The following is a 46,898-nucleotide window of genomic DNA, read 5'->3' as shown; positions in this document are numbered from 1 at the left end:
TTTTTTTGGGCCGGGTGGGGGGTTTCTGCCTTTAACTTTTTCGGGTTCTTACCCGCCGCGCGGGAGAGTTTTAAGGATGCGGTCAGCTCTCGCTGAGCGCGCTCTTTTCGCCTTTCTTTTCGCGCGACAGCAGGCGTGTCACGAGGATGAAAAAGACCGGTACGTAAAAGATGGCGAGCGCCGTTCCGGTGACCGTTCCGAACAGCGTCGCATAGCCGATGGCGTTATGCGCCCCCGCCCCCGCCCCGGTCGACAGCATCAGCGGGGTGACACCGAGACCAAACGCAAGCGACGTCATCAGAATGGGCCGGAAACGCAGTTTCGCCGCTTCCCGCACGGCATTCAACGCGTTCTCGCCGAACATCGCCATGCGCTCGCGCGCAAATTCCACGATCAGGATCCCGTTCTTGCCGGTAAGACCGACGACCGCGAGCATACCGACCTGGAAGTAAACGCCATTTGTCTGGCCGCCAACCCAGGCGCCGAGAAGCGCGCCAAGGATACCGACGGGCATCGCGAGGATCACCGCAATCGGGATCGACCAGCTTTCATAAAGCGCGGCGAGACAGAGGAAAACCGTGGTAATCGCAAGTATGTAAAGGGTAATCGCGCCTGCGCCCGCTTCCTTTTCCTCAAGCGACATGCCGGTCCATTGCAGGCTGAAGCCATGCGGCAGCTGGGTTGCGAGTTCCTCCATCGCGAGGATGGCATCGCCCGATGAATAGCCGTCCGCGGCGAGACCGTCGATTTTCATCGCCGGCAGCGCGTTGTAGCGGCTGACCTGCTGCGGGCCAAAGATCCACTCCTGCGTCGCGAAGGTGGAGAAATCGACAAACTCGCCGTTCCTGTTCTGGATCCGCCAGAGACCGAGATCTTCGGGCGATGTCCGCGCCCAGGGCTCGCCCTGAACATAGACGCGCTTCACCCGACCTTCATAGAGGAAGTCATTGACATAGGCGCTCGACCAGATGGTCCTCAGGAAGTTCCCGACATCCGCCGCGGTGACCCCGACGGCACCTGCTTTCGCCCAGTCGATATTCAGCCTGAACTGCGCCGCATCTTCCACACCGCTTGAACGGACGGCGGTCAGACGCGGGTCCTCCATCGCGAGGCCAAGAAGCATGTTACGCGCCGCCAGCAGCTCTTCATGGCTTTGACCGGCCGCCGCCTGAAGATTGGCCGAAAAACCGTTCGAGGTGCCAAGCTCCATCACCGCAGGCGGCACGATCGGGATGACAATCGCCTCCTTGATCCCGCCCATCAGCGGCCCGAACGCCCGCCCTGCAATGGCGCCAACCGAATCCTCGGGATTGGTTCGAAGCCCCCAGTCCTTCAGCTTGACGAACATCATCGCCATATTCTGGCCCTGACCGGAGAAGGAGAAGCCCAGCACGGAAAAGACGGATTCGACATTCTTCTCCTCCGCCGTGATAAAGTAATTCTCGACCTTCGCGAGCACATCCGTTGTTTGCTCCGCCGTCGCGCCTGAGGGAAGCTGGACGAGTGTCAGCAGCGCGCCCTGATCCTCATCGGGAAGGAAGGACGTCGGCGTCTTCTGGTAGAGCGCAATCATCCCGGCAACGATCAGGCCATAGACCACGAGCATACGCAGCGGTCCCGCTGTTACCGCGCGGACGATCCGGCTGTAGAACGCCACGACGCGGGCGAAATATTTCTCGAACCCCGTGCTGAAGCCATTGCCAAGCCGGCCAAGAATGCTTTTGCGCGGCGCATTCGGATGCGCATGCGGTTTCAGCATAGTCGCGCAGAGCGCCGGCGTGAAGATCAGCGCGACAAGCACGGAAAGCGCCATCGCCGAAACGATGGTTACCGCGAACTGCTTGTACATCTCCCCGGTCGAGCCGCCGAAAAAGGCCATCGGGACAAAAACGGCGGAGACGACGATGCCGATGCCGACAAGCGCGCCCGAGATTTCATCCATCGATTTTCGCGTCGCCTCGACGGGGCCGAGCTTCTCATCGCGCATGATGCGCTCGACATTCTCGACCACAACAATGGCGTCATCGACGAGGAGGCCGATGGCCAGCACCATGGCGAGCATGGTGAGCGTATTGATCGAGAAGCCGAGCACCGCCATGATCCCGAAGGTGCCGAGCAGCACCACAGGAACCGCGAGCGTCGGGATGAGCGTTGCCCGGAAGTTATGCAGGAAGAGTAGCATGACGAGGAACACGAGCCCGATTGCCTCGAGCAGGGTGTAAATCACCGCCTCGATGGAGATCAGGACGAAAGGCGTCGTATCGTAGGGGATAATGTAACTGATCCCTTCCGGAAAATTCTCTGCCAGCTCTTCCACCTTCGCCTTGACGACTTCGGCCGTTGCAAGGGCGTTCGCCCCCGATGCGAGCTGGATAGCCATGCCCGAGGCCGGCTTGCCGTTGTAATGCGAGAGAATTTCATAGGTCTCCGCACCCAACTCGGCGCGCGCCACATCGCTGAGAAGAACCATCCCGCCATCGGTATCGGCGCGCACGACAATGCTTTCAAAGTCCGCCGGGGTGCGCAGGAGAGACTGCGCCGTAATCGTTGCATTGAGAAGCTGGCCGGGCGGTGCCGGCATTGCGCCGAACGAGCCCGCCGCGATCTGCGCATTCTGCGCCGTGATCGCATTGACAATGACGTCCGGCGACAGGTCGTAATATTTCAGCTTCAGCGGATCGAGCCAGATCCGCATGGAATATTCGGACCCGAAAACCTCCACCTTGCCAACGCCCGTCAGGCGCGACACCGGCTCGACCATAAAGGAGCTGAGATAATCGGAGAGATCGATATTGGTGCGTGTCCCGTCATCGGAGACAAGACCGATGACCATGAGAAAGCCGGTTGCCGATTTCTCGACCGTTACGCCCTGCCGCGTCACCACCGCGGGCAGCCCCGCCTCCGCTTGCGCCAGCTTGTTCTGGACCTGCACCTGCGCAATATCAGGATCGGTACCGATTTCAAATGTCAGCGTGACGGTCGCCCGCCCGGTCGAGGTCGTGGTCGAGTCGATATAGCGAAGGCCGTCCAGCCCCGTCATCTCCTTCTCGATCAGCTGCACGACCGTATCGGCGACCGTCTCGGCCGACGCGCCGGGGTAGACCGCGCCGATCACGATGGACGGGCCGGCGATCGAAGGATATTGCGACACCGGAAGGCGGAGAATAGACAGGATCCCGAGCCCCATGATCACAATCGCGATCACCCAGGCGAAGATCGGACGGTCAATAAAAAATCGCGCCATTCTCAGTTCCCTGCCGCCGGTGTGGCCGACGCGCTTTGCGCCCGGCCTTCAATCTGGACCGGAGCGCCCGGCCTGACTTTCTGGAAGCCCGCCGTCACCACTTCCTCGCCGCCCTTCAGCCCGCCGGTCGTCACCCAGCGATTACCGTCGGAGGTAATCACCTTCACTTCCCGGACCGCGATCTTGCCATCCTCCACGATCCAGACGCTGGCGGTGCCGCGGGCATCGCGCATCACCGCATTCTGGGGTACGAGAACCGCGTCGGACGTCACATTCTGCGGCAACTCAACCTCGACATAGAGGCCGGGAAGGAGCTTGTGATGCGGATTGGGGAAACTGACGCGCAGCGTCACCATGCCGGTGGTAGGTTCGACCTTCGGCTCGGCCGCGAGAACTGCGCCCTGCTCTTCAAAAATTTTCCGGTTGGGAAGGATCATCGTCGCGCGCGCATTCTTCATCGCGTCGGTCTGCTCGGGCGTGTCGTTCCAGCTCAGGAAATCATTGGCCGAGAGGGTCACGTCGACATAGATCGGATCGAGCGTGCGGATGGTCGCAAGCGGGGTCGCCTGCTGCGCGCTCACCAGTGCGCCGGTCGTCGTCTGCGAAAGACCGATAACGCCTTCGATGGGGGAGCGGATGGTCGTCCGGTCAAGATCGATCTCGGCGCTTCTGAGTTCTGCTCTTGCGATTTGCAGCATCGCCTCGGCCGAATTCTGCGTCGCCACCGCCTTGTCGCGGTTGGCCGCCGATCCGGTGTTGCGTGAATAGAGGTTCTTGGCGCGCTCCGCATCGAGCACGGCAAGGTCATAATTCGCCTTCGCCTGCGCCACCGCCGCCGCCGCCGCCGCGACGGCCGCCCGGTAGGTCGCATTTTCAATCTGATAGAGCGGGTCGCCTTCCTTGACCCGCGATCCTTCCTCGAAAAGCCGCTCCTGGATGATGCCGGAAACCTGCGGACGCACCTCGGCAACCGTCGACGCCTTGATGCGCCCCGGAAGCCGCGCCGTCGCGGTATAATCCGTTGTTTCGACCGTGACGACGGAAACCATCGGCAACGGCTGCTGCTGCGCCGATGCGACGACAGGGGCAACACCGATCAACAATAGAGTGGCTGTGGCAAGAATAGCTCTGCTCTTGAAGTTAAGGGGCATGGAGTTCCTATCGGATGTTTGGGATAAGGGGGATGATAGCATCAGGACACGCGGGACGACAGCGAATAGAGCCACCAGAAGACATACATCAACCTTCTCTTCAGTTCTGGAGGGGTTGGCGGGTTCAACCGGCAATTTGGCCCAACGGCGCCAGACGCCCGTTCTAATAAGGGAATTAAATACTGCAAGTCAATCTCTCCGCGCCGCCACCCCCGGCAAAACACCCCTTTACGTGAGGCGGGTCACATAAACGCTGCGGCATGACCGCTGGCTTGCGGGTGCTATAACGGAATCAAGAACAGATGTCGTTTAACAATATCCCTCAGCTTCCCCGATGTTTCCAGAGTTGATTTGTTGTGGCATTGGCCGTTAACGCAATAACGCCGCCAGCTGTTGTCTGGCGGCGTTTTATTGGTTGCGGGGAGAGGATTTGAACCTCTGACCTTCAGGTTATGAGCCAAGCGAAAAGCCATTCTCGGCATACTCTGCCAACACTTCTCAACAATCATAGTACTGAAATAACGCGATTTTTCTGTTGCGCCCTTCAGGCTCTTGTTGAGAGTTTTTGGTTTTCAGTGTGCCAAAAATGTGCCAAAAACGGTTTGGCACATCGCCCATTTCCGCGGCTCCCGAGGCTCACATGGCAACCATCCAGAAGCGCGAAGGCAAGAAAGGCCCGTCCTATCGGGTCATGGTCCGGATGAAGGGCTTCCCAATGCAGGTGAAGACCTTCAAGCGCCTGACGGACGCCAAACAGTGGGCGCAGGACACCGAAAGCGGCATCCGCAAGGGCGAGGTCAAGAATGTCGTCCGCACGGCAGCGACCAAGACCCTTCAGGACGTGATCGACCGCTTCCGTAAGGAGGTTTTCATCCACCGAGCGGAAAGCACCAAGCGGGCGGAAGGCTCCTTCCTGACCTATTGGGAGAAGGCGTTGGGGAGCTACGCCCTCGCCTACATCACCGCCGATATGGTGAGCGAGAAGATGGCGGAGCTGGCCGCCGCTGGCGACGGCCGCCGCAAGGCGGACGAGGATGAGAAGGCGGACAGGGCGAAGGCAGCGCCCAAGCCGAAGAGCCGGAAGACCCTGAAGCATTACCGCGACACGCTGGCGGCGCTGTTCAAGTACGCGATCCAGTGGGGCTGGACGGCCTCAAGCCCGCTGGACGGCGTGAACCGCATCACCAAGATCAGGAACGAACGCACCCGCTACTTGAGCGACGAGGAGCGCAAGCGTTTGCTCGACGCCTGCAAGACCAGTGACAACGAGCATCTCTACCCAGTGGTGGTGTTCGCCCTATCGACCGGCGCGCGGAAGAGCGAAATCCTTGGCCTGACGCTCGACGATCTGGACCTGAGCCGCGACACGGCCATCCTGCGGGATACCAAGAACGGCGACACGCGGGCGGTGCCCGTTGTCCACCACCTGCGGGACCTGCTGGAGAATCAGGTCGAGACGGTCAACAGGTTTTATGACGAGCTGGAGCCTCCGGCCGACACGCGCTGGCTGTTCCCGCGCCGGGACGGCCAAGAGCCGATCGACATCCGCAAGGCGTGGGAGCATGCCCGCGACGACGCCAAGATCAACGACTTCCGCTTCCACGACCTGCGGCACTCGACGGCCAGCTACCTCGCCATGAACGGGGCCAGCCTAGTCGAAATCGCGGAAATCCTCGGCCATCGGACGCTCCAGATGGTCCGGCGCTATGCCCACCTGTCCGAGAGCCACGTCAAGGGCGTGGTCAAGGAATTGAACGAAAAGATGTTTTGAGGCATAAAAAAGGTTCCTGCTCCTTTTGAGGCCCCGAGACCATGAGGTTACCATGGTTGACTACAGGGACCTGGCGACCGTGAAGCAGGTAGCGGCGGAAGCGCCGTTCATCACGGAAGCCACGCTGCGCTGGTGGATATTCCATGCGGAGACGAATGGACTGAAACCCGCGCTGCTGAAGATCGGTGGCCGGGTCTACATTGACCGCGCCGAGTTCAACAAGTGGCTGGAGAGCCAGCGCATGGCTCCCAAGCCGTTGAAGCCCGCGGCCTGAACGGCCCCTTTCCTCGACCGAAGCCCCGCCGTAAGGCGGGGCTTCTTTTCGGTGGCTCAACTGGGCCGAGACACTTTCATCGCCATCATCGCCCCCTTATTGGGCAAGCCATTTTCCATATGCCTGAATATCGATCATGGGAACGGTTCCGCTGAACTGGAGTTGAGAAATAAGATTGAAAAGAAACGCCGTGGCAGATTTTCCGCTATCCTCGAAATCATAGTCGTTGCTTTTCTGGTCAAACCGGAACAGCCCGTGAGCTGCTACACACCCCATGTTCAACTTGCCTTCGCCCCCATCCGCAGCCAGCGCGCTTCGCAGCGGCTCGCCTAAGGCCGGATTCCAATCACTCTCGAACGTGAGGATGCCGCCGAGGATCGGAATTAGGGGCTTGGGGTCGTAGACACCGCCTGCATGGGGGATGGGAAGGCTGGTTCGATGCAGCCGTCGGACGCTTGCCGCCTTCTCCTGAGCGTATCTAACGTAGTCGCTGTTTATGGATTGCTTGGCCTCAAAGACCGCGTAGACGCTTTCCGCCGGTATTAACTTTTCACCTTCAAAATTGAAAATGAAAGGCGAGTACTGGCGGTCAAAAATCACAACATCTATCTGCTGACTGAAGGTGCCTCGACTGTCAACGACGTGCGCCTTCTCAGCTTGGTAGCGGGCAGGCAGATAATCCTGGAAGAGCTTCAGCCAAATCTTCTCACTTGCATCCCCCTTCGTTCCGGGGTGACCAAAGCTCTGCCGTGCCGTTTGCAGACGGCTTTGTATGTCTTGATGAAGGTTTTCTAAGACCTTGGCAAGCGACCAAGTAGTCACGACACGCCCTCCCGAAACGGCGGAGTTGGCTCCATCCCACGGGCAATCTCGATCGCCCGCTTCGGATCGATTGGCTTGTTTGGATACGCATCCAGGACGAGCGTTGGCAGCAACCTCTGCGTAAGGTCGGAAAATGTAAAGCCGTATGCACGACCATTCATCTGGCCAGTGGCGGCAACCAGTTGATTCAGGTCTGGCTGCGAGAAGCCAAGCTCACCCAGGGAGCGCTGAAGCACCGACAGGCGTTGCACCTCATTGGGGCGACTGAAAGCCATGATGTCGGCCGCGCGCCGCTTTACTGCCGGGTCCAGAGCCCCTAGGCGGTTAGAGCACATGATGATGGCAGCAGGCACACGTGCGTTGGCGATCGTGTCAATCCCTCGGATGAATGCATTAACGCCCGCGCGATCTTCATGGTGCATCTGCGCGGCCTCACGGGACTGAGCCAGCGCATCTGCTTCATCCACCAAAAGAATTAGTCCGCCACGGGCCTTCCCCGTACTGCCTTTCAGCTTCATGGCCTCGGACAGCGTGTAATCGAAGGCCGTCGAGAGCAGTTGCGTCATTTCACCAACGCGACCCTGCCCTCTGCTTGACAGACTGAGCGGCAACAACGTGATGTCGATGTCTTCCTGACGCGCGACGGCATCACCGATCGTTTCGGCAAGTTCAGTTTTCCCCGATCCCACGTCGCCGGCAAGCACTACAAGCGGCGGGCGTCTCAAGACTGTATCCACAATTGCAGTCTGTCCGACATGATGCTTCCGGGCCCATGCCTCCAATCCGGCGGGGTTAATGAGTAGCCCCAGGATCTTCGTCAATCGCGATTTATTATCATCCAGACCTACAAGCTGAGCCAAACGCTCCCGAGCCGTAACATCAGGGTAGCTGATACGACGCTCAAACAACTGATCGATGTTCACGGTGCCGGTCATCACCAACTCCTCACAACGGATCGGTCCAGAGCTCTGCCGCCCGCCGCATACGTCTTATCGGATTCCAGATATCCATCGATGCCCGGTTCCGGTGCGCCGTTTCGTTGAAGAGGCAAGGTTCGTTTGAAGGCCTCCTGTTCGTTGGAAGTCAGCGCATCCCATGCGACGCTATACGTGAGGTAACTGTAAAACGAGGCGCCAGAAGTATCGGAATTCGGATGTACGCGGCCGGGATCGTCGTCATTGGCCACCATGCCCGCCAAATCCTTCGCAGTGTATTGGATCGTAGGCGCAATCCAGTCGCCGTTACGGCGAAAGCCGTAAGTGACGGTTCCAAGATACCCTGCCTTCAAGAACTCGATGACCTCGGCTTCGTAGTTGGCAATTTCCGCATCGCTCGGCGCGCCGTAAAACCGCTGCATTCGCTTGAGGTCTGCTGCCACTTTTGCAGCCATATGTTTGGCGTGCGTGATAGTGAAAGTCGTGGATTCGGTGATGGTGTAACTATAGCTCATGGCTGTTCTCAGACCTGAAATGACGGACCGAACACTTTTTGCCAGTAGCGGACGGTCTCCTGTTTGGTTGGTGCTGCAAGCGCTGCATCGATCGCATCGCCAGCTTCAAGCGCCGCTTCGATGATCGCGTCCGCCTGGTTTTGAGTGTAAAGCCGACTTACGTTATTGTCGGCGTTCACGGGATCGATAATTTGGACGGGCTCCGTGAATGTCCCGACTTCTGTCGGCGGGTAATAGTCATTGAAGACGATGCGCTTACGCAGCCCGGTCTGGCCGATGTAGGTGAAGAAATGTTGTAGGGCCTCCGGGTAATCGGATAAGTCGAGCCCCTGATCTGCCAAGTGTGACAGGATCATTTCGACCATAAAGGATTTGAATCGGAAGTCGTCCTTCTCGCGCTTCATGTTTCGCGCCCAAAACTTCACCAAACGGACGACTTGGGCGAAGTGGTTTTCCTGCGCCTGCTTGCGCTTACGGGTGAACTCCAGATGAAGGGGGATACTGGTCTTCAGGAATGAGCCGTCTTCTTGGCTGACGAGGTTCCCGTACCACTGCGGATCGCCGTCATAGAGAATCGGCACAATATCGACATCAAGGCCCGACCCCCGGAAGGAAACGGTCACGCTGTAAGTTTGCGGCTTTACCTGATCGGGGCTGAAATTTGGAAAAGCTTTGCGAAGCCGCTCCGCGAGGTACTCCAACAGCGCAGCGATGTCGCTGGGCGCTTCGGCGCCGCTGATGTAGCAGCCCACGTCGATATCGTTGAGAGACCGCAGAGCTGTACCCTTTGCTAGGCTGCCCGAAAGCAGCATCTTCCTGAGGGTAAAATCCGGATGCTCGTTCAGGTAGCCCTCCAGACGCTCACGCAGGCGACGTGCTTGAGCGCGATACTCGTCGGCCTTGTCTTTAGGCAGATTCACTCGCTCCTGCGCGAAGCGAGCGATGTCACTATGATTTACGTGCTGCCGCCCCACTGACCGGCCTCCGCCTGAGTTTCTCTAAATCTGGGCCATCAGGCCCACCGATACGCTGCATGATGTATGTTCGAATATCGAACTGTCAAGGGAATAATTTGACATTCGTTGTGTGATACGCCATATTTATGAGTGAGAGGAGAGGGATAGGCCCTCTCCAGCGAAATGAGGAGGCATCGCCATGGACCCTATCGAGCTTGGGCGCCGCTTGAGGATTGCTCGCGAAGCAAGAGGCTTGAGCCAACAAGCTGCGGCGGACGCTATTGGTGTGCCTCGGACGGCGATTACTCAGATGGAATCGGGGAATCGCGCCGTCTCGACTCTGGAGTTGACCAAGCTCGCAGAGCTTTATCGCCGCCCGGTGACCTATTTCTTCGAGGAGGCGGCCCCTGCGGAAGAAGAGGACGTGCTTGTCGCGCTGCATCGCGTCGCCCCCGGCCTGGAACAGGATCCGGCGGTTCGCGATCAGGTGGATCGTTGCCTCAGCTTATGCCGCGACGGTGTCGTCCTAGAGACTGTACTGGGATTGGCGGCCCGGTCAGGCCCCCCGGCGTATGAGATGCGTGCCCCCCGCACTGCCGGCGAAGCTATTGCGCAAGGGGAACATGTGGCGCATGAGGAAAGGCGCCGCCTCAGCATTGGAAACTCACCGATCCCTGACGTATCAGAGCTGATTGGCGCGCAGGGTATCTGGGCATCCGGCCTTGAGCTGCCCAATCACATGTCTGGTCTTTTTATGCGCCATCCGTCAATTGGGTTGGCGATTATCGTGAACGCGTCTCATCCGCGTGGACGAAAGAGGTTTTCATATGCTCATGAGTACGCCCACGCACTCATGGATCGAGATCACGATATAACGATCTCAAGCACCGACAATTCTGCGGAGCTTGTGGAGAAGCGGGCGAATGCCTTTGCCGCGTCATTTCTCATGCCAAGAGACGGCGTGTATGAGGTTCTGAGAAGCCTTGATAAGGGGCTTCCAAGCCGTCAGGAGCAAACGATTTTTGACGCTGCTAGCGGCGGGCAAATCGAAGCAGAGGCCCGCTCTGCGCCGGGCTCCCAACGCATTACCTACAAGGACGTGGCGATCGTCGGTCATCATTTCGGCGTGAGCTATCAGGCCGCACTCTATCGATTGAAAAGCCTCAGGCACGTTTCTCAGCCGGAGTCCGTTGAGCTCTTGGAGCATGAAGATTTCGGGAGACAGTATCTAAACGCGTTGAATATGTTCAAAGACGTCGGTGAGCAAGAGCAGCGGCAGTACTGGGACCGTGAGCTTCGTAGCGAAATTGCGCACCTCGCAATTGAAGCCTATAGGCGTGAGGAAATTTCGCGTGGGCGACTACTTGAACTGAGCAAGAGCCTGGACATTCCGGGCGAAACCCTCCTTGAACTAGCCGAAGTGGCCCGTGGGGAGTGAGCAGACGGCATGGTCCCTACGAGCCCATCTATTATCGTTTCAGATACGTCTGTTCTTGTGAACTTTCTCCGAATAGATCGAATGGACCTCATTGCTGATCACTCTCACAACTTCATCGTCACCGATCACGTTGTCGCTGAAATTACGGACCATTACCCTGACCAACAGTCTCGTTTTGCTCAGGCTCAGGCGGCCGGAATACTCCAACAGGTGAGCATCACAGACCCGGCGGAATTAGCGTTGTTTGCGGGGCTCACTGCATCGGGCCGCCTGGGTACCGGCGAGTGTTCTGCGATTGCTTTCGCCTCACACCAAGGACACATCCTTGCTATCGATGACCGCCGTGCATCAAACCATGCGCGCCGCGTCAGCCGAAATCTCCAAATTCTGACAACTCAGGATCTTATAGTTTCCATGATCCATGAAAGCCTATTGGACGTGGCGCAAGCTGATGCCATCAAGGACGAATGGGCGAATCATCATCGCTTCCGTATTGCGGTCCAGAGCTTTGCGGATTTGATTCCATAAAGCGGGTCAAAGCCCCGCCGCAAGGCGGGGCTTCTTTCTTCAACAGACTGCACGGGCACTCATCTTCATCCTCGCGTCACGATCAGCTCGAACAAAGGAAAGCGCCCTTCAGTCTTGCTCCGAATGCACCGCAGGAATTTTCCAGATTGTCTTGGCCAACGCGAACAGGCTCTCTCCGCGCGAAGCGATTGCGTTCTCATCCCAGGCTTCTTGGGACGTAATTTCGCGGTTTATGACCAGCAGCGAATGATCCTGCAAGGCGGTACGCTTACCCTTGACGGGCGCGCCCTTGTCGTTAGTCCAATCCTTGTAAGGTCCATTGCTCACGGCCGTATTCAGCGGCTGTGTCAGCAGAGTCAGATTGCCAAAGCTCTGCATCAGCCGGTTGCGCCGCACGATGCGCCCGACGGGAGTGTCATCCTCCAGGGTATTATAAAGGGCGGCAAAGGTCTGATCTGATGTTGGCTTGCTACCATCTGCCATCGGCCAATGAGCTTCCCACTGCTGCGGCATGACATGCTCGACAGTGAGGGCGGGAGCAAGCGCTGTGGTTTCGTGATACTTGGTCCGTTTGACGATCTCGATTTCTTGCAGTACCGCTCTGGCACGGGCAGGTTGCAGGGTGACGTAAGCTCGCCCATTGAGCCATTTCCTCTCGAACTCGTCGTCACGCGGGAACCGGCCGGTTTCGGATTTCTGGGACAAGAGGTAGGTGGCCAAATTGCTTGCGCTCCACCCCTTCTCTTCCAGATGAGCGATCACCGTGAGGAAGAACTTGTTATAGTTCTTCGTGGTCAGTTCGCACACGCCTCTCCGCACGATGAAGGACAACAGCATATCGAGCGCGAGTGCTTTGTCGTCATCCTCCATATCACTCGACCAAAGGCGGATCACTAGCGGATAGACTGTCGTCACATCCCAGGGCAGTAGGCGGCGCGAGAACGCCGCGAGGCCCGAATCCGCCTTACGTTCGATCAGCTCGCGATAGACCTTGCCAAAACGCTCCAGTTCTTGCAGTTCCGCCGCTACGGTAGCGTAGCGCGGCCCCTTGCTCTTGCGAGGTTTGAGAAAGGCCTTGTACTCGCTAAACAGCTTCGAGAGGTTCACTTCACCGGCGATACTCCCGGCAATGAAATTGGACAGAAAGAACTCAATACGGGGCTTGGTGTAGCGCCCCTGCTTCTCCTGCACACTCCAGAACGGGTCTTCAAACGCTTTCCAATGAGTGGCGAACAACTGCTCCGCCTTCTCTCCGGCCGCGTCGGCCCGATGAAAAATGTTGTTGCGGACCAGGTCCGAAGCCAGAAGCGGCTCGCCACGTTCGTTAAGCGTCTCGAAGATGACCTGCGCATCGTCACCGTCCTCCAAGACGATCTCGACGACTTTGAACTCCTCGACAAGTGCCTGCCAAAGGGCGTCGAGCTTCACCTCGTCCGGAGTGCCAATGTCGGCGACTGCTGCTTCCTCGGTGTCATCTTCTGGCCCTTCCGGCGAAGGGGCGAACTCGTCGTCCAAATCGTCGCTCTCGACAGAGTGCTTGATCTTGTCGAAGAAAAATCCGTAGGCGGAAAGCAGTGCCGGGACGGTTTTGTAGTCGTATATCTTGTCTCGCCTCGCATAGAAGTGCTGGCCATACTTCTTGCGCAGAGCCTTGCGATCACTGCTGATGATGTCGATGAACAGCTCCCGGTCATACTGCGTTGGCCACACTTTGTAGATTTCGACCTCCTGATCTTCCATCAAGTGAGGTTTGTCGTTGAGGATGTAGTCTGTGATCTTCTCTGCGCTTTTCTCGAACCCCACCGAACGGGCATAGTCCCTCGCCGCAGCAAGGAATATCTGAAAGGTCGTCAGGCGCTGTTGCCCGTCCACGACCTGGAAAGACGGCACCCGCCCCGCCGAAAAGCCGCCCCGCGCCTCCAGTACAACTGCACCCATAAAATGGGAGAACCGCCGCTCACGCCCGGCCAAGCACTCAATCGCCTTGGTGCGAACATCATTCCAGAACGGCTCCCACTGCTTTTGGCGGGTCCAAACATAGTGGCGCTGATAGATCGGGACACAAAATCGCTGACGATTTTGTAAGAGCCGACCAATCTCAATAGGACCTGCCTTCATGGATAAACCTCAATAACCTTGTTCGTTGCGCAGATGCATTGACCGAAGCGCTGCCAAACTGCGGAACTTCTCTGATCGACTGGCCAAAAAGCGGTTAATCATTCCCTTGCAACCACCGTGTTATAGAGGCCGTAATGAGTCAGCCCCTCATGGCTCTCGATGCCTGTGTAACGAAGCGAAGCGTCCTCGTACCGGCGGAATGCGAACACCGCCTGGTTCATCTGCTCGGTGTTGAACACTTTCAAACTCACCAGCAGGTGGAAGTCCTTCACCGTGAGGCCCGTGACTGCCAGGAACAAGTCTGGCTCCAGTTTGGTAATCACGTCCCGGAGCGTATTTTCGCGGAAGTCCGTCAGGTACATAAACGCGGGAATGCGCGTGGCAAACTTAATGAGCTTTTCCTGAACAAGCTTGCGCTTCGATTTGTATTCCTTTTCTTCGGCGGTAAGCTCCTTCTTCTCCCGCGCCGTCAGGTCGCGTTCTTTCGCCTTATTCTTGAGGTCTTTGACCTTGTCGCTCTTGTTGATGATCGTCTGGATAATGTTGTCGCCTAGTGCGCGCCAGCCCTCGATGCGCTCCACTGCGGCCAGAGCTTCGGGGTTATCCATGATCCGGCGCAGCGTATCGTTGTCCACGTTGACTAGGAGCGCGCTCTCCCACTTGCGGGCCAGGAGCGTCGCCGATGTGCCTGCCATAGCGATGTCGAGGATGCCGCCTGCATCGATCTGAGTCATGTTCGCGCCGTCGTAAGCAAGCACGGGCAGGAACGACACCAGATCCTTAACTGCGTTTTCCGGGTTCGGCTCGTTGGGTGAAAGCCCGATCCCATATTCCGAAAGTTGTCGCAGCGCGCGCGTGGGTGCGAAATCGAACACGAAGCAAACGGGTTTTAGAATCTGTTCTTCGTTCGGGTTATCGCCATTCGGGTTCTTGATTGACCACGGCGACTGAACTCGGAACGCGGCCTGAAAATACGTCTCAGGACTCTTCAGATTGCGCAGCATCAAGATCGATGACCATTGCGGCACGGTCACGCCAGTGGTGAGCTTGCCGCAGGAGAGCGTAATGGTCTTGCTCTCGAAGCCGCTGCCAATGGCATGTCGCACCGGTGGCAGTGCTTCCAGCCCGATCCCAGCCGCCGCGCCGGCCGCGACGATGACGTCATAGTCGTGCCAAAAGGTGTTGTGCTTTTCGGCCAACAGGTTGGCCATTGCATGGCAAGCTGCGACGTTGGGCAGAAACCAGAAAGAGTGCTGTAGGTATGGCAGCAAGCGCACGTCCGAATACGGAAATGGTGGTCGCGTGCCCGTCTTCAGACTCTCCACAGTCTTCGGCGCATATTGCCCCCGGATGATGTCCAGCCACTTCTGTACATCATTCTTGTGTTTGAACTGGGCTTTCTTGCCTTCTCCCGAAGCTTCGAAAAACGCATTAAGGTCGAACTCGTCGAACTCTCCGGCGCTTGCGATCGCAACCAACTCCTCCGGCATCTGATAGGTCAGGAGCCGCATCTGCGGCAGCGCGCCGTAGGGATTCCACTTGCCCGGATTCTTGGCAGCAAACGCTTCCTTGGCGCGTTGTTCGTCCGTGTAAGTCCAGTTGAATATTTGCTCTTCAATAAACTCACCCGTCGCCAGTGCCTTAAAAGGTGTACCGGACAGGTAGAGATATGCCTTGGTGGTGATGGGAAGGAAATCTGTCTCCTTCTCCGACAGCACGTTCAGGTCTTCGTTCACATTCTCCAGACCTGCGGCGTACTCAAGCTTGGCTTCTTTCTTGGCGATAGTCTCTTCTTCGCCCTCGAACAGTTCCTTCGCGGTATCGCGCCAAGCCCCAAAGTGATATTCGTCGAATACCACGATGTCCCAATTGACCGCGTGCAGCCATTCGTTCTTGGGTTTGATGTTTCCTGCCGCATCGCGCCCCAACAGGTCTTGGAAGGAGCCGAAATAGACAACCGGCTTCGCGGTGTCGATCTGTGTCGGGTCGCGGCCGGAGGATTTCGAGAGATACTGCCAGCCGTCAAAATCCACATGGTTTTCAAGGTCAGTCTGCCAGGCATCCTCGACCGCAGGCTTGAAGGTGACGACGAGCACACGCTTGGCGCCGAGCTTCTTAGCAAGTTGGTAGGTCGTGAAGGTTTTGCCAAAGCGCATCTTCGCGTTCCACAGGAAGCGCGGAACCGCGTTCGTGTCTTCCGCCCAGCGGGACTGAAAGTAGGAATAGGTCAGGTCTACTGCTTCGGCCTGCTCCCTGCGCATGGGGAAAGTTTCGTGATGCGTGCCGCTGAGCTTCAGGCCCTTCTGTAGTTCGGTTATAGCGGTGCTGACATCTGCGGGCGAGCAGCGCATCCACTCGCGCGACGACCCGATCACTACGTTCTCGAAGCCTTTGTCGATAAGGCGCTGGCGCACGTCACCGTCACGAAAGACCGTGCCGTCATCACGCTCGGCGAGGGCATCCACATGCAGGGTGTAAGCCTGCTGCATCTGCCCTTGCGATTGGCGGATGCGCTCGTTCACATTCTCTTGGGTCGTTTGACCAACCTTGATCAGGCCAACATAAGAAGGGGGCGGATCGTTCGGCGTCCACGCGTATATGCGAAGCCGCGCCTGCGGCTTTGGTGCGAGGATTTCGTCGATCGTCTTACTCATCGTCGACTTCGTCCACGATGACTTCATCCACGACGTCGCCGGTCAAATCCATTGGACGGACGATCTTTTCGATGAACGCTATTTCCTCATCGGTGAGGCCATATTTTGCGTACAGGTCGGCATCCGTCCACCGCTTCGTCCAATCCTGTGTGGGCACAAATGTGTAGACCTTGCGCGTAGTATCTTGCGAAGGCTTGTGTAGAAGAATCAGCAGGCGCGTCAGCCGACAGGTGAGGTAGGACAAAACGCTTTCGGCCTCGCTCTTAGAGTCGAGCGGGCCAATACAAAGATAAGTTTCCGAAGAAATGCTTTCAGGCTCGCCGATGAATGGCGTGCTGATAATCCGGTGAGGGTAGGTGTCGCGGTTGCCCGTACCCGGAGCAGCCCGACCTACATAAACCTTCCACTTATCGATGAACCCTATGCCTGTGGTGATGGACTCTTTCGGCGTGTAGCCCGTCCCGCCGTTTTGATAGACCAGCACATCACCAGCGCGTTTGGTCGTCTTACCCTTAAACTTGGTTTCTAACCCAAACGGTTTCCGGGAGCTGACCAATTGGTCGAAACGTTTGCCCGCAGGCAGAGAAATCGACTGAGTTTGCCCAGTTTCGACAGCGACAACCTTTTGGAGAATGGAAAGGCCCTCGTTGAAGCGGATGAATACGTCCGCCCCCTGTTCGAGCAGCGGGCGCGTGGCCGAAGAGATAGGCCAATCTTTGAAGCGCGTGGTCACACGGCAAGGGCCGGGGTTGTCCCGTTCCCAAAGGAAGTAGCACACGCCTCCTTTCAGGCCGACACCGGGGAAAACATCTGAAGCAGTGAGGTAATCATTGATTTCGCGGATACGGTTGTCGGCGAGCATGGCCTCGCGGAACTCGTCCAGCCCTTTACCCCCTGCGAACCAGCGGGCGGGAATAATCATCGATAGGTAGCGCGGTTCAAGCGCTTTAGCCTGCTCAACAAATTTCTGATAAATCGGCGCGGCGCTTGTGCCAAAACCGCCGTCGTCCAGTTGATACGGCGGATTACCGATAATGACATCGAACTGCATAGGGCCTCCAAAAAGCTCGGCGATCCGAGCCTTGATATTGTCTGTGTGAATGAACGCGTAGGCGTGAGTTTCAAACGCCTCGCCGCGCTCCAAGGTCTTTTGGCTCGCTCCGCAGAACACGCACTTGCCATCTCTCCAAGTGTGCTTCATTCGCTCGAACCAGATATTGCCGGCCTCGCTATTGAAGCTTTTGGCGATTGAGTGTTCGCCGTTAGCAAACTTGCTGCAATACAGACTCCGTCGCGCCAAGAGGCTGGTAAGGTGCGTAATGGCGATGCCATACACTTGCCGCGTCAGGATGTGATCGACGCGCTGCTGCAAGTCCGGTATCTCGTCCTTCAAGCCTTCCGTCAGCCGCTTGGTGATTTCCCGCAAAAACACACCGCTCTTGGTGAATGGATCAAGGAACTTCACCGTCCTGTCGGCCCACAGATTCGCGCCGTTGTGGTCTGCCGCCCATGCTTCCGCCAATGTGTCCAGCATCCGGTTCGCAAACTCCGGCGGCGTGAACACCTCGTCGTTGCTGAGGTTGGCAATGCAAGTCAGCACATCGGGGTTGCGGCCATGCAGGGTAAAAGCGGCTTGGGTGGTCATGCGGCCGCTCTCCCATACGCAGCGGCGAGGTCGCCACCGTCATCGGCGGGTAGGTCTTTGTCGGGACAAATATCTCGTGCTTGCCCAAATGGGCGAAGAGTGTCCCCTCCGCACTGAAGGCCGAAGCCCCGGTAAGAACGTCAAGGCGGAAGTCACGCCGCTGGAACTTGCCCTTACCGAGGTAGCCCCATTCCGCAAACGTCATCGGCTGACCGTCTTGGGTTTTCATCGTCAGTGCATCGCCATGCACAAGGTTCTGCGACAGGACAAACAAGGCGGCACGGTAAATGTCGTCCGTTTCGTCGATGGCTAAGTATTCGGCAAGAATCTCCAACATGTTCGCACGGCACTCGGCGATGTTGTCGTCCAAAAGCTCGATGCCATAAATGCACATCAACGCAAAAAGAGCGTAGTTGTGCTTTTCAAACGTGGATTTTCCAAACTTGAGTTCGACAGCAGCAAGCTTGCGCTGAAGAACGCGGACCAGGAAGTTCCCGCTACCGCAAGCTGGCTCCAAAAAGCGCGCGTCAATGCGCTCAGCCTCGGCCTTCACCAAGTCGAGCATGGCATCGACCATCCACGGCGGTGTGAACACCTCTCCATGATCGGCAACGCGCTTTTTCGATTTAATCAACGCCATCCAACAAACCCGCCAAGGTTTTCGACGTTAGCGTCTGCCTCCCCCACGGCTTCCTCCTCGTGTTATTTCTTCTACCTCGTCCAGCCCCGAACTATCTTGGTGCCGATTGAGGCGTTCAAACTCCTCCACCGCCAGCACCACGACCACGCCTCGCCCGTGCTTCTCGATCATCACCGGCTCGGCGCGGGCGGTGTCGATCAAGCGGCCGAAGCCGTTCTTCGCGTCCTTCGCAGACATGGTTTTCATGGCGACCGTCCAATTTTGGCTATTGTGTCTATTTTGGACGATTCTGGCAACCGTTTGCGATCTGGGAGGGAACGATTTCCGTGGGCGAGTATGCAGGACGCCGCCTTCGCAGGCGCACTACCACTTAAGGGGGCAAGTCATTGAAAAACGGCTGAAATCCGCCCAAAACAAATACAGGGACGTGCTGACGGATAACAGTGGAGGCTGTTATTTTGAATATGCGAGTGAACCGTCAGCTCATCCATTACGGGCCAGTTTTGGCCCCTATGATTGATTATGGTAAGCATTGAATAATTTTTAAGCCCTGAAACGGCAAAAAATAACAGTCTCCACAGTGGAGACTTTGTTATGCCGTTTATTTATTTCATCCTCGGCTCGGCCCGAGCCACCTTTCGACTATCGACATTCATACTAATCTTCACACCCAAGCTCGTCTGGAAGACGCTTCCCCTCATCCTCACGCTCTGGGGGCTGTGGCACTTCCGGGAGAGCCAGTCCGGCGCCCTGCTCATGGCTGCGCTCATGTGCGCGGTGGGCGTGCTGGTTCAAAAGCTCGGCGAGCGTTTGGTCGGCCTGATCTGGCAACCGCCCATTTCTCACGGCTCGGCGCGGTTCGCGACGGAAGCCGAAGCGCGCATCGGCAACCTCTTCACCGGACGGGGCGTCATCCTCGGGCGTCTCGCCGGCAGCATCCTCCGGTTTGCCCGTGAAGGCCACATCCTCACCTTCGCACCGACGCGCAGCGGTAAAGGCGCCGGCGGCGTGATTCCCAACTTGCTCGACCATCCTGGCTCCTGCTTCGTCATCGACGTGAAGGGAGAGAACTTCGCCGTGACCGCGCGGGAGCGAACGAAGCGGGGCGCGGTCTACGCGCTCGCACCGTTCGCCACCGATTTCGAGCCGGCGTGCGTCAACCCACTGGACTTCATCCGGCTGGGGACGATTCACGAAGCGGCGGACGCAGCCCTGATCGCCGATCTGATCGTAGTGCCGCACGGCGACGACACCTACTGGGACGACGAAGCCCGCAACGTGATTGCGGCGCTGATCTTCTATGTCGTCACCGACATGCCAGACCATCAGCGCACCCTGGGCCACGTGGCCGACCTGGCCACCACCGACCGCGAGGGCTTCGATGCCCTGATGAAGGCCATGGGCGACCATGAGCACGCGGAAGTCCGGCGGCGTGCCCATGCGCTCACCCAGAAAGAAGAGCGGGAGCGCTCCGGCGTGATCTCGTCCGTACAGAACCACCTTGCCCCGTGGCTGAGCCACAAGCCACTTGCGCGGGCCTGCCACCGGTCGGACTTCCGCTTCGAGGATCTGAAGGACGAGGTGGCGACCGTCTACCTGATCCTGCCACCGGAGTACCTGGTCGTCTGCCGTTCCTTCGTCCGCGTGATGACGGGCCTTTCGATCGCGGCCATGACGCGCACGACGCGACGGCCAAAACACCGCGTCCTGTTCCTGCTCGATGAGGTCGCGGCCCTCGGCTACATCAAGGTGCTCGAAGAGGCCATCGGCTACATCGCCGGCTACGGCGTCACCCTGTGGCTCTTCTTTCAGGATTTGGCGCAACTGGAGAAGACGTACCGCAAGTGGCGCTCCATCGTCGCCAACTGTGCGGTCCGGCAGGCGTTCAACGTGGCCGATGCCCAGACGGCAAAGGAACTGTCCACCCTGCTCGGCGTCTCGACGGTGAAAGTGGACACGCAGGGCCACTCGGCATCCTTCCCCTTCAGCCTGCTGCCGCACAGCGTCCACCGCGGCCTGATTCAGACGGCGCGTCCGCTCATGACCGAGGACGAGGTGATGGCGCTGTCCGGACGCAAGCAACTGCTGTTCATTCAGGGGATGCGGCCAATTCTGGCGAGCAAGCTGCGCTATTTCGACTGGTGGGAATGGCGCTTCTGGGGCAAGTGGGACAGGTGGCAGGGGTAAGGTTGTAAAATTGGAAGGCCGCTCGGGGGCGGCCTTTTAACTTGCGGTTGCCAATTTTCACTGCTCTCGACAAATGATGTTTCGACCGTTTGTCGTGGTATCGCATCTAACTTCACGCGAGTCTTGCGATTTTTGCTTTTTCAACGATTCCGTTTGAGCATTTAGCAATTCGACTTCTGCGCGCATTTTTGACTCATAAATATTTTCATTGAATTCTCTTTTCTTCATCTCTCTATAGATTTCAATCAACTGTTTCTGCGCATCAACTTCAGTTATTTCTTTCGAAAGAAGTTTTTGCTCTATTACCCTCGCTGACGCCAAATACTCCTCGGCGAATGCCGCGCCGCCAGTTTTATAACGGAAATCGCTTCGCAGTTTTTCCTGAACACAATTAAGGTTCTCGCTAAATCCAAGATCTCTACCGCATGAAGCGTGCAATTCAGGAATAGTAGACGTGCTGATACAGGCGGTTAAAAACGTAACTGAATAAACTAACAGGACAAGACGAGTAATTTTCACAGTGAAATCCAATAATTTTTTATAATTACATACTATAGTACGTCAAAGTTTTACTCAATAGACCGCGTTACAGCCCCAGCCCGCGCACCTCCCGTTCGCGCTCACGCTGACGCTTGCGTTCGGCATGGCGGCGCCACGCGCGGTGGAGTTGCTCCTTGCGCTCCTCGGCGAGGCGGGCCTTGTGGATCATCTCCCCGGTCACCCGGTCGAGGGCACGGGCGCGGGCCTTGACCTTCTCGATCACCACCTCGCGTATCCAGCCGGCATCCCCACCGGCGCGCTGGAGGGCCTGGTACTCACCGACCGCCTGCTCCAGCGCCCGACGCTGCTCGGCGATCCGGGAAAAGGCCGTCGCCACCCTGTCACGGGCATCGCGCCAGGAACGCCGCTGGCGCATCAGTGCCTTGAGAGCTTTGTCGGCCCGGCGCTTGGCATAACTGTCGAGCCGGGTCAGGTCGTCGCGCGTCTCGCCAAGGACCCGTGGGTTCTGGAGCACGATCTCGTCTGCAACGTCCGCCCCGTGGCTTAGCTCCAATTTCAGCCAGGCCGACCGGGCCTGATCGGCGTCGATGTAGAGGCCGACGAGCTGCGCCATCATCTGCTTGTAGCGAGTGTTCTCCCACTGCTGCTGGCGGGTCATGTCGGCCTGAAGGCGCTCGGTCTTGCGCTGTTGCACGGCGATGCGCCGCTCGGCGTCCCGATAGCTCGCCTGCACGCCACTCCAATAGAGGTAGTCCTGATCGACGGTGTCGAGCACCTCGACGGCATTGCCGGTGCGCTCGGTGCGGAGTTGCTCCAAACGGTGCTGCGCCTCGGCCCGCCGCCTCTCCTCCGGCGCCATGCCGTCGTGGGTCTTCGGCCTGGCCTCCATCTCTTCCATCGCCGCGCGGGAGACCTGCTGGCTGTGCCACACGTCGTAGGGCAGCGCGAAACGCTCTTCCAGTTCCTTGAACCGCACCCCCTTGCCGAGGTCCGAGAGTTTCGCCACGCGCGCGCCGTCCGTGATCATCAGACCCTGACCCTTCCGGCGTAAGTGATAACCCTTGTCGGCCAGCCGGCCGGTCAGGTCGTCCCACGACTTGGCGGCGAAGAAATCCCCCCGCACCGCGTCGCGCAGCTCGTGCAGGCCGCGCCGGTCGAAGGGGGCCACCGGCTCCCGCCCCTCCCGCTCGGCGATCCGGTACTCGGCATCGCTGATAGACCTGCTGCGGTCTTGCTGCTTGCGCTCGGCAGAGAGGTCACGGGCGACATTCAGACCTCTCTCTTCCGCCACCTCCCGGCAGAAGGCAGTCAGCCGACGCCCCTCGTCCGTCCGGCTCCACGCCCGCAGCGAGCGCGGATGAATCCGGTTGACGAGAAAGTGCATGTGCGGGTGCGGCGTGTCGTTGTGGGCGTAGACGAGGATCTGATGGTCGGTGAGGCCAAGCCGCTCGATGGCCTCGTTGGCGATCTCCCGCATGGCCTCCGGCGTCACCTTCCCCTTCTTCGCGTCGGCCGGGTCGAAGGTCAGGATGAAGTGGTAGCGGGGCGCCTTGCAGCGGGTGTTCTGGGCGGCGAGCGCCTCCATCCGGGCCGCAGCCTTGGACGGCTCTTCGGTCTCCAGATTGCGGCTGAACATCCACGCCACGCGGCTCGGCTGGTGGCCGTGGGAGCGCCCGGCCAGATACAGGGACGAAGCCCGGAACGAAGTCGGCTGGCGGCTGGGAATCTTGAAGCGCATGGCCGCCGCTCCCCTACCCGTCGTCTTTGCCGCTGCCCTTGCGGGCGACGGCTTTGTGCAGCGGTTCGGTCACACGTTTGACGGCGGCGAAGAGCGCGTCGCGCTCGGCGTCGTCCGGGTACTTCTCCATGTTGGCGCGGTGGGCGGCGTCGTTGACAGCGACCCCGACCTCGTTGATGGGAACCACATGGGCTTCCATCATCCCGGCCAGATCGGGCCGGTCGAGGAGGCGGTCGAGCAGCTCGCCGCCGACGTAGTGCGCCCACTGCCCGTAGGCGGCCTCCCCCGTCGCAGCTTCCAACTGGCGGAAGTTCACGGCGATGGATTGCAGCTCATAGACCATCTGCTGGGTGACCCGGTCGGGCTTGGGCTTGGCGCGGGGGCGCTTGTCCAGAAGGGCCGCGCGGGCATAGTCGGTCAGGGTCATGCCGGCGGCGATCGCCGCCTCACGCAGGGCGTCCATCTCTCCGGCGGTGAAGCGCACGCGGAGGAACTCGGAGCGGCGCGCGTCCGGATTAAGGAAGGGGCGCGCCATCGGCTCCCCCTTCCCGAGCTGCCATCTTCAGGGAACGTAGTGAACCCGGCTTGAGCCCCCTTGCGGGGCGAATGCCCAAGAGGGCGGCACAGCGACCTTGAGGCCCGTCGCAGACGGCCGAATGGGCGCGCTTGCCGACCATGTTGAACCCCGATCCAACCCCATGCGCGAGCCCCGCAGGGGCCTCGCAAGGCCGCCACGGGCGGGCATCCAGCATGGGGTTATTGGGGTACAACATACATCTTGCCTCGGGACTGTGAACCTGCCACTCCTCCTCATTCCATTTGGGGATGTTCGGTCACAAAGACAAGGAAAACAGCGGCTTTTCAAGCACTCCCGTCCATCAATATATACACCGAACCATAGCCGCCAACAAGCCTCAGTAGCGGACAATCACGCACATGGATGGCACGAAATGTCAAAATGGATGCGGCCGGTGTCGGCATGGCGGACGACCTGCCGCCAGCAGCACGAAAAAGCCCCGCCGGGATACCCGGCGGGGCGCGCGGACGTGCGGCGGCCTAGTAGCCGTAGTCCGGCAGCATCAAGGCGGCGCTTTCCGGATGGACGTTGATGTCGTGCCAGAAGCGCAAGCCCACCGTCAGGTCACCGTTGGGCGCCCGGTCGTAGAACTCGACGAATGCGTCGGTCACGTAATCGACATACTGCTCGAAGGTCATGCTCTGGACGACTTCAAGGGTGGATGGGTTGTTCATGGTCGGTCTCCTCTCGGGGTTTCTTGGCCGCACCGCGCGGCCTTCGTGGCCGAACTGCGGCAGCGGCACAGGAGACCGGGGCACCCCAAGAGGCGCGGAGGGGCGCAGCCCCGACCGGGACCTCGAAGCGGGCCGAAGCGCAGCGGAGGACGGTGAGGACCGTCTTTGTTGGAACGCAGTGACAAGAAAGTCGGGCCGACCCGTTGCGGCGGGCGACGCCGATGCCAAGTTGGCCCCTATCGAAGGCCCGTGCTGGTGTGGCTACTGCTTCTCCCGAGAGGAGGCCGGACAGGGGCGACTGATACCCCTCGGCCGGGCTGAGCTTCCGGCAGTGTGGCGGCACGTCAACGGCATTTCGACGCCGTCTCGGCCGGTGCCCCGGATGCGCTGTCGGCCCGGCCTACCCAGACAACGACGAAGCCCCGCCGGGATACCCGGCGGGGCGGCTGCGGGTCGCGGCGATCGGCTCAGGCGGCGGCGTGGTAATCGTCGCCGAAGCGGCAGCGGTCCCGCCCCTCGGTCAGGGCGATGACGCAGCCCCACGGGGTCATGCCCGTCTCGAAGGCGGTCAGCACATCGGGCATCAGTTCGTCGGCGAGGCCGTCACCGGTCTCGATCAGCAGGGCGTCGTCGACCGCGAGCGTGAACTCGTCCCAGGTCATGGTGCAGGTGGTGTCGATGGTGTTCAGCATGGTCTTTCCTCCGTTCGTCCGACCGCGACCGTCGCGGCCTTCATGGGCGACAGGAGGCGGGGCGGAGACGGCGGGCGCACCTGCAAGGACGGAGCGCAGCGGAGGACGGCAAGGCCCGTCTTTCTTGGTGCGCGAGGAGGCCGAAGGCCGGGGAAGAAAGTCGGGACGCGCCGTTGCGCCGGACGGCACCCCCGCCATGTTCGCCCTGTAACTGAAGGCCCGCAGACGGGTGTGTCGGGACCGGATGGTTGGGAAACCGCTGAACCCGGCGACCGCTCCATGACCGTTGACGTGGTCACAGACGTTGGGGACGGCAATGCCTAGCGGTCGAGGTCGCCTTCCCGTCCCCGTGCCCTGTTGTACAGCCGCGCGAGGCGGTCCCGTTCCCGCCTGGCGCGCTCTTCTGGCGTGAGCATGGGAGCATCTGCCGAGGCATTCCGCTCGGGTGACTGCCTGCCCTCGATGATGTCGCCATAGGCCCGGTAGAGTTCGCCCCGTTGGGCGAGGTCGGCTTCATCGACGGGCGTCATGCTCGGCGGCACTGTGTAGGTGCGCGGCCGGTCGTGCGCCTCGCGGAGCGCCTGCCAAAGGTCATCCCGGCGCAGCACCCCCGAGCGCAAGCGGTCCCGCAATTCGCGGACCTGCTCCCCGACCTGATTGACGGCATGGCCGTAGGTGCGCGCCGCGCGCACCTCATCGAGCCAGGCCCGCCGCTGCTCCCCCATCTTCTCCAGCGCGGCCCGCGCCGCCGTTCGCTCGGGGTCGTCACGGCCGAGGATCGTCCGCCCCCGCAGGGTCAGACCGGCCAGCCCGGTCGAATTGCTGACGGCGGCATGAGCACCGGCGGCGACATCGGCGTCCTGAGGCTCGGCAAGGGTGAGTTTGGACAGGCGGAACTCGTGCCGCTCCCATGCCTTCAGGGCACGGTACGGGTCACGGAAGGCAACCCGCGCGGCCAGCACGAAGGCGTCCTGCGCGGCCTCGGCATTGGCGAGGGCGACCATGAAGCGACGTTCGTGATAATTGCGCACCTCCAGCAGCGTGCCGAGCCGCCGCTCGGTCCGGGCCAGGGCAGCATCCAGCCGCCGAAGTCGCCGCTCTATCTTCTCCGCGTCCATAAGATGAATGTACGGCGCGGACTTGCCGCCGAAAAGAAGCGAAAGCACAAGAAAGCCCGATGCCTCGCGGCACCGGGCTTTGGACTTGGCGGGTTTACCACCAACTCGAATAAAACACCGTCTTGCCGTCGGCCAGGGCCGCGCGGGCGTTGGTGATGAAGGCCAGGTCCTCTTCGACCTCGCTGCCGTCGGACTCGCCGAAGAAGAAGCCCTCGGTGAACGGCAGTGCGTCGGCCCTGATGTCGGCCTCCAGCCGATCGATGTCCTCGGCAGTCAGCGCGACGTTCACGCAGTTGAAGCACTCGGCCTCACCGCCCTTGGCCCGGTAGAGCCGTTCCATCCAGCCGTGCAGGTTGGGGTGTTTGCGCCAATAGGCGAGCTCCGTTGCCGTCTTCGGCGTGAAGTCGACGTCGGCCTCGACGGCCTCGGCAGTGGTGAAGGCGTACATATCCAATCCCATAAGAATATCCTTTCGTTCGTTGATGACTGTCCCGAAGGACCCGAACGAAAGGCCGGGCGGCATGAGCCGCAGCGGTCCTGACCAACACGGGCGGCGCATGGCGCCGCTGGTGCGGGCAGGTCATGGACGGCAAGGCGCCGTCCGGCACGTCGGGGACCATCCGAGGGACGGCAGCACCGAACGGAAGGGCAAGGGATGGATTGCATGCTCCGCGCCGTGAGCCGCGAGGGAGACAGACGAAAGCCCCCGCCGACGGAGCGACAGGGGCCGGATGGCGAGAACGTCAATCGAGCGGGATCTCGACCACGTCTTCACCGGGCCACAGGAACTCGGTGATGAAGTAAGCGAGGCGGTTGACGAGATGAATGCCGCTCAGGATGACGAGGGCGTCATCGTCGCCCGAAACCAGCGTCCAGACGCAGGCTGGATTGGCCGCCTGAACGGCCTCCAGTTCGGGACCGAAAGTCTCGAACATCAGGCCGTTGCAAGGCGCATCGGCGCGATACGGGTTCCGGATCGGGCGATAGGTCGCCAACCAGTCGTCATAGCTGAGCGGCGACAACGGTTCGGCGTCGCCGACGAAGTAAGTCGAGAGGTCATGCTGCTCGCCCTCGGATGGTCCGCGGTCGGGCAGCTCGCCGCTCCGGAAGCGGTCAAGCGCGACGCCCTCCGGGTCGTCTGCATCGGCGGGCACGACGAAACGGTAGACGACCAGTTCCTCGACAGTGATTTCGACGAAAGCCGGCGCTCTGGCGGCATGGGTCCGTTTCGCGATATCGTTGGTAAAATCATTCATCTTCAAAATCCTTACTTTGAAATATCGGGAGCGATGCCGCCCGCCGGAGCGGGCGGCTCGCGGTCGGTCAGCGGCTCCAGATGAGGGCGAAGCCCTTGTCCTGCTGCTCGACCAGGTTGGCGTAGATGGGGGCGGCGAAGCTCGGGTCGTCCAGCTTGACCGAGATGTACTCGTTGCCGCCCTTGCTGGTGCGGTGCCAGGCCGCGCCGATCTCGACGGTGCCCGCCTTGATGCGGAAGTCGGGGGCGGTGTCGTTGGCCTTCTCGACGCTGGTGATCGCGACCTTGGTGGCCTTGACGCCGAGGGTCTGGATGGTGCCGGCGAAGCCGCTGTCGGTCTTGGTGAAAGTGCCGATGGTTGCCATGATGTAAGTCTCCTTTGTTTGGTTCTGGCGGTCGCGCCCATCGCGACCTTTCCATGGCCCATGAGAGAGACCGTCGAAGCCCGGCCCCGCACCCCAAGAGGCGCGGAGGGGCTTTAGCCCCGACCGGGACACGAAGCGGGCCGAACGCAGTGGCAGACGGCAAGCGGGCCGTTTCTTGTTTCGCGAGGAATGACCGCAGGTCAGGGGAAGAAACTGACCGCGCGCCGTTGCGGGACCGGGCGACGGGCTCAGATGTGGCCATGACAGGAAAGGACGCAGATGGGTCGCTGACCGGCCCAAACAGAGGTCGAGACGCACCGTGGCGACCTCGATGCCCCTTCCCCCGACAAGCGGCGAGTTGGTGCCTTCGTCCGCTCGGCTGCACCACCCTGCGCCTCACCTGCGAAAAGAGAACCGCCCTGCCCGCGACCAGCGGACAAGGCGGCTTTCGAGAAGATGGGTGCGCACCGCGCCGACACCGGCGCGGCACACGAGGATAGTGGTCAGTCTTCAGACGGCCTGCTGAACAGCACCCCGACCAACTTGGCCACGAGCCACAGGACGAACGCCCCAATGGGGATGACGAACGGCCCGCCGAGCATGACCCAGCCGAAGGTGTCGGCATTGCCCGTGACATTGGCGGCGTAGGCCGCGACGGCGAAGATGATGAGACCGAGGATGATGGGCATGGGAAACCTCCCGATAACGAATTGACGAAAGCGCGAAGGAACGCCCGCCCCGAAGGGCGGGCAGTCTCTGCGGGTCAGGCGGCGGCTTCGGTGATGCCGTCCGCGCCTTCGAAGTCGGACGGGTCAACGTCGTCCGACCCGACGTCCTCGACCTCCGCTTCCTCGCTCTCCGGCTCCGGCGCGTCCGTCTCCGTCGTCACGGCGGGGAAGCGCATGGCATCGGGCAGCCACGCATTGGCAAGCGTGCGCATCTCCTCGGGAATGGTGGTGTCGCCCTCGGCGCACCGCTGGAAGTGACGGGCAAGGGCAGCGGCAAGCTGCGTCTTGCTGTAGTCCTTCATCCGTCCCAAGCGGGCAATCGCCCCGCTCTCCTTGGCGACGGCCTCCAACTGGTCCTTGCGGCGGCGGGTCAGGAATGCCTCGTCCGGCATCCAGCTATCGCGCATGGCGACATCGAGGTCGGCGGCCACGCGGTTGAACAGGCTGTCGCCCGTATCCAGCGCATCCATGTTCCCCTGCCCGAAGGTCAGCGCCGTCAGGAACAGGTGCAGTTGGTCAAGCTCGGCATCCGAAAAACCCTGCACCACCTCATAGAGGTCGGTCGGGTTCTTGGTGTCGGTGAGAAGCTGCTCCCATGCCCCACGCACGGGACGGGCGTAGGCATGGCGCTTGGCCTCCGCCAGCCCGAGCGCGGTCACCATGTCCTGCGCTTCCCGCTCGATGGCGAGATACGCGGTCGGCTGAACATCGGCTTGCGCGAAATAGGCAAGCGCGGGATGGGCATCGAGGCGCACCCGTCCCGTCCAGTCGTAGGCGTTCAGCAGGTTGATGACGGCCACTTCCTTCGCCTTGCGGGGACTGGCCATCAGGGCCTCCATGACGGCGAGGCTCTTGTGGGCGTTCATCATACGAATGACCGGACCCGAATATTCGGGCTGCGGCTTGGGTGCGCTCGGCGCATCCGCCGTTTCCTCGGCCACACTCGGGCGCACGTCCTTCTTGACCAGCCCTTCCCGCACCTCCACGCGGCCAGTCGGTTTGAAGTGGATGACCACACCGCCCTGCTCGCCGTCCTCGGTATCGGCCTCGCGGTACTGCCACCATGCGACATAGCCTTCGGTCAGCACCTCGACGAACGCGGCCCCCGCCTCGCGGTGATGCTCGGCCAGCGCCTCGACGGCTTCCGACTGCAAGCGATAGAACTGTTCGGCATCGTCGAAGAAGGTGTTGTCATCGTCCGCGAACAGGTCGGCGGTGACCGTGCCCGTGTACTGCTCCATCGGGAAGATGGCGAGGGACACGGCGGGTTTCTCGCCGGTCAGCATCCCGCGCAGGTCGTCGGCATCGTAGTGGTAGCCCTGCTCCAGCCGCTCGATGACGGCGCGCTGCTGGTCATGGGTGCCCAGCGTCAGGGCTTCGGCCACCGACAGGGAGAACTCCCCTTCCCGCACCAAGGCTTTCGCCTCGTCGGAGAGAGAGGCCAGCGCCACGCGGCGTTTGACGGTCAGCACCGACACGCCCGCTTTCGCGGCTACGTCCTCAAGGGATGCGCCGTCTCCCAACAGGGTAGCGAACGCCTCGGCCTCGTCCATCGGGGCCAACTGCTCGCGCTGGATGTTCTCGACGGTGGCGAGGCGCAGCGCGTCCGTTTCGGACAGGTCGCCGCGCACCTCCACGAGCACGGGATGGGTCTTCTCGATGTCGCCGCGCTCGGCCAGCAGCGACAGCGCCCGATAGCGGCGCTCACCCGACACGATGCGGAACTTGCGGCCTGCTTTTCGCACCACGAGGTTCTGCAACAGGCCGTCGGCCTTGATGGATGCGGCCAGCCCTTCGAGGGCGGCGGCGTCCATGCTGCGGCGTGGATTGCCGCCCTCGGCGGCGGTCAGTTTGTTCAGGGGGATGGTCTGGATGGTCATGGCTCATTTCCTTTCAGGTGAATGAGCGCCCGCGCCGAAGCACGGGCGCGGGTTGGTCAGGCGACGATGCGCCCGTGCTGGCGGGCCTCATCGGCATAGGCCGTGAGGCTCTTGGTGGCTTTGAAGTGCTGGTCGCGCTCGATGGTCAAGCCACCGGGGCCGCGCACGGCGGCAAGCTCCGACAGGCGCACGCTGCCCAGTTCGGGGCACCCGAAGCCGAGGTCACACAGGCCGAAGGCGATGTCCGGCTCCTCGGGGTCAAGCTCCGACAGCAGCCACGTCGCCGCGCCCCACGGACAGAACAGCTTCACCACGGGTTGCCAGTCGTGGGTGTCGCGGCCATTGTTGATGCGCTCAAGGTTGGCATGGCCATTGGCCAGCATCCGTGCGCGTTGTTCGGCGGTTAGCAGGTTCATTGCACTGCCTCCCGACCGTCATGGTCAGTCAACCGCATGGTGTCGGTCACCGATACGAACAGCGGCTTGATGAGGTATTCGCCGCCTTCCTCGTTGACCGCGCAAATCGCGGCGGCGGGTGCGCCGTCCGCGAAGCAACTGAACAGCGCAAAGTTTGAAAACTCGCCGCTGGTCAGCGCCTCGAAAGCGCGTTGATGTTGGGGGGTGATGTTGGTCATGCACTTAGTCCTCCGTTCAGTGGTTACAGACGGCACAGGGCACACACGCCCCGCGCCTGAACCTCTGCCCAGCGGCGAGCGACGCCTTGAACGACCAGTGACCAAAGGGAGCGAAGAGAAACGGGCGGCGTCGCGCCGACATCCGGCGGGCGCCAAGGGAGCCGCCCCGAAGGGGTGCAATCCGGCCAACACGGGACCCCCGGCTTGATCGGGGGGAACGGAGCGGGCAGGCCGGACGGCGACCTTGGTAAAGCCCGCCGGGGTCGGCACAAGCTGGCACCAGAGGTTTACGCGCGTAAGCGCATCACCAAATCAACCGCGGCCCAACGGGCCGGCCGCTTGCCGCCGTGCAGGGTAGCGCAGCGCGGGTCCCGGTGCGGCGGCTACCGGGGCGTTGCGGGGTGTCCCCGCTCGAAGGGGTGACGGAAAACGCCAACGGCGGTTGTAGGCAGGGGAAGGCTTTCCCCGACCAATTTGAAATCAGGAACTGGAAAGCGGGTATTCGGGGCGTCTAGTGCTCATTCGAGCCAGGAAGAACCCGGCGTCCGACGTGTCATCCTGTCGAAAGTATCTTCTTCCGGCTCTTCGCTGAAATCCCAGCGTGAGATTGCGTCACCGAGGTGGAGCAGTGAAATGGCAAAGTCATACTGATCCGAAACGAGCGCGACTTCGTCGCAGGGCTCCCGGAACCAGACACCGGCATCATGCGTGACGGCGCCTTTGTTGCTGGCCAACAGGCTCGGCTGTGCCGGCAACGATGTAGCGGGGATCGGAATCGGCGGACGGTTGGCTGTCCTGAAAAAGGCGCCGGTCCTGAGTGCGCTCTGGCTCGATCGCGCCCACAGGATAAAGCCGTCCCTCGATACGACGAGCACCGACCTGCGCTCCGTGGATTGAAGCCAGCGAAGGGCCGCTGCAATGAGCGACACCTGATAGCGTTCGGCACAGGCGCCGATGTCATCGAGGGTCGGTTTGGCTTTCGGGGCGATCTGGCGGCGGAAGTCGTCGAGCGGCATCAACAACGTTGCCGCGAACTCGTTGGCCTGCTGTTCGATCTGCGCATATTCACTGTCCCAACGGACCATATCCTGCGGACCGCATTCCAAGCCGTCCGGATAGGCTTCGCGGTGCAGGAGGTAGTGCCCGAACTCGTGGGCCAGCGTGAAATTGATGCGGCCGGGCGATGTGATCGTATTATTATAAATGATCCCCCAGCCCTTTTTCCCGGTCGGCGCACGATAGAGCGCACCATCGAACCCCGGCAGTGCGGCACCCTGGACCAGGGTGATCGGATCTTCGCCGTAGCGCTGATGGGTGAAGTCCTTCGCGAGTTGGGGTACCTTGACCGGAAACCGGTCAGGACCGTCGCCAAAGACGGTGTTGAGCAGCGCCGTGAGCGTGTTGGCCACGCGCTGTGGGGGAAGCGGAGCCGTCACTCGTCCTCCCCCCATAAATCCACCATCTGGCGTATCTTCGCCTTGGTGGTCGCGTTCATTTTTTTGTATTGCCGGTAGAATTGGGCGTCAGCGGCGTCTTCGACCGTGACGGCCTCGCCCTCGTCCAGCAGATAATCCATCGTCGTCCCCAGCTTTTCGGCGATCTTGGACAACTTCTCTGCCGATGGCCGGGGCGGGTTCTTGTTCTCCAGTTCCCAGATGTAGCTTTTGCTGGACTCGGTGAGCTCGGCCAGCTTGTCGAGGGTCAGCCCCTTTTCCTTTCTGAGTTTACGGATCTTTTCTCCGAGCACGTTCGTCACGATTGCGGCTCCTCCGGCTGTTTTCGGTTGTTCGGTGTAGACATATTTTATGCACTTGACTGCCGAATTGCAATCGTGGCATGATGTTCGGAGTAGAGGTATTTTTTATCCCTCTCGGAAGAATCGGCAAGCAGGAGACCGAACATGAGCAAAGGGCCGAAAACCCACCACGTCGTCCCGAACCCGAGCGGGGGCTGGGACGTGAAGCGCGGCGGCGGCGAACGCGCCAGCAGCCACCACGAAACCAAGCGCGAGGCCATCGACAGTGGCCGCTCGGTGAGCCGCAACCAGGGCACCGAGCTGCGCATCCACAACAAGGACGGCCGCATCGCCAGCAGCGACAGCCACGGCGGCGACCCGTACCCGCCGAAGGGCTGAACAGGAAAGGACGAGCAGAAAATGGATAGTCACAAGCACGAGAAGGACGAGGACCGCCGGGACAGTGATCACGGCGGTCAAGGGGGCCAGCAGGATAAGGAGACCACCATCATCGTGAACGGGCGCGAGCGCACCGTCACCGGCAAGGAGGTCACCTTCGACCAGTTGGTGGCACTCGCCTTCGACACCCCGCCGACCGGCGAAAACATCGTCTTCACGATCACCTTCCGGCGGGGGCACGGCGACAAGCCGGAAGGTTCCGTCCTCGAAGGCGAGAGCGTGAAGGTCAAGAAGGGCATGATCTTCAATGTCACACCCACTGATAAGTCGTAGCCCCGACCTCGTAAAACTGAAGGAAGACGGGTACGAGGTGGAAATCAAGGCCAACCACCTCGTGATCCGCAACGTGCCCTACGTGAACAGCAAGGGCAAAGTGAAGCGTGGGCTCCTCGTATCGACCCTGAACCTAGCCGGCGACGTCACCGCAAGGCCGGACACGCACGTCGCCCGGTTTGCCGGGGAGCATCCTTGCGACCGGCATGGCCGTCCGCTGACCAAGATCGTCAACGGTAGTGGGCGCGAGACCCTGGGCGAAGGCCTTGTGGTCGATCACTCCTTTTCCAGCAAGCCGAAGGAAGGTTACAGGGACTATCACCATAAGATGTCTACCTATGCCGACATGTTGTCGGGGCACGCGGCCGCAATCGATCCGACGGCAACGGCTAGGACCTTCCAGGTCATCGAGGCGGATGACCCTGAAGGTGTTTTCGAGTATCTGGACACGGCATCCAGCCGGGCCGGTATCTACGCGGCCTCCAAGAAGCTGGAACGGCTGCGGATCGCCATTGTCGGCCTTGGGGGCACCGGCGCTTATGTGTTGGACCTCGTGGCCAAGACGCCCGTCGCAGAGATTCATCTTTTCGACAGCGACTGGTTCCTCCAGCACAATGCCTTCCGGTCACCTGGTGCGGCCACCCTCAAGGAACTGAGGGATGTGCTCAAGAAGGTGCACTATTTCCGCGACCGCTACGCGGCCATGCGCCGGAACATCGTCGCGCACGATGTCCATATCGATGCCGGAAACGTGGACATGCTCGAAGGCATGGACTTCGTCTTCCTGTGCATCGACCGCGGCGACGCGAAGCTGCCAATTATCGAGAAGCTCGAAGCCCTCGGCATCCCCTTCGTCGATGTCGGCATGGGCATCGAGCTTGTAGACGACAAGCTCCAGGGCATCGTTCGGGTCACGACCAGTACGGCGCGGATGCGCGAACACGTCCGCGACAGGAAGCGCATCGGCCTCTCCGGCGGCGACGCAGACAATATCTACGCAAAGAATATCCAGATCGCTGATTTGAACGCGCTGAACGCCGCCCTGGCGGTGATCAAGTGGAAGAAGCTCTTCGGCTTCTACCTCGATTTGGACAACGAGCATCACGCCACATACACCATCGATGGCAACATGCTCCTGAACGAGGAGAAGCCATGAAACCGACTTTTGCTTTTGAAACCGTGTTCGTGACGGCCATCCCCGAAAAGCTTGAAGATCGGACGCTATACGTGTCCATGGACTATGCGACGGTGGCGCACAAATGCTGCTGCGGCTGCGGACTGGAAGTCGTCACGCCGCTCAGCCCGACCGATTGGAAGCTCACCTATGACGGCGTGGCGGTGTCGCTGCACCCGTCCGTTGGCAATTGGAGTTTCCCCTGCCGCTCCCACTACTGGATCGACAAAGGCACGGTTCGCTGGGCCGGTGACTGGACGCAAGAACAGGTCAATGCCGGCCGCGCCCATGACCGCCGGACCAAGGACAGGTTCTTCAGCGAGAAGACTGTGTCCGCCGCAGGTCAGCCAAGCGGCGCACCTCCCACGACGGAAGGCATGGGCTGGTGGTCCCGCTTCAAGAAGTGGCTGTCCGGCGATTGAGGCCTCGGTCGAGGAGTCCTTGCGACCCAGACCAGCAAGACCACCCGACGAAAGTGGTCCCGGCTACGAGAAGTGGGCGGTGTTTCGTTGCCCGAAGCATGAGGACGAGATCATCCAGTTGTCCCTGATGCAGAACCGGCGCCCGCGCTGGTCCATCACGCTGGATTTCCTCGACCGGCCCACCATCCACCCGTCCGTCAGACAGCTCGACGGCGCATACGCGCATTTCTGGGTCAAGTCGGGAGCCATCGACTGGTGCGCCGATACGGGACGTCGGCCGCCTTCGCAGGCGGGATAGCCAGCCCGCGGGGGCGAGATACCCCCCGCCAAAGCGAGAGCCCAAGCCGCTAATCAATCATTCGACGTGCAGGGGCAGGCGGCACCCTACAACTTTTGCACGATTTTTTCTTTCGTATGACAAGAAATATTATTAGAGTATTTCCACATTATTCATAAGTGGTTTTTATTGATGCATAATTCACAGCGATCGATTTTCTCATCATTTTCATTCAGCGCAGCGCTTGTTTCCTGCGCTTTTATTTTGCCCGGCACTGTGCTCGCCGCAGAAGCAGCCGCAAAGCCGGTAAGCGAAACCATCGACAACGCCCCTGAGCGCACGCCCTTCGTAAAAGCCCTGGACAGGCTGAACAAGCGCTTCGCAGAAAGACCTGAAGGCGGGCACGAGCGCGATGCCTGGGACAAGGCGTTCGTCGACAGCCTGCCGCTGATCAACATTCCGCCCGAAGCGACCACCCTCTCCGACTTTACCACCCAATGGCAGAGCCCGGTGTTCGTAAACAACAGCGTCGTGTCTTTCATCATGCATGAAATCGCGTCACCGGAGGAGAAAGCACAGTTCACAAGTGCGGATTCACTGACGCGTGCGTATCAGATGCTTTGGAATGTGGACACAGGCGAACTCAAGCGTGTCGTCTATTTGGGCCTGAGCCATGTAGGGGAACCGGAGCCCTGCGCCGATACGGTCATGCCTGGCGTTATCGGTTTTGCCGATTACAGCGCCATGCCGCAGGACATGCAGGACATCATGGCGGAGGACAAAAAGCTCCTCAAGCCTGAACAGGGTCCCGATTACAGGGCATTCTACTTCCACTTCGTGGAGGGAGAGGATGCGGGCAAAACCTACTTTGTGCTGGCTCGTAACGCGTGGGGGCCGGAGATTGTTGATATTGTTAAGCGGCACGGCTTTAAGGACCCCGCCAAACGTATTGGCAATGTCCTTGCGACAGACTACCCAAAACTGAAGGACAAGCTCGATTTTGCCCCTCCGGGCCAGGTCATTCCCGGTCCGGCAAGGTATTGGCACGCTCCAAGTATTGTTGGTGAAATTCTGTCTGGAACGCCGTTTGATTGTCGGAAGTGGTCTCAATTTCCAACTCTTCTCGCACACTGGAATCTCAAGGTTTCCGGTAAAGCAGCAGATTTGTTCAGCACGATCAATAAAACACCGATACGGGTGGGGGTCGAAACGACATTTGTTGATCGACATACGAACGAAGTTGTCTTTTCGATCCCTCTTACAAGAATGGACCATATGCCATTAGGAGTTCCTGACGACAAACTGTCTATATTCAGTGTGTGGTACGATTCCAGCAAGGATCGCTACTTCTTAGGAGACTCAATCGAATATTCAAAGATAGACCGGCGCTTCTATTGGGTCTATCGCCAGGGTTGGCGTGTCCAAGAAGTATCCGTACCAGGCAATTTCGCATCCACAACGCCCACCAAATATGGCGTCCTCGGTTCGGTGCCCGGTGCCCGTGTGCACTTACGCGACAACGGTGTCCTGGAACACTGGCGGCTGGACTTGCCGTACGACAAGGAACTCGCCGCAAAAATCAATATCAAACCGGAATATTATAGCACGATAAACCCGTCCCCCAACTTGTGTCGTGGCGTCGGGATATGGCCCAAGTATTATACTGTAGGCAAGTATCACTTAAGTCCGGTGCAGAACGCTGATTACCAGCTTTTTGTTATTAATTACTGTTCTGATATTTTTGAAAATTTGATGGGGAAATGAGTTATGGCTGGGGTAACGAAGATTGAAAGCCAATACATCGGTGAAGTGAATGGAAATGGCATTCCTACGGCAGAAAATCTAGGAACCGCCATTATGGCTGCAACCCTGGCGAAGGCAGCCTATGGCAACCAGTACACCGGCACCACCAATATCTCTCCGCCTGCCGAATCCCCAATTGCCGGATATAGTTTGGTCAGATCCTTTGTTGATGGACCGACTGGCTTTCAGGCCTTCCTTTATCAAAGCACGAGTGACGCAACAAACTACTCGCTCGTTTTCCGCGCGTCGGAACAAACGGATATTCAGGTAGCCGACTGGGCTGTGGATGCAGGGGGATTCGCCAATGCTCAATGGGCATTTGACTACCGAGGCCCTTTGGAACCGGGGCAGACATTTACCGGCTCGATTGGGGCATACGTCGTAAGCAATGTTTTAGACCAAGCTAACGAAGCACTTCAGGGGGCGACAGGAACAATCAACCTCGTCGGCCATTCCCTCGGTGGCATGTTGGCGCAGCGCGCGGCTGTGGACTTTTCTACTGCTGTGGGTACAGGCAGCAATATTACCTTGAACATGATTACCATCGATGCGCCGGCAATTGCCGGTGTAGACACTCAACTTTTGTCTAGTTTAGGTAACGTAAACTCCGCCCACTACTACATGGAAGGCTCTCTTGTTCCTCGTGTTGGGAACACCGCGTATGTAGACAGTGATAATATATTCAAGGTGGACGTTCCCTCCAATTTGATACCAGGCAATAACGACACCGTCGAATACCTCCACAGTCTGGATACGTTCATTCTTTACGCTACAGGAACCCAGATTGCTGTAAATGGTGGCAGCTACGATCAGCCTTGGATTGGGCTTTGGGTCGAGCAGGTAAGCGGCGTCGAAAACACGTTGGGTCTGGGCAGCATACTGTCGATCGCCAAAACAGAAATGCTGACAACCAATGCCGACCATGATTTCGGCATCGAGGAATCGGTCCTGCGCCTCCTGAAGGTGGGTATTGCGGGGGTGGCAGCAGCTCCTTCAACGAATGCAGAGAAGGTGGTTGAACTCTTCCACAGCTACCTGCCCCTCTATGGTGATGCCGCGCTCAATCTCTTCAAGGTAGAGAGCGGCGTACAGGCGCTCGGCGAGTTGCAGAACCAGACCAATTTTCTGAATGTATTCGATGCCTTCATCGCGAACGTCGACAACGTGGCTGACAACCGTTCTGCCTCACAGAAAGAACAATATTCGGCCTCTATCACCTTGCAGGAGTACCTGTCTGCCGCGCAGACCGCTGCCAACGACTTGCTGTATGTGGATCAGCAAACACTGGATGGTATGAGTGCGAGCGCCGCAAACCTCCACGCGCTCAAAGTTCTGGCGTACTGGCAAATGGTTCAGGTTGGTGCGTTTTCCATCGCATCGAAATCCGTTCAAGGCTTTGTGACGGACGGCAACAACCCGGATGCCAAGATGGGGATTATCAGTGATGCCGTTGTGGCGGAACTGACGGAGCATGTTGCACAACTGAGTGGCTTTACCGGTTACGGCGCACAGGCGGGTGTGGATGCGGGCCTCTTGGAACTTATCGGGCTCGGGCAAACGGATGGTGATGCATTCAGCTTACCTGCTGCGGTTTGGGGCCCCTCATATGTAAGCGACTTCTTCAGCAGTTCCGAAATCATCAAGCTCTTCACGAGCTTTAAGTCGTCCATCGGCCGGGTCAAGTTCGGCGGCGACGGAGATGATACGCTCAACGGGACCGAGAAGGCTGACCTGCTTGCCCCGGGGCACGGGAACGACATCGTGAAAGCAGGTGGCGGTGACGACACGATTGTCGTGGACGACACCTCCAACAGTACGGGTTTCAACAACATCGACGGTGGTGCGGGTCACGACACGATCGTGGCCCTGAGTGACGAGATACACCTGTCCTCCATCAACAACGTCGAGGTTATAAAGGGCACGGAGGACGGCTCGACGATCCACCTTTCCGATGGTGCAACCATCGACCTCACGAACATCACGTTTACGGATGTCGACGGTATCGTGGGCTCTGATATCGCGGATACGATCGCCGTTTCCGATTTGCAGGATATCAGCCTCGATTCCGGCGGTGGCGCCGACCAGATCTACCTTGGCGTTGGCGATGTCACCGTTGATGCAGGCGACGGCAACGACACCATTCGGTTCATTGGTGAAGGCGGCGGCAGTCTGGATCTGGATGGCGGTACCGGTACGGACGTGCTCGATCTGCATGAGGCCATTACGTCCGAAGACCCCTTCGGTGATGCCGTCGGCATAGAGGACCTCACTATCAAAGCGCTCAATGGCATCGAGAAGATATACGGCGCCGAGGCCGGTACGGTCATCCGGACGGACGCCAGCGTTGGGGATGCCTACATCCACCTTGGTGACCTGACCGAGCAAACCAATGTGCTGCGCATCGAGTCTCATGGGGCGAACGATGTCGTGTACGGCTCGGACCTGGTGGACACGATCGTCTCAAGCGCGAGTGTCATTGGTGCCGGCGGTGACGACCGCATCGCCCTGCAAGGCGGTACGGCCATCTACAACAGCGGTGACGGGCACGATACCATCAGCGGCAGCGGCATGGTGTATTTCGGGACGGGGATTAATCCGTCGAACGTCTACTTTGAGCGCACGACCGACGGGTTGGCGGACACGCTGGTCAAGGACAATGGCCAGACGATCCTGACCATCAAGAACGGGTCGGACATCAGCTTTACCTACGAAGACAGCCCCTCCGGCTCGGCGAGTTACATTACCAGCCGGAGCTACACCCAGACCGGCACGAACGGTGCCGACAACCTTGACGGCTACCGCATAGAAATAACGCACGAGGACGCACCGTCGGACTTTATCGACCAGCCGAACGTCTTCTACGGCTATGGGGATCCGGGTACCGGAATAATATCCCCCCAAGGCTACGACTACATGTGGGGACACACGGCAAACGACACGTACATTGGCGGTACCGGCACGAACATCATTCAGGATATGGGCGGCAACGATCAGTATGTTGTCGAGCTGGGTGGCGATAACATTATTTACGACTACACACCCTTGGGCTCAGGCAATGGAACAGATGTTATCTTCTTTGAAGTAGGCATTGAGCTTGAGGATATTGCCGTCGTTTCGACAGGATATAGTCACCCCACGTATGGCGTCACGGATACATCCATTATCGACATTACCGGACAAAGCAGGTTCTACGTTTCATTTAACATTGACGATATTTCGTCTATCGAGTTCGTCGGGTCTGGTCGTGTCCTCTCCCAAACCGACCTGCAAAACCTGATGCTGGAGCCGACAGCCGTGAGCTCCACTACGTATGATGTGCAACTTGGCGACTTGTCCAATACCTCGCTTGCCAGCACCGATGGCTACACAAAAATCTCCCTAGAAAAGGGCTTCGGCCCATCGGACGTGACGACGGCTCAAGACGGGAACGATCTGATTATCTACCTCCGCGACGCGGGCAGCATCACCCTGCAGGGATGGGTAGGGAATAACTATGTAACGGAAGTGGCTTTTGAAGATACGTCTTACAGCAGCCTGAGCATCACCGATCTGGTCGATCTGAGCCACACGTACACAGTCTCCTATACTTTCCCGGATATCGACCTGAACGTCGTCTATTACGGCAACGGGACTGGTGCTGGCGAGTCCATCACTGGTACGGACGCTGTGGACGTCATCACGCCATACGCTGGCAGTGACACACTGGATGGGGGTCTGGAAGCGGATATCTTCCGCATGGGCACTGGCTTCGGCGTGAACACCATTATCGATACCGATGGTGCCAACCGCATCGCGTTCCTCCCTGATGTGACACCGGCGGATGTGGAAGTTCTACAGGTGGCGGGCACGCAGAATCTGATGCTGAGGATCATCGGCACGCAGGACGCCGTCATCGTGCCGGATTGGTTCTCCGCGACGACCAAACCGGTGGTGGCGGTAGACTTTGATGGCGGCACGACGTGGACCGCAACGCAGTTGGAGAACTTCGTCCGCAACATCACGGGTACGTCTGGAGACGACTACATCGAGGGCCACGACGGCTCTGCCGAAACTTTCTATGGCCTTGCGGGGGATGACTATCTGGTTGGCGGCTCCGGCAACGACTACCTCGACGGCGGCGATGACAACGACCTGCTGGAAGGCGGCGCCGACAACGACACACTCATCGGTGGTGCGGGCGATGACATTCTGGATGGCGGCGATGGTATCGATACCCTGAATGGCGGCGCTGACAACGACTACATCGAAGCGGGTGCAGGCAATGACACGCTGATCGGTGGCTCGGGTGACGACTACCTCGACGGCGGCGATGGCAATGACAGCATCACCGGCGGCGCGGGCGATGACTACATCGTGGCCGCAATCGGAAACGATACGATTTATTACACCTATGGCGATGGCACCGACCTGATCGAGGGATACGGTGCAACGCTGAACATCTCCGGCATTGCCGCCTCGGGGGTGCATGTTTCTCTGGATGCCGGGCAGGACTACGCAACGGTGAGTTTTGACGGCAGCTCAGACTATATCTTCATCGAAAATTATCAGAGTGGCACGATTGCATCGTTCGTTCTCGGCGGCCAGACACACGCGGCCTCAAACGTTGCAGTGACGTACTACGGCACGGAAGTCGGCGATGTGATGTCCGCATTTTCCGTGGCAGGCGATACACTCTACGGCTATGGCGGCAACGATACGCTGACGGGCAGTACCGGCAACGACGTCCTGTACGGTGGTGACGGTGACGATTGGCTCTTTGCCCCCGCGGGCGATAACACCCTGTCCGGCGATGCCGGTGACGATACGATTTATGCGGGATCAGGAAATGACACCCTGTATGGCGGTACGGGCAACGACACGCTCTACGCCGCAGAAGGCACCGACTATCTGTTCGGCGAAGACGGGAACGATACGCTTTATGCCTCGGCCGATGGCGATGTGCTGGATGCCGGTGACGGAGACGACTTCGTTTACGGCAGCGACGGGAATGACGATATCTACGTCGGTGACGGCACGGATTACTTCGACGGTGGGGCCGGCGATGACACCTTCATCGTCGATGGTGACGGTTCCTTCTCGGATACCTACATCGGTGGCAGCGGCTATGACGTTATTCTGGGCGGTAGCGGAGCCGACTCGGTCAAGATTCAGACGATTTCGGGCATTGAAGAGATCGACCTCGGCGGCGGTGCGGACCTTATCCGCGGCGCGAGTGGTGATGACTATATCGACTTCAGCAATACGACCCTGGCCGGTGTGGAAAGCATCGACCTGCGTACGGGCAACGACACGCTGATCCTGCCGTCGACCATGTCCCTCACCTCCATCGATGGAGGTGACGGTTTCGACCAGGTGCTGGGAACGTCCGGCAACGATAACTTAGATTTCCGTTCTGTGACCCTCGCAAACATCGAACAGATCGTGGGTGGTGCAGGTGACGATACCATCTACAGCTCCGAGGGCGATGACACGATTTATGGCGGCGCCGATAACGACACCATCTATGTCTGTGATGGAACTGACTACCTGGATGGCGGCGATGGCAACGATACGTTCATCGTCAGCGGCGACGGCTCCTTCTCCGACATCTACATCGGCGGCGCCGGCTATGATGTCATTCAGGGTGGCAGCGGCGACGACTCCATCAAGATCAATGCTATTTCCGGCATCGAGGAGATTGCAGGCGGTGCCGGTAACGACCTGATTCGTGGCGCCAACGGTGCCGATAACTGGGACTTCAGTTCCATGACGGTCACGGGCATCGAAACCATCGACCTGCGGGGCGGCAATGATACGTTCATTGCATCGAGCGCAAACGATACGATCGTCGGCGGTACGGGTAACGATACCCTGAGCGGGCGTGGTGGCGCCGACACCTACGTCTTCAACCTCGGTGACGGTCAGGACACCATCAGCGAGCAAGGCGATGCGCTCGGGGTCCCCGGTGGCAACGTGGACCGTATCGTGTTCGGTGCGGGCATCGACGTTGCGGATGTGACGTTCAGCGTCAGCAGCGGCAACCTGATTGCGGCGATCGACAACACCACCGACAAAATCACCATCGCCAACTGGGATCAGGCTGGCTTCGAGATCGAGCAGTTCGAGTTCGCGGACGGCTCGGTCATCCACATCAACCACCTGGCTGATATTCTGGCGGGCACGGGCAAGGCCGCGAATGCCGGTGATCTGATTGCCGGCACGTCCATGGACGATACGCTGAACGGCACCACGGGCAACGACGTCATCGTGGCGGCCGAAGGCGGCGACACGCTGAATGGTCTGGGGGGTGACGATGTGCTGTTCGGGCGCGAGGGCGACGATGTCCTCTCCGGCGGTGCAGGCACCGACTGGCTGTATGGCAATTCAGGCTCCGACGAATACCTGTTCGACAGCGGCTTCGGCGCTGATGTAATGCTGGATCAGGCCGGCGTGGGCGAGACCAATATCGTTACCTTCGGCAGCGGGTTGGCCTCTGGTGATGCGACCTTTGCGCAGGTCGGTGACGACCTGCAGATTTCCTTCGACGGCACGACCGACAGCCTCACCGTGCAGAACTGGTTCGTGGACGGCAGTTGGCAGGTCACGCAGTTCGCCTTCGATGACAGCACCGTCGTCGCGGCCGCGGATGTGACGGATATTCTGGCCAACGACGGCAAGATCATCATCCCGTTGAACGAGATCACGGGCACGAGTGGCGTGGATTACCTTTATGGAACCACGGGCGGTGACCTCATCGATGTGCTCGCGGGGAACGACACCGTGTACGCCGACGCCGGTGACGACACCGTTTACGGCGGCACGGGTGCCGACACCCTGTACGGTGAGGACGGCGACGACACCCTCTATGGCGGGGATGGCAACGATTACCTGTACGGCGGTAACGGTGATGATCACCTGTACGGCGGTACGGGTCTGGACATTCTGACCGGCGGCGCGGGCTCCGACACCTATTACTTCAACATCGGTGACGGCGAGAAGCGCATCACCGATTTCGTCGAGGCCGGCGAGGTCAACACGGTTTCCTTCGGCGCGGGCATCTTCAAATCGGACCTGCTCATCGGCCAGGTGGCGGATGACGACCTGATGATCGAGATCACCGTGCAGAGCACGGGCGACAAAATCCGCATCTTCGACTGGAACGATGCGAACGGCACGCCCATCAACCAGTTCACCTTCGCCGAAGCCGGTGAGTCCCTGACCATCGCCGAGGCCAACGACATGTTCCGCCGCCAGTACGGCACGGAAAACGGCGATACGCTGAACGGCAAGACGCTGGATGACATCATCTACGGCTACGGCGGTAACGATTACATCCGCACGGCCGAGGGTGACGACCAACTCTACGGCGGCGACGGCAATGACAGCCTGTACAGCGATAAAAGCGCGAACGGCAGCGAGGTCGGCTCTGGCAACGACCTGCTGGACGGCGGCGCGGGTAACGACAACCTCTGGGGTGGCGCGGGTGACGATGTGCTGATCGGCGGCTCAGGGTCCGACCAGATGCGCGGTGAGGCCGGCAACGACACCTACCAGTTCAACCTCGGCGACGGCACCAACTTCGTCTATGACAGCGATGCCAACGGTGATGCGAACACCGTGCTGTTCGGGGCCGGTATCTTCGCCTCCGACCTGAATATCTACAAGAACGGCACCAGCCTGGATATCCAGATCATCAGCACCGGGGACATCATGCGCTTCTCCAACTGGGAGAGCACCAACCCCATCCAGACCTTCGCCTTCACCGAGTCCGGCGAGAGCCTGACGCTGGCCGAAGTGAACCAAGCCTACCATACGTTTCAGGGTACCGAATCCGGGGATACCATCAGCGCAACATCAGGCGATGATGTTATGTACGGATATGGCGGCAACGACTTCCTCTATGCGGGGCTCGGCGACGACACCCTCTACGGCGGGGATGGCAACGATACATTGAAAGCCGACCACTCCAGCTCAGGCGGCCTTCTGCCTGGCGGAGGCGACGATACCATCTACGGCGGCGCGGGCGCCGACACGGTCGATGGCGGTGGCGGCAACGACCTGATCCATGGCGAAGCCGACAATGACAACCTCATCGGCGGCGATGGTGACGACATCATTTACGGCGGCGATGGTAACGACGTCGTGGGTGGCTACAACGGTAACGACTATCTGGATGGCGGTGCGGGTACCGACTACCTACAAGGCGGCAGCGGTGATGACATCCTCATCTATGATGCCTCTGACATCTGGATATACGGCAACAGCGGCGAGGATACGCTGCGCATGGTCAATGGCGGCGAGTCCATCGACCTGAGCGCGACCAAAATCCAGACCATCGAGCGGCTGGACATGGCGAACAGCTCTGGCGACGACACCGTCACGCTGACCATCAGTGATGTGCTGCGTGTGTCGGACACCGACGTACTGCGCATCACGGGCGAAGCCGGTGACGAGGTTCTGACCGTGGACTCCTTCACCCGCGGGTCCGATACCACACTGGACAGCATCGACTTCGCGACCTTCACCGGCGGCGGGGCGACGCTGTACGTCCAGCTCGGCCTCGACTTCAACAGCAGCCAGGTGCTGGCGGCTTAATCGCCAATCCGAACGAAGAAAGGCGGCCGATGGGCCGCCTTTTCTCTTCATGCAACGCATTGAAATTGCGTATGTTTTTCTGTTGTGACAAAATGCGCAATTCTGTCACAGCGGTCAACATCGAATTACTTAACGAATCCGCCGTCTTCACTGCCAAAGACGGCTGGCGATCTTCCGCTCTTCGGCCCCGACCGCATCGCCGTAGATGGCCGTCGTCGCCAGGCTCGCATGGCCGAGCCATTTCTGGACCAGATGAAGCGGCACGCCCTTTTCCAAAGCCGCGATCGCAAACCCGTGGCGCAGGCCCTTGGGCGTTGCGTGCGGGCCGACGATGCCGGCGGCTTCCATCACTTCCTTGACCCGCCGGTAGCCGGTCATCCGGCACCACGGCCAGAGCCGTGCCGACGACGTGCCCGCCGCGAGGGCGGCGGCAATGCCATGTGCATCATCGAGAGCGGTCAACATCGCTTCCGATACCGGAACCGCGCGGTGTACACCGCTGCGGCGCTTTTTGAGGCTCTCGAAAACGATCATCCGCGCATCGAGGTCCACCTGATCGACCGTGAGGGCTAGGGCTTCGGAAACCCGGCAGCCCGTCTCGCACAGGACGCGGCAGAACGTGTGCACCTCCGGTACATGCTTCCTTGCTGCGCGAAGGAAGGCGCGCCGCTCGTCACCCGTGAGATATTTCCGGTGCCCGGCCTGATCATACAGGCTCCATCCTTCCATTCGATGTCTCGCGCGTTTGAAAGCCGCCCCTCCTTAACCGTCTGATTCCACGACTGGAATCGTAACAGTCGAGGCCACGGCCAGTGACACTTTTGCGCATTCTGTCACTCGGATTGCCGGAGGGTCTGTGGCACGGGGGCAACGTCCGGAATGGACGCGACCGAGTGGCGGAGGTCCGAAGGCGCCGTTCCCTTCTCTTCCGACCAGGAGGTCATGATGTCTCTCAGCAGTTCAGTATCCCGCCGGGTTCTCGTCCTCGGCACCCTCGTTCTCGGTCTCGCGGCCTGCCAGACGACCGGCGCCACCAGTGCAAACAGCGCAGGCGCCGACCCGCTGGCGGCCTACAAGGCTGCCGTTCCCGCGCTCGAACAGGCGGGCGGCGGCAAGGCGTGCGTCGATTGCTTCCTCACCA

The 46,898-nt window shown here is 59.8% G+C and carries 39 protein-coding genes and 1 pseudogene; 13 read left to right on the top strand and 27 right to left on the bottom strand.

Translation table 11 applies throughout. From position 1 onward, the window contains the following. Positions 1-82: 82 nt before the first annotated feature. Positions 83-3,244: an efflux RND transporter permease subunit gene (locus V7Z56_RS00200; protein WP_334127316.1), complete on the bottom strand. Its 3,162-nt coding sequence runs from the start codon at positions 3,242-3,244 to the stop codon at positions 83-85. A 2-nt stretch (positions 3,245-3,246) separates the two neighbouring features. Then, positions 3,247-4,395, bottom strand: coding sequence for an efflux RND transporter periplasmic adaptor subunit (locus tag V7Z56_RS00195; protein ID WP_334127315.1), 1,149 nt, complete (start codon positions 4,393-4,395; stop codon positions 3,247-3,249). A gap of 640 nt (positions 4,396-5,035) precedes the next feature. On the opposite strand from V7Z56_RS00195, the gene V7Z56_RS00190 reads away from it, so the two are divergent. Continuing rightward, positions 5,036-6,166, top strand: a complete 1,131-nt coding sequence (locus tag V7Z56_RS00190) for a tyrosine-type recombinase/integrase (RefSeq protein WP_334127314.1) — start codon at positions 5,036-5,038, stop codon at positions 6,164-6,166. Positions 6,167-6,218: 52 nt separating this feature from the next. Next, positions 6,219-6,440, top strand: coding sequence for a helix-turn-helix domain-containing protein (locus V7Z56_RS00185; RefSeq protein WP_013651418.1), 222 nt, complete (start codon positions 6,219-6,221; stop codon positions 6,438-6,440). Positions 6,441-6,536: 96 nt separating this feature from the next. On the opposite strand, the gene V7Z56_RS00180 is transcribed toward V7Z56_RS00185, so the two are convergent. The 4 genes from V7Z56_RS00180 to V7Z56_RS00165 are packed head-to-tail and all read right to left on the bottom strand — an operon-like array spanning position 6,537 to position 9,686. Continuing rightward, the gene (locus V7Z56_RS00180; RefSeq protein ID WP_334127313.1) at positions 6,537-7,262 is read right to left on the bottom strand and encodes a DUF6602 domain-containing protein; all 726 of its coding nucleotides are present in this window, start codon (positions 7,260-7,262) and stop codon (positions 6,537-6,539) included. Further along, positions 7,259-8,197: an AAA family ATPase gene (locus V7Z56_RS00175; protein ID WP_334127312.1), complete on the bottom strand. Its 939-nt coding sequence runs from the start codon at positions 8,195-8,197 to the stop codon at positions 7,259-7,261. Before V7Z56_RS00175 ends, V7Z56_RS00180 begins: the two co-directional genes overlap by 4 nt. Continuing rightward, a complete protein-coding gene (locus V7Z56_RS00170; RefSeq protein ID WP_334127311.1) occupies positions 8,197-8,712 on the bottom strand; it encodes an HORMA-1 domain-containing protein in 516 nt (171 codons plus the stop codon). Before V7Z56_RS00170 ends, V7Z56_RS00175 begins: the two co-directional genes overlap by 1 nt. An 8-nt stretch (positions 8,713-8,720) precedes the next feature. After that, positions 8,721-9,686, bottom strand: a complete 966-nt coding sequence (locus V7Z56_RS00165) for a CBASS oligonucleotide cyclase (protein WP_334127310.1) — start codon at positions 9,684-9,686, stop codon at positions 8,721-8,723. A gap of 181 nt (positions 9,687-9,867) precedes the next feature. Between V7Z56_RS00165 and V7Z56_RS00160 the strand changes: the two genes are divergently transcribed. Both V7Z56_RS00160 and V7Z56_RS00155 read left to right on the top strand, forming a co-directional pair. Further along, positions 9,868-11,106: an XRE family transcriptional regulator gene (locus V7Z56_RS00160; protein ID WP_334127309.1), complete on the top strand. Its 1,239-nt coding sequence runs from the start codon at positions 9,868-9,870 to the stop codon at positions 11,104-11,106. Positions 11,107-11,187: 81 nt separating this feature from the next. Next, positions 11,188-11,634 (top strand): hypothetical protein, encoded by a 447-nt coding sequence (locus V7Z56_RS00155; RefSeq protein WP_334127308.1) that lies wholly within the window; start codon positions 11,188-11,190, stop codon positions 11,632-11,634. 108 nt (positions 11,635-11,742) lie between these two features. Here the strand turns inward: V7Z56_RS00155 and V7Z56_RS00150 are convergent, their stop codons facing one another. From V7Z56_RS00150 to V7Z56_RS00130, 5 genes and pseudogenes are all read right to left on the bottom strand, one after another. Continuing rightward, positions 11,743-13,752 carry a DUF262 domain-containing protein gene (locus tag V7Z56_RS00150; protein ID WP_334127307.1) on the bottom strand — a complete coding sequence of 670 codons (2,010 nt, stop codon included), beginning with the start codon at positions 13,750-13,752 and terminating at the stop codon, positions 11,743-11,745. 98 nt (positions 13,753-13,850) lie between these two features. Further along, positions 13,851-16,406 (bottom strand): DEAD/DEAH box helicase family protein, encoded by a 2,556-nt coding sequence (locus tag V7Z56_RS00145; RefSeq protein WP_334127306.1) that lies wholly within the window; start codon positions 16,404-16,406, stop codon positions 13,851-13,853. After that, positions 16,399-18,051: an Eco57I restriction-modification methylase domain-containing protein gene (locus tag V7Z56_RS15645; RefSeq protein WP_443023646.1), complete on the bottom strand. Its 1,653-nt coding sequence runs from the start codon at positions 18,049-18,051 to the stop codon at positions 16,399-16,401. Before V7Z56_RS15645 ends, V7Z56_RS00145 begins: the two co-directional genes overlap by 8 nt. Before the next feature lie 34 nt (positions 18,052-18,085). Continuing rightward, positions 18,086-18,691 (bottom strand): annotated as a pseudogene (locus V7Z56_RS00135) (DNA methyltransferase); the annotation flags it as partial. Positions 18,692-18,718: 27 nt separating this feature from the next. Continuing rightward, a complete protein-coding gene (locus V7Z56_RS00130; protein WP_334127304.1) occupies positions 18,719-18,937 on the bottom strand; it encodes a type II toxin-antitoxin system Phd/YefM family antitoxin in 219 nt (72 codons plus the stop codon). A gap of 348 nt (positions 18,938-19,285) precedes the next feature. Here V7Z56_RS00130 and V7Z56_RS00125 point away from each other — a divergent pair, with 348 nt between their 5' ends. Then, on the top strand, positions 19,286-20,878 hold the full coding sequence (locus tag V7Z56_RS00125) for a type IV secretory system conjugative DNA transfer family protein (protein ID WP_334127303.1): 1,593 nt from the start codon (positions 19,286-19,288) through the stop codon (positions 20,876-20,878). 57 nt (positions 20,879-20,935) lie between these two features. Here the strand turns inward: V7Z56_RS00125 and V7Z56_RS00120 are convergent, their stop codons facing one another. The 15 genes from V7Z56_RS00120 to V7Z56_RS00050 form a co-directional block, all read right to left on the bottom strand. Further along, complete coding sequence (locus V7Z56_RS00120; protein WP_334127302.1) at positions 20,936-21,397, bottom strand: hypothetical protein; 462 nt, start codon at positions 21,395-21,397, stop codon at positions 20,936-20,938. A gap of 67 nt (positions 21,398-21,464) precedes the next feature. Continuing rightward, entirely contained in the window at positions 21,465-23,117 is a 1,653-nt protein-coding gene (locus V7Z56_RS00115; protein WP_334127301.1) for a relaxase/mobilization nuclease domain-containing protein, read from the bottom strand. Positions 23,118-23,130: 13 nt separating this feature from the next. Then, the gene (locus V7Z56_RS00110) at positions 23,131-23,652 is read right to left on the bottom strand and encodes a plasmid mobilization protein (RefSeq protein WP_334127300.1); all 522 of its coding nucleotides are present in this window, start codon (positions 23,650-23,652) and stop codon (positions 23,131-23,133) included. 521 nt (positions 23,653-24,173) lie between these two features. Continuing rightward, entirely contained in the window at positions 24,174-24,368 is a 195-nt protein-coding gene (locus V7Z56_RS00105; protein WP_334127299.1) for a hypothetical protein, read from the bottom strand. A gap of 467 nt (positions 24,369-24,835) precedes the next feature. Beyond that, complete coding sequence (locus V7Z56_RS00100) at positions 24,836-25,060, bottom strand: hypothetical protein (RefSeq protein WP_334127298.1); 225 nt, start codon at positions 25,058-25,060, stop codon at positions 24,836-24,838. 320 nt (positions 25,061-25,380) lie between these two features. Then, positions 25,381-26,226, bottom strand: a complete 846-nt coding sequence (locus V7Z56_RS00095) for a hypothetical protein (RefSeq protein WP_334127297.1) — start codon at positions 26,224-26,226, stop codon at positions 25,381-25,383. 46 nt (positions 26,227-26,272) lie between these two features. After that, entirely contained in the window at positions 26,273-26,638 is a 366-nt protein-coding gene (locus V7Z56_RS00090; RefSeq protein WP_334127296.1) for a hypothetical protein, read from the bottom strand. A gap of 283 nt (positions 26,639-26,921) precedes the next feature. Continuing rightward, positions 26,922-27,434 (bottom strand): hypothetical protein, encoded by a 513-nt coding sequence (locus V7Z56_RS00085; RefSeq protein ID WP_334127295.1) that lies wholly within the window; start codon positions 27,432-27,434, stop codon positions 26,922-26,924. A 67-nt stretch (positions 27,435-27,501) separates the two neighbouring features. Next, a complete protein-coding gene (locus V7Z56_RS00080; RefSeq protein WP_334127294.1) occupies positions 27,502-27,798 on the bottom strand; it encodes a DUF736 domain-containing protein in 297 nt (98 codons plus the stop codon). Positions 27,799-28,301: 503 nt separating this feature from the next. After that, on the bottom strand, positions 28,302-28,487 hold the full coding sequence (locus tag V7Z56_RS00075) for a hypothetical protein (RefSeq protein ID WP_334127293.1): 186 nt from the start codon (positions 28,485-28,487) through the stop codon (positions 28,302-28,304). A 74-nt stretch (positions 28,488-28,561) separates the two neighbouring features. Next, the gene (locus V7Z56_RS00070; protein ID WP_334127292.1) at positions 28,562-30,406 is read right to left on the bottom strand and encodes a ParB/RepB/Spo0J family partition protein; all 1,845 of its coding nucleotides are present in this window, start codon (positions 30,404-30,406) and stop codon (positions 28,562-28,564) included. 56 nt (positions 30,407-30,462) lie between these two features. Beyond that, positions 30,463-30,822: a DUF2958 domain-containing protein gene (locus V7Z56_RS00065; RefSeq protein ID WP_334127291.1), complete on the bottom strand. Its 360-nt coding sequence runs from the start codon at positions 30,820-30,822 to the stop codon at positions 30,463-30,465. Continuing rightward, positions 30,819-31,040: a hypothetical protein gene (locus V7Z56_RS00060; protein WP_334127290.1), complete on the bottom strand. Its 222-nt coding sequence runs from the start codon at positions 31,038-31,040 to the stop codon at positions 30,819-30,821. Before V7Z56_RS00060 ends, V7Z56_RS00065 begins: the two co-directional genes overlap by 4 nt. A 518-nt stretch (positions 31,041-31,558) precedes the next feature. Further along, positions 31,559-32,476 (bottom strand): ImmA/IrrE family metallo-endopeptidase, encoded by a 918-nt coding sequence (locus tag V7Z56_RS00055; protein WP_334127289.1) that lies wholly within the window; start codon positions 32,474-32,476, stop codon positions 31,559-31,561. Then, a complete protein-coding gene (locus V7Z56_RS00050) occupies positions 32,473-32,796 on the bottom strand; it encodes a helix-turn-helix domain-containing protein (protein WP_334127288.1) in 324 nt (107 codons plus the stop codon). The genes V7Z56_RS00055 and V7Z56_RS00050 overlap by 4 nt, the downstream gene beginning before the upstream one ends. A 144-nt stretch (positions 32,797-32,940) precedes the next feature. Between V7Z56_RS00050 and V7Z56_RS00045 the strand changes: the two genes are divergently transcribed. The 7 genes from V7Z56_RS00045 (at position 32,941) to V7Z56_RS00015 (ending at position 45,757) form a co-directional block, all read left to right on the top strand. Then, a complete protein-coding gene (locus tag V7Z56_RS00045; protein ID WP_334127287.1) occupies positions 32,941-33,174 on the top strand; it encodes a DUF2188 domain-containing protein in 234 nt (77 codons plus the stop codon). Positions 33,175-33,195: 21 nt separating this feature from the next. Further along, positions 33,196-33,507, top strand: a complete 312-nt coding sequence (locus V7Z56_RS00040; protein ID WP_334127286.1) for a multiubiquitin domain-containing protein — start codon at positions 33,196-33,198, stop codon at positions 33,505-33,507. After that, positions 33,482-34,663, top strand: coding sequence for a ThiF family adenylyltransferase (locus V7Z56_RS00035; RefSeq protein WP_334127285.1), 1,182 nt, complete (start codon positions 33,482-33,484; stop codon positions 34,661-34,663). The genes V7Z56_RS00040 and V7Z56_RS00035 overlap by 26 nt, the downstream gene beginning before the upstream one ends. A 77-nt stretch (positions 34,664-34,740) precedes the next feature. Then, the gene (locus V7Z56_RS00030; RefSeq protein ID WP_334127926.1) at positions 34,741-35,103 is read left to right on the top strand and encodes a DUF6527 family protein; all 363 of its coding nucleotides are present in this window, start codon (positions 34,741-34,743) and stop codon (positions 35,101-35,103) included. A gap of 79 nt (positions 35,104-35,182) precedes the next feature. After that, positions 35,183-35,401, top strand: a complete 219-nt coding sequence (locus tag V7Z56_RS00025) for a DUF6527 family protein (RefSeq protein WP_334127284.1) — start codon at positions 35,183-35,185, stop codon at positions 35,399-35,401. Between the two features lie 171 nt (positions 35,402-35,572). Next, positions 35,573-37,144, top strand: coding sequence for a hypothetical protein (locus V7Z56_RS00020; protein WP_334127283.1), 1,572 nt, complete (start codon positions 35,573-35,575; stop codon positions 37,142-37,144). Between the two features lie 3 nt (positions 37,145-37,147). Further along, the gene (locus V7Z56_RS00015) at positions 37,148-45,757 is read left to right on the top strand and encodes a calcium-binding protein (RefSeq protein WP_334127282.1); all 8,610 of its coding nucleotides are present in this window, start codon (positions 37,148-37,150) and stop codon (positions 45,755-45,757) included. Positions 45,758-45,904: 147 nt separating this feature from the next. Here V7Z56_RS00015 and V7Z56_RS00010 read toward each other — a convergent pair whose 3' ends face one another. After that, complete coding sequence (locus tag V7Z56_RS00010) at positions 45,905-46,486, bottom strand: tyrosine-type recombinase/integrase (protein WP_334127281.1); 582 nt, start codon at positions 46,484-46,486, stop codon at positions 45,905-45,907. Positions 46,487-46,702: 216 nt separating this feature from the next. On the opposite strand from V7Z56_RS00010, the gene V7Z56_RS00005 reads away from it, so the two are divergent. Continuing rightward, a partial coding sequence (locus V7Z56_RS00005; RefSeq protein WP_334127280.1) for a hypothetical protein occupies positions 46,703-46,898 on the top strand: 196 nt, incomplete at its 3' end.

This window comes from Sneathiella sp. (assembly GCF_036844445.1).
Classification (GTDB): Bacteria; Pseudomonadota; Alphaproteobacteria; order Sneathiellales; family Sneathiellaceae; genus Sneathiella.
This window is presented reverse-complemented; position numbering and strand designations above follow the sequence as displayed.

Coding starts and splice junctions, on each gene's coding strand:
- V7Z56_RS00200 (WP_334127316.1), bottom strand. CDS start 3,244: ATGGCGCGATTTTTTATTGACCGTCCGATCTTCGCCTGGGTGATCGCG.
- V7Z56_RS00195 (WP_334127315.1), bottom strand. CDS start 4,395: ATGCCCCTTAACTTCAAGAGCAGAGCTATTCTTGCCACAGCCACTCTA.
- V7Z56_RS00190 (WP_334127314.1), top strand. CDS start 5,036: ATGGCAACCATCCAGAAGCGCGAAGGCAAGAAAGGCCCGTCCTATCGG.
- V7Z56_RS00185 (WP_013651418.1), top strand. CDS start 6,219: ATGGTTGACTACAGGGACCTGGCGACCGTGAAGCAGGTAGCGGCGGAA.
- V7Z56_RS00175 (WP_334127312.1), bottom strand. CDS start 8,197: ATGACCGGCACCGTGAACATCGATCAGTTGTTTGAGCGTCGTATCAGC.
- V7Z56_RS00170 (WP_334127311.1), bottom strand. CDS start 8,712: ATGAGCTATAGTTACACCATCACCGAATCCACGACTTTCACTATCACG.
- V7Z56_RS00160 (WP_334127309.1), top strand. CDS start 9,868: ATGGACCCTATCGAGCTTGGGCGCCGCTTGAGGATTGCTCGCGAAGCA.
- V7Z56_RS00155 (WP_334127308.1), top strand. CDS start 11,188: ATGGACCTCATTGCTGATCACTCTCACAACTTCATCGTCACCGATCAC.
- V7Z56_RS00150 (WP_334127307.1), bottom strand. CDS start 13,752: ATGAAGGCAGGTCCTATTGAGATTGGTCGGCTCTTACAAAATCGTCAG.
- V7Z56_RS00145 (WP_334127306.1), bottom strand. CDS start 16,406: ATGAGTAAGACGATCGACGAAATCCTCGCACCAAAGCCGCAGGCGCGG.
- V7Z56_RS15645 (WP_443023646.1), bottom strand. CDS start 18,051: ATGACCACCCAAGCCGCTTTTACCCTGCATGGCCGCAACCCCGATGTG.
- V7Z56_RS00130 (WP_334127304.1), bottom strand. CDS start 18,937: ATGAAAACCATGTCTGCGAAGGACGCGAAGAACGGCTTCGGCCGCTTG.
- V7Z56_RS00125 (WP_334127303.1), top strand. CDS start 19,286: ATGCCGTTTATTTATTTCATCCTCGGCTCGGCCCGAGCCACCTTTCGA.
- V7Z56_RS00115 (WP_334127301.1), bottom strand. CDS start 23,117: ATGCGCTTCAAGATTCCCAGCCGCCAGCCGACTTCGTTCCGGGCTTCG.
- V7Z56_RS00110 (WP_334127300.1), bottom strand. CDS start 23,652: ATGGCGCGCCCCTTCCTTAATCCGGACGCGCGCCGCTCCGAGTTCCTC.
- V7Z56_RS00105 (WP_334127299.1), bottom strand. CDS start 24,368: ATGAACAACCCATCCACCCTTGAAGTCGTCCAGAGCATGACCTTCGAG.
- V7Z56_RS00100 (WP_334127298.1), bottom strand. CDS start 25,060: ATGCTGAACACCATCGACACCACCTGCACCATGACCTGGGACGAGTTC.
- V7Z56_RS00090 (WP_334127296.1), bottom strand. CDS start 26,638: ATGGGATTGGATATGTACGCCTTCACCACTGCCGAGGCCGTCGAGGCC.
- V7Z56_RS00085 (WP_334127295.1), bottom strand. CDS start 27,434: ATGAATGATTTTACCAACGATATCGCGAAACGGACCCATGCCGCCAGA.
- V7Z56_RS00080 (WP_334127294.1), bottom strand. CDS start 27,798: ATGGCAACCATCGGCACTTTCACCAAGACCGACAGCGGCTTCGCCGGC.
- V7Z56_RS00075 (WP_334127293.1), bottom strand. CDS start 28,487: ATGCCCATCATCCTCGGTCTCATCATCTTCGCCGTCGCGGCCTACGCC.
- V7Z56_RS00070 (WP_334127292.1), bottom strand. CDS start 30,406: ATGACCATCCAGACCATCCCCCTGAACAAACTGACCGCCGCCGAGGGC.
- V7Z56_RS00065 (WP_334127291.1), bottom strand. CDS start 30,822: ATGAACCTGCTAACCGCCGAACAACGCGCACGGATGCTGGCCAATGGC.
- V7Z56_RS00060 (WP_334127290.1), bottom strand. CDS start 31,040: ATGACCAACATCACCCCCCAACATCAACGCGCTTTCGAGGCGCTGACC.
- V7Z56_RS00045 (WP_334127287.1), top strand. CDS start 32,941: ATGAGCAAAGGGCCGAAAACCCACCACGTCGTCCCGAACCCGAGCGGG.
- V7Z56_RS00040 (WP_334127286.1), top strand. CDS start 33,196: ATGGATAGTCACAAGCACGAGAAGGACGAGGACCGCCGGGACAGTGAT.
- V7Z56_RS00035 (WP_334127285.1), top strand. CDS start 33,482: ATGTCACACCCACTGATAAGTCGTAGCCCCGACCTCGTAAAACTGAAG.
- V7Z56_RS00030 (WP_334127926.1), top strand. CDS start 34,741: ATGGACTATGCGACGGTGGCGCACAAATGCTGCTGCGGCTGCGGACTG.
- V7Z56_RS00020 (WP_334127283.1), top strand. CDS start 35,573: ATGCATAATTCACAGCGATCGATTTTCTCATCATTTTCATTCAGCGCA.
- V7Z56_RS00015 (WP_334127282.1), top strand. CDS start 37,148: ATGGCTGGGGTAACGAAGATTGAAAGCCAATACATCGGTGAAGTGAAT.
- V7Z56_RS00010 (WP_334127281.1), bottom strand. CDS start 46,486: ATGGAAGGATGGAGCCTGTATGATCAGGCCGGGCACCGGAAATATCTC.